The organism is Streptomyces sp. NPDC000075, assembly GCF_040301925.1.
Lineage (GTDB): Bacteria > Actinomycetota > Actinomycetes > Streptomycetales > Streptomycetaceae > Streptomyces > Streptomyces polychromogenes.
In genome coordinates this window covers 53782-108397 of sequence record NZ_JBEPFL010000021.1, presented here as the reverse complement: position 1 = coordinate 108397, position 54616 = coordinate 53782, and the positions used below count along the sequence as shown (strand labels likewise).

General features: G+C 73.8%; 58 protein-coding genes and 1 pseudogene (2 of these 59 running past the window's edge). 31 read left to right on the top strand and 28 right to left on the bottom strand.

The features are described from left to right. The 5 genes from ABT403_RS24025 to ABT403_RS24005 form a co-directional block, all read right to left on the bottom strand. Positions 1-1838, bottom strand: the 5' portion of a protein-coding gene (locus ABT403_RS24025) for a WD40 repeat domain-containing serine/threonine protein kinase (RefSeq protein ID WP_344161998.1). It extends 127 nt beyond the left edge of the window; only the first 1838 of its 1965 coding nucleotides appear in the window; its start codon is at positions 1836-1838; the stop codon falls past the left edge of the window. 37 nt (positions 1839-1875) lie between these two features. Next, positions 1876-3969: a WD40 repeat domain-containing serine/threonine protein kinase gene (locus ABT403_RS24020; protein WP_344162001.1), complete on the bottom strand. Its 2094-nt coding sequence runs from the start codon at positions 3967-3969 to the stop codon at positions 1876-1878. 111 nt (positions 3970-4080) lie between these two features. Continuing rightward, positions 4081-4575, bottom strand: a complete 495-nt coding sequence (locus tag ABT403_RS24015; RefSeq protein ID WP_344162004.1) for an ATP-binding protein — start codon at positions 4573-4575, stop codon at positions 4081-4083. Between the two features lie 190 nt (positions 4576-4765). After that, entirely contained in the window at positions 4766-4945 is a 180-nt protein-coding gene (locus tag ABT403_RS24010; protein WP_344162007.1) for a hypothetical protein, read from the bottom strand. Positions 4946-5063: 118 nt separating this feature from the next. Continuing rightward, a complete protein-coding gene (locus ABT403_RS24005; RefSeq protein ID WP_344162009.1) occupies positions 5064-5732 on the bottom strand; it encodes a hypothetical protein in 669 nt (222 codons plus the stop codon). A gap of 149 nt (positions 5733-5881) precedes the next feature. On the opposite strand from ABT403_RS24005, the gene ABT403_RS24000 reads away from it, so the two are divergent. The 3 genes from ABT403_RS24000 (at position 5882) to ABT403_RS23990 (ending at position 7293) form a co-directional block, all read left to right on the top strand. Next, positions 5882-6310 (top strand): Hsp20/alpha crystallin family protein, encoded by a 429-nt coding sequence (locus ABT403_RS24000; protein WP_344162011.1) that lies wholly within the window; start codon positions 5882-5884, stop codon positions 6308-6310. Between the two features lie 104 nt (positions 6311-6414). Beyond that, entirely contained in the window at positions 6415-6858 is a 444-nt protein-coding gene (locus ABT403_RS23995; protein ID WP_344162014.1) for a DUF2267 domain-containing protein, read from the top strand. A gap of 99 nt (positions 6859-6957) precedes the next feature. Next, positions 6958-7293, top strand: a complete 336-nt coding sequence (locus ABT403_RS23990) for a hypothetical protein (RefSeq protein WP_344162017.1) — start codon at positions 6958-6960, stop codon at positions 7291-7293. A 163-nt stretch (positions 7294-7456) separates the two neighbouring features. Here ABT403_RS23990 and ABT403_RS23985 read toward each other — a convergent pair whose 3' ends face one another. Next, positions 7457-8638, bottom strand: coding sequence for a zinc-dependent alcohol dehydrogenase (locus tag ABT403_RS23985; RefSeq protein ID WP_344162020.1), 1182 nt, complete (start codon positions 8636-8638; stop codon positions 7457-7459). Positions 8639-8909: 271 nt separating this feature from the next. Between ABT403_RS23985 and ABT403_RS23980 the strand changes: the two genes are divergently transcribed. From ABT403_RS23980 to ABT403_RS23930, 11 genes and pseudogenes are all read left to right on the top strand, one after another. Then, entirely contained in the window at positions 8910-9386 is a 477-nt protein-coding gene (locus ABT403_RS23980) for a hemerythrin domain-containing protein (protein WP_344162023.1), read from the top strand. After that, positions 9383-9823 (top strand): hypothetical protein, encoded by a 441-nt coding sequence (locus ABT403_RS23975; protein ID WP_344162025.1) that lies wholly within the window; start codon positions 9383-9385, stop codon positions 9821-9823. Before ABT403_RS23980 ends, ABT403_RS23975 begins: the two co-directional genes overlap by 4 nt. Before the next feature lie 82 nt (positions 9824-9905). Next, positions 9906-10601, top strand: coding sequence for a DUF6766 family protein (locus tag ABT403_RS23970; protein WP_344162028.1), 696 nt, complete (start codon positions 9906-9908; stop codon positions 10599-10601). Positions 10602-10750: 149 nt separating this feature from the next. After that, positions 10751-11078, top strand: a pseudogene (locus ABT403_RS23965) (NAD(P)/FAD-dependent oxidoreductase); the annotation flags it as partial. 111 nt (positions 11079-11189) lie between these two features. After that, positions 11190-11354, top strand: coding sequence for a hypothetical protein (locus tag ABT403_RS23960; protein WP_344162385.1), 165 nt, complete (start codon positions 11190-11192; stop codon positions 11352-11354). A 9-nt stretch (positions 11355-11363) separates the two neighbouring features. Beyond that, positions 11364-12488 carry a glycosyltransferase family protein gene (locus ABT403_RS23955; protein ID WP_344162031.1) on the top strand — a complete coding sequence of 375 codons (1125 nt, stop codon included), beginning with the start codon at positions 11364-11366 and terminating at the stop codon, positions 12486-12488. Beyond that, a complete protein-coding gene (locus tag ABT403_RS23950) occupies positions 12485-13333 on the top strand; it encodes a glycosyltransferase (protein WP_344162034.1) in 849 nt (282 codons plus the stop codon). The genes ABT403_RS23955 and ABT403_RS23950 overlap by 4 nt, the downstream gene beginning before the upstream one ends. Further along, complete coding sequence (locus ABT403_RS23945; protein ID WP_344162037.1) at positions 13330-14328, top strand: glycosyltransferase; 999 nt, start codon at positions 13330-13332, stop codon at positions 14326-14328. The genes ABT403_RS23950 and ABT403_RS23945 overlap by 4 nt, the downstream gene beginning before the upstream one ends. Further along, positions 14325-15230: a glycosyltransferase family 2 protein gene (locus ABT403_RS23940; RefSeq protein ID WP_344162040.1), complete on the top strand. Its 906-nt coding sequence runs from the start codon at positions 14325-14327 to the stop codon at positions 15228-15230. The genes ABT403_RS23945 and ABT403_RS23940 overlap by 4 nt, the downstream gene beginning before the upstream one ends. A gap of 9 nt (positions 15231-15239) precedes the next feature. Further along, entirely contained in the window at positions 15240-15869 is a 630-nt protein-coding gene (locus tag ABT403_RS23935; protein WP_344162043.1) for a flavodoxin family protein, read from the top strand. 96 nt (positions 15870-15965) lie between these two features. Then, the gene (locus ABT403_RS23930; RefSeq protein ID WP_344162046.1) at positions 15966-16970 is read left to right on the top strand and encodes a PHP domain-containing protein; all 1005 of its coding nucleotides are present in this window, start codon (positions 15966-15968) and stop codon (positions 16968-16970) included. An 18-nt stretch (positions 16971-16988) separates the two neighbouring features. Here the strand turns inward: ABT403_RS23930 and ABT403_RS23925 are convergent, their stop codons facing one another. Further along, entirely contained in the window at positions 16989-17387 is a 399-nt protein-coding gene (locus ABT403_RS23925; RefSeq protein WP_344162049.1) for an STAS domain-containing protein, read from the bottom strand. A 387-nt stretch (positions 17388-17774) separates the two neighbouring features. Here ABT403_RS23925 and ABT403_RS23920 point away from each other — a divergent pair, with 387 nt between their 5' ends. Beyond that, entirely contained in the window at positions 17775-18050 is a 276-nt protein-coding gene (locus ABT403_RS23920; protein ID WP_344162052.1) for an isoamylase early set domain-containing protein, read from the top strand. Between the two features lie 41 nt (positions 18051-18091). Here the strand turns inward: ABT403_RS23920 and ABT403_RS23915 are convergent, their stop codons facing one another. Continuing rightward, on the bottom strand, positions 18092-19126 hold the full coding sequence (locus ABT403_RS23915; protein WP_351649776.1) for a hypothetical protein: 1035 nt from the start codon (positions 19124-19126) through the stop codon (positions 18092-18094). A 268-nt stretch (positions 19127-19394) separates the two neighbouring features. Next, positions 19395-19928 (bottom strand): DUF7822 domain-containing protein, encoded by a 534-nt coding sequence (locus ABT403_RS23910; protein WP_344162058.1) that lies wholly within the window; start codon positions 19926-19928, stop codon positions 19395-19397. Positions 19929-20041: 113 nt separating this feature from the next. On the opposite strand from ABT403_RS23910, the gene ABT403_RS23905 reads away from it, so the two are divergent. After that, positions 20042-21121, top strand: coding sequence for a hypothetical protein (locus tag ABT403_RS23905; RefSeq protein WP_344162061.1), 1080 nt, complete (start codon positions 20042-20044; stop codon positions 21119-21121). Between the two features lie 12 nt (positions 21122-21133). Here ABT403_RS23905 and ABT403_RS23900 read toward each other — a convergent pair whose 3' ends face one another. The 5 genes from ABT403_RS23900 to ABT403_RS23880 all read right to left on the bottom strand — a co-directional run bounded on the left by ABT403_RS23900 (position 21134) and on the right by ABT403_RS23880 (position 24600). Then, on the bottom strand, positions 21134-21640 hold the full coding sequence (locus ABT403_RS23900) for a hypothetical protein (protein ID WP_344162064.1): 507 nt from the start codon (positions 21638-21640) through the stop codon (positions 21134-21136). A gap of 7 nt (positions 21641-21647) precedes the next feature. Beyond that, positions 21648-22397, bottom strand: a complete 750-nt coding sequence (locus ABT403_RS23895) for a class I SAM-dependent DNA methyltransferase (protein ID WP_344162067.1) — start codon at positions 22395-22397, stop codon at positions 21648-21650. A 78-nt stretch (positions 22398-22475) separates the two neighbouring features. Continuing rightward, entirely contained in the window at positions 22476-23999 is a 1524-nt protein-coding gene (locus tag ABT403_RS23890) for an NCS1 family nucleobase:cation symporter-1 (protein WP_344162070.1), read from the bottom strand. 62 nt (positions 24000-24061) lie between these two features. Then, positions 24062-24304 (bottom strand): hypothetical protein, encoded by a 243-nt coding sequence (locus ABT403_RS23885; RefSeq protein WP_344162073.1) that lies wholly within the window; start codon positions 24302-24304, stop codon positions 24062-24064. 17 nt (positions 24305-24321) lie between these two features. Then, complete coding sequence (locus ABT403_RS23880) at positions 24322-24600, bottom strand: hypothetical protein (protein ID WP_344162076.1); 279 nt, start codon at positions 24598-24600, stop codon at positions 24322-24324. A 156-nt stretch (positions 24601-24756) separates the two neighbouring features. Between ABT403_RS23880 and ABT403_RS23875 the strand changes: the two genes are divergently transcribed. Further along, the gene (locus ABT403_RS23875) at positions 24757-26067 is read left to right on the top strand and encodes a M48 family metallopeptidase (protein ID WP_344162078.1); all 1311 of its coding nucleotides are present in this window, start codon (positions 24757-24759) and stop codon (positions 26065-26067) included. 120 nt (positions 26068-26187) lie between these two features. Here ABT403_RS23875 and ABT403_RS23870 read toward each other — a convergent pair whose 3' ends face one another. From ABT403_RS23870 to ABT403_RS23855, 4 genes are all read right to left on the bottom strand, one after another. Continuing rightward, positions 26188-26766: an SMI1/KNR4 family protein gene (locus tag ABT403_RS23870; RefSeq protein ID WP_344162081.1), complete on the bottom strand. Its 579-nt coding sequence runs from the start codon at positions 26764-26766 to the stop codon at positions 26188-26190. Between the two features lie 139 nt (positions 26767-26905). Then, positions 26906-27373 carry a YdeI/OmpD-associated family protein gene (locus ABT403_RS23865; protein ID WP_344162084.1) on the bottom strand — a complete coding sequence of 156 codons (468 nt, stop codon included), beginning with the start codon at positions 27371-27373 and terminating at the stop codon, positions 26906-26908. A 2-nt stretch (positions 27374-27375) separates the two neighbouring features. Next, a complete protein-coding gene (locus ABT403_RS23860) occupies positions 27376-27789 on the bottom strand; it encodes a VOC family protein (RefSeq protein ID WP_344162087.1) in 414 nt (137 codons plus the stop codon). A 71-nt stretch (positions 27790-27860) separates the two neighbouring features. Further along, positions 27861-28499 (bottom strand): VOC family protein, encoded by a 639-nt coding sequence (locus ABT403_RS23855; protein WP_344162090.1) that lies wholly within the window; start codon positions 28497-28499, stop codon positions 27861-27863. 144 nt (positions 28500-28643) lie between these two features. Here ABT403_RS23855 and ABT403_RS23850 point away from each other — a divergent pair, with 144 nt between their 5' ends. Next, the gene (locus tag ABT403_RS23850; protein ID WP_344162093.1) at positions 28644-29528 is read left to right on the top strand and encodes a glycosyltransferase family 2 protein; all 885 of its coding nucleotides are present in this window, start codon (positions 28644-28646) and stop codon (positions 29526-29528) included. 45 nt (positions 29529-29573) lie between these two features. On the opposite strand, the gene ABT403_RS23845 is transcribed toward ABT403_RS23850, so the two are convergent. Further along, the gene (locus tag ABT403_RS23845; RefSeq protein WP_344162096.1) at positions 29574-32063 is read right to left on the bottom strand and encodes an MDR family MFS transporter; all 2490 of its coding nucleotides are present in this window, start codon (positions 32061-32063) and stop codon (positions 29574-29576) included. A 209-nt stretch (positions 32064-32272) separates the two neighbouring features. On the opposite strand from ABT403_RS23845, the gene ABT403_RS23840 reads away from it, so the two are divergent. The 3 genes from ABT403_RS23840 (at position 32273) to ABT403_RS23830 (ending at position 35074) form a co-directional block, all read left to right on the top strand. Beyond that, positions 32273-32896 (top strand): DNA polymerase ligase N-terminal domain-containing protein, encoded by a 624-nt coding sequence (locus ABT403_RS23840; protein ID WP_344162099.1) that lies wholly within the window; start codon positions 32273-32275, stop codon positions 32894-32896. Then, a complete protein-coding gene (gene ligD, locus ABT403_RS23835; protein WP_344162102.1) occupies positions 32893-33810 on the top strand; it encodes a non-homologous end-joining DNA ligase in 918 nt (305 codons plus the stop codon). Before ABT403_RS23840 ends, ligD begins: the two co-directional genes overlap by 4 nt. 289 nt (positions 33811-34099) lie before the next feature. After that, positions 34100-35074: an LLM class flavin-dependent oxidoreductase gene (locus tag ABT403_RS23830; RefSeq protein WP_344162105.1), complete on the top strand. Its 975-nt coding sequence runs from the start codon at positions 34100-34102 to the stop codon at positions 35072-35074. A 69-nt stretch (positions 35075-35143) separates the two neighbouring features. Here ABT403_RS23830 and ABT403_RS23825 read toward each other — a convergent pair whose 3' ends face one another. After that, complete coding sequence (locus tag ABT403_RS23825) at positions 35144-35908, bottom strand: CAP domain-containing protein (RefSeq protein WP_344162108.1); 765 nt, start codon at positions 35906-35908, stop codon at positions 35144-35146. A 507-nt stretch (positions 35909-36415) separates the two neighbouring features. Between ABT403_RS23825 and ABT403_RS23820 the strand changes: the two genes are divergently transcribed. Then, positions 36416-36988 carry a dihydrofolate reductase family protein gene (locus ABT403_RS23820; RefSeq protein ID WP_344162111.1) on the top strand — a complete coding sequence of 191 codons (573 nt, stop codon included), beginning with the start codon at positions 36416-36418 and terminating at the stop codon, positions 36986-36988. Between the two features lie 28 nt (positions 36989-37016). Here ABT403_RS23820 and ABT403_RS23815 read toward each other — a convergent pair whose 3' ends face one another. Next, positions 37017-37307: a DUF6296 family protein gene (locus ABT403_RS23815; protein WP_344162114.1), complete on the bottom strand. Its 291-nt coding sequence runs from the start codon at positions 37305-37307 to the stop codon at positions 37017-37019. A gap of 347 nt (positions 37308-37654) precedes the next feature. Between ABT403_RS23815 and ABT403_RS23810 the strand changes: the two genes are divergently transcribed. Further along, positions 37655-38137 (top strand): DedA family protein, encoded by a 483-nt coding sequence (locus tag ABT403_RS23810; protein ID WP_344162117.1) that lies wholly within the window; start codon positions 37655-37657, stop codon positions 38135-38137. A 170-nt stretch (positions 38138-38307) separates the two neighbouring features. Next, positions 38308-38754: a hypothetical protein gene (locus ABT403_RS23805; RefSeq protein WP_344162120.1), complete on the top strand. Its 447-nt coding sequence runs from the start codon at positions 38308-38310 to the stop codon at positions 38752-38754. 18 nt (positions 38755-38772) lie between these two features. Here the strand turns inward: ABT403_RS23805 and ABT403_RS23800 are convergent, their stop codons facing one another. The 4 genes from ABT403_RS23800 to ABT403_RS23785 all read right to left on the bottom strand — a co-directional run bounded on the left by ABT403_RS23800 (position 38773) and on the right by ABT403_RS23785 (position 43179). Further along, entirely contained in the window at positions 38773-40746 is a 1974-nt protein-coding gene (locus ABT403_RS23800) for a GTP-binding protein (RefSeq protein WP_344162123.1), read from the bottom strand. Between the two features lie 155 nt (positions 40747-40901). After that, positions 40902-41330 carry an SRPBCC family protein gene (locus ABT403_RS23795; protein ID WP_344162126.1) on the bottom strand — a complete coding sequence of 143 codons (429 nt, stop codon included), beginning with the start codon at positions 41328-41330 and terminating at the stop codon, positions 40902-40904. Between the two features lie 38 nt (positions 41331-41368). Beyond that, positions 41369-42487 (bottom strand): cytochrome P450 family protein, encoded by a 1119-nt coding sequence (locus tag ABT403_RS23790; protein ID WP_344162358.1) that lies wholly within the window; start codon positions 42485-42487, stop codon positions 41369-41371. A 143-nt stretch (positions 42488-42630) separates the two neighbouring features. Beyond that, the gene (locus ABT403_RS23785; protein WP_344162128.1) at positions 42631-43179 is read right to left on the bottom strand and encodes a rhodanese-like domain-containing protein; all 549 of its coding nucleotides are present in this window, start codon (positions 43177-43179) and stop codon (positions 42631-42633) included. A gap of 516 nt (positions 43180-43695) precedes the next feature. On the opposite strand from ABT403_RS23785, the gene ABT403_RS23780 reads away from it, so the two are divergent. The 5 genes from ABT403_RS23780 to ABT403_RS23760 all read left to right on the top strand — a co-directional run bounded on the left by ABT403_RS23780 (position 43696) and on the right by ABT403_RS23760 (position 49479). Further along, the gene (locus ABT403_RS23780; RefSeq protein ID WP_344162131.1) at positions 43696-44811 is read left to right on the top strand and encodes an LLM class flavin-dependent oxidoreductase; all 1116 of its coding nucleotides are present in this window, start codon (positions 43696-43698) and stop codon (positions 44809-44811) included. After that, on the top strand, positions 44808-45680 hold the full coding sequence (locus tag ABT403_RS23775; RefSeq protein ID WP_344162133.1) for an ABC transporter permease: 873 nt from the start codon (positions 44808-44810) through the stop codon (positions 45678-45680). The genes ABT403_RS23780 and ABT403_RS23775 overlap by 4 nt, the downstream gene beginning before the upstream one ends. A 68-nt stretch (positions 45681-45748) precedes the next feature. Further along, complete coding sequence (locus ABT403_RS23770; protein WP_344162136.1) at positions 45749-46792, top strand: taurine ABC transporter substrate-binding protein; 1044 nt, start codon at positions 45749-45751, stop codon at positions 46790-46792. Next, positions 46779-47567, top strand: coding sequence for an ABC transporter ATP-binding protein (locus ABT403_RS23765; protein ID WP_425580227.1), 789 nt, complete (start codon positions 46779-46781; stop codon positions 47565-47567). Before ABT403_RS23770 ends, ABT403_RS23765 begins: the two co-directional genes overlap by 14 nt. 448 nt (positions 47568-48015) lie before the next feature. Then, entirely contained in the window at positions 48016-49479 is a 1464-nt protein-coding gene (locus ABT403_RS23760; protein ID WP_344162139.1) for a hypothetical protein, read from the top strand. Positions 49480-49565: 86 nt separating this feature from the next. Here the strand turns inward: ABT403_RS23760 and ABT403_RS23755 are convergent, their stop codons facing one another. From ABT403_RS23755 to ABT403_RS23745, 3 genes are read right to left on the bottom strand one after another with little or no spacing between them, the layout of a single operon-like run. Continuing rightward, positions 49566-50318, bottom strand: a complete 753-nt coding sequence (locus ABT403_RS23755; protein ID WP_344162364.1) for an amino acid ABC transporter ATP-binding protein — start codon at positions 50316-50318, stop codon at positions 49566-49568. Positions 50319-50341: 23 nt separating this feature from the next. Beyond that, positions 50342-51343, bottom strand: a complete 1002-nt coding sequence (locus ABT403_RS23750; RefSeq protein WP_344162142.1) for an ABC transporter substrate-binding protein — start codon at positions 51341-51343, stop codon at positions 50342-50344. Then, the gene (locus ABT403_RS23745; protein WP_344162145.1) at positions 51340-52497 is read right to left on the bottom strand and encodes an LLM class flavin-dependent oxidoreductase; all 1158 of its coding nucleotides are present in this window, start codon (positions 52495-52497) and stop codon (positions 51340-51342) included. The genes ABT403_RS23750 and ABT403_RS23745 overlap by 4 nt, the downstream gene beginning before the upstream one ends. 580 nt (positions 52498-53077) lie before the next feature. On the opposite strand from ABT403_RS23745, the gene ABT403_RS23740 reads away from it, so the two are divergent. Beyond that, the gene (locus ABT403_RS23740; RefSeq protein ID WP_344162148.1) at positions 53078-54031 is read left to right on the top strand and encodes an amino acid ABC transporter permease; all 954 of its coding nucleotides are present in this window, start codon (positions 53078-53080) and stop codon (positions 54029-54031) included. Positions 54032-54190: 159 nt separating this feature from the next. Then, positions 54191-54616: the start of an amino acid ABC transporter permease gene (locus tag ABT403_RS23735; protein ID WP_344162151.1), read on the top strand. 537 nt of this gene lie beyond the right edge of the window; only the first 426 of its 963 coding nucleotides appear in the window; it begins with the start codon at positions 54191-54193; the stop codon falls past the right edge of the window.

The following is a 54616-nucleotide window of genomic DNA, read 5'->3' as shown; positions in this document are numbered from 1 at the left end:
GTGGCGGTGGAGGTGCCGGAGGTGGTGGACCAGATGAGGACCTTGCCGTCGCGGTCACCGGTGGCCAGTGTGCGTCCGTCCGGGTGGAAGGCGACCGCCTGGACCGGGGAGTCGTGGCCTTCCAGGGTGGTGACGTCCTGTCGGGTGACGGTGTTCCACAGGCGCACCCCGGAGCCCTGGTCGCCGAAGGCGAGGAGCTGGCCGTCGGGGCTGAAGACGGCGCTGGTCGCGATCGTGGAGTCGAGGGTGGCCAGGACGGCGTCGGCCGAGCCCTTCCGCAGCTGGACCGGGGACCCGGCCACCAGCATCGTCCCGTCCGCACTGTAGGCGGCCGGGCCGTTCTTGACGTCCTCGTGCAGCGCGAGCCGGGATCCGGAACCCGTGTCCCACAGGTACAGGCCGCGGCCGCTGCTGGCGGCCAGGGTCGTCCCGTCGGGGCTGAGGCCCAGACCGTGGATGAACCCGTCCTGGGCCTGGCCCGTGGTCTCCCCCGTGAACGTCCCGACCGTGCGTCCCGTGGCGACGTCCCACTTCAGGATCTTGTGCTCGTCCGCGCGGTAGAGCGTCTTGAGGTCCCGGGTGAAAACGTGTGCCTGGGTGTAGGGGGCGACGCCGATCCGGGTGACGGACGCCTTCTTGCCGGGCGGCGACCAGCGCCAGATCTCGCCGTTCCCCCCGGCGGCGGCCAGGGTGTTCCCGTCGGGGCTGAAGGCCAGCCCGTAGGTGCTGCTCGGGCCCTCGAGGGCGTCGCTCTCGCGCAGGAGGAGGTAGGCGGGCACCCCGGCCGCCGCGAGCGCGGCGGCGGATGCGCCTCCGATGAGCAGCGCGCGCCGCGAGGGGCCCCGGCGGGGCGGGCCGGCCACGGGGACGGAGGCGGCGGGGCCCTGCGTGGCGGGGCCGGCCGGCGTCGTTCGGGTCCGCGTCGGCCCGGCGGCCGGCGCGTGGGGGTCCCGCCGCGTGGTCGTGGCCCGCTCCGTGGGCGGCGGCGGGGTCCGGTCGGACGAGTACGCGGCCACCGCCGGTCCCGGGGTGATCCGCGCCGCGGCCGCGAACCGTGCGGGCAGACCCTCCACCGCGGGGCGGTCGGCCGGGTCCTTGGCCAGGCAGTCGGTGAGGACGGCCCTCAGCTCGCCGTCGATGCCGTCGAGGGCGGGCTCCTCGTCGAGGATCCGCTGGACGACGGCCGGCAGGGAGGGTGCGTCGAACGGGCCGCGGCCCGTCGCGGCGAAGGCGACCACCGCGCCGAGGGCGAACACGTCGCTGGCGGGTCCGGCCCGGTCGGCGCGGATCTGCTCCGGCGACATGTAAGCGTAGGTCCCGATGACGGATCCGGTCGCGGTCAGGGAACTCGCGTCCACGGCCCGCGCGATGCCGAAGTCGATGATGCGCGGTCCGTCCTCGGCCACGATCACGTTGCCCGGCTTGAGGTCGCGGTGGATCAGCCCGCACCGGTGGATCGCCGCGAGCCCTTCGGCGAGCCCGGCCCCGAGCCGCAGTGCCGCCGTCGGGTCGAGCGGGCCGTTCTCGGTGACCGCCCGGTGGAGGGTGGGGCCCGGTATGAACGCGGTGACCAGCCAGGGGGACGCGGCGGCCGGGTCCGCGTCCACGACCTGCGCCGTGTGGAACCCGCCGACCTGCCGTGCGGCCTCCACCTCCCGCGCGAACCGCTCGCGGAACTGCGCGGTGCCGGCCAGCTCCGCGCGGATCAGCTTCACCGCGACGGGGCGGCCGCCCGGCGAGGTGCCGAGGAAGACCTGGCCCATTCCGCCCCCGCCCAGCCGTCCCTCCAACCGGTAGGGGCCGACCCACCGCGGGTCGTGGGGCAACAACTCGTCCATGGGTACCGTCCGTTGAGGGTGGGTGAGGCGCAGCCGGTCAGGCGAGCAGCCAGAGCTGGATCGTGGTGTCCGACGGGCTGAAGGCCGCCGCGAGGGTCTTGCCGTCCGGGCTGAACGCCAGGGCGGAGAGCAGGGGAGCGGCCACCGATTGCCCGAGGTCGGCGGTGAGGGTCTGGGCCAGCCGCCCGGTGTTCTGGTCCCAGAGGCTGATCGTGCCACCCGTCGCGGCTCTCGCCTTGTCGTTGACGTCGTCCCCCGGACCGAACCCGAAGCCGCCGCCCGCGATGACCGGGTGGCCCGGCCGGTACGCGGCCTCGTCGAGACGCCGGTGCGGCGAGGTGAGGGTGGCGGTGGGCCGCCCCGTCGCCCGGTCCCACAGGTGGACGCCGGGACCCGCACCGCCGATGGTCTTTCCGTCCGGGCTGATCAGCACCCGGTTGAAGCGGAAGGCGACGGAGTCGTCGGTGAACGTCCGGGGTTGTTCCCCGCCGTCGACGTCCCAGAGCAACACCCGCTGGCGGGAGGCGGTGGCGACGGCCTTGCCGTCCGGGCTGAACAGCACACCGGACGGCTCGCCCGCTTCCAGCTTCTTCAGCCGGCGTCCGCTCGCCAGGTCCAGGAGCTGGAGCGTGCCTCCGCCCGCCGCGGCGAGAACCGCACCGTCGGGACTGACCGCGAGGGAGTACGGGGTGGGAATCGAGTACGGCTCGAACCCGGAGACCGCGGGCAGTGGCGTCCTGGTCCGCATGTCCCAGCGCCGAAGCGTTCCGTCCTCGCAACTGCCCGCCAGCGTCCGCCCGTCCGGGCTGAAGGCCAGGCCGTTGACGTGCGGAGGCTCTCCCGCGAACCTGGTGACCGTGCGGCGGGTGACGGTGTCCCACAGCCACAGCTCACCGGCGGACCCGGCGGCCGCCAGGGTCCGGCCGTCCGGGCTGAAGGCGAGGCACGTCAGAGACCGGGAGTGCCCTTCGAGCCGGGCCACGGGCCGGGTCCGGTCCGGCTGCGACGCCGAGCCCGGCCAGGAGTCCCGCAGGAGATAGGCGGGGACGGCGGCGGCCGCCGCGGCACCGATCCCGCCGATGAGCAGCGTACGGCGGGACAAGGGCCCGCGTCCGGGTCCCGGGGAAGCGGGCAGGGGTGCGGGGGAGATACCGGGTGGGCCGGGCGGGGCCGGCGGTGCCTGGGCCGGCTGCGTCGGCAGAGCGTGGAAGGCACCGCCGGGCGCGGCTTCGAAGGCGGCGGGCGCCGCCCCGAAGGCACCGGCGGAAGCGCCGGGCACCGCGCCCGGCCCGGTGACCGAGAGACGGGCCAGCACCTCGTCCATGCCGGGGCGCCGCGCCGGGTCCTTGGCGAGGCAGGCTTCGGCCACGTCGCGCAAGGGGGCGGCCAGGCCGTCGAGCCGGGGCGGCTCGGTGACGACCCGGTGCACGATGGCCGGCAGGGTCGTCGCGTCGAACGGGCTGCGGCCGGTCGCCGCGAACACGAGCACCGAGCCGAACGCGAACACGTCGCCGGCGGGCGAGAGTTCCTCGCCCCTTACCTGTTCCGGTGACATGTAGGCGTAGGTCCCGATGACCGATCCGGTCCGGGTGGGCGCGTCCGCGCCCGCGTCGAGCGCGATCCCGAAGTCGATGATGCGCGGCCCGTCCTCGGCCACGATCACGTTCCCGGGCTTGAGGTCCCGGTGGACGAGCCCGCACCGGTGGATCGCCGCCAGCCCTTCGGCGATCCCTGCGCCGAGCCGCAGCACGGCCGCCGGGTCGAGGGGCCCGTCGGTGTCGACCAGCTGTTGCAGCGTGGGACCCGGTACGAAGGCGGTGGCCAGCCAGGGTGGTTCCGCCGCCGGATCGGCGTCCACGACCTGCGCGGTGTGGAACCCGCCGACCTGCCGTGCGGCGGCGGCCTCCCGCGCGAACCGTTCCCGGAACCGGGGGGTGCCGGCCAGCTCCGGCCGGATCAGCTTCACCGCGACGCGGCGGCCGCTCGCCGACGTGCCGAGGAAGACCTGCCCCATGCCGCCGGCGCCCAGCCGTCCCTCGAGGCGGTAGGGGCCGATGTCCCGCGGATCGCCGGGGCCCAGCGGACCGGCCTCGGAACTCCAGGTTCCACCAGGGCGTATGGACTCTGTCACGCTCGGCATTGAACCATGATCGCCGCAAGGGGGTTGAGGGAACCGGCCCCTTCGTGCGGCGCGGCGCCCGGCCGGCGGCGTCCGCTCGGCGCCGGGCGGGGCTGGCGGGCGTCAGGGCTCGCGGGGGGTCGGTCGTAGGGCCAGGAGGGCCCAGACGGCTTTCCCCGCGCCGGGGAGTCGCCGCACCCCGTGGTGCACGGAGACCGCCGCGACCAGGGCGAGACCCCGGCCGTGCGGGGCGGCCGGCGACGGGTGCTGCGGGACGGGCAGACGCGGGTCCGCGTCGCGGACCTCCACCCGGACCCGCCCGGCCCGGAAGCAGACCACCAGCAGCGGATCGCATGACGTGTGGTCCAGGACGTTGGTGACCAGTTCCGAGACCACCAGCAGGACGTCCTCGACCGCGTCAGGGCCGGCGACACCGCCTCGCAGGGCGCGCCGGGTGAGGTCCCGGGCGGCCGCCGCCCGGCCGCGGCCCCGGCCCAGCCGCACCGCGAAACCCCTCACCGGCGGCCCGCCGGCAGGTCCTCCCGCCGGGGCCGGCGGCATCCGGACGCGGTGGCGCGGTGGACGCGTCGGGAGGGGTGCGCGGGCGGTGTGGCTCATCGAGATCTCCCCCGGGGCTGCGGGCAGGCCGGCTCACGGCGTCTGCCCACCCCGGGCCCCCGGCATCCCGGCTGCCGGACTTTCGTGCCGCCGCACACCCGGGTGCCTTGATCGTCCGGCCCCTCTCCCCCGCCCCCGCCCCCGGACCACGGGCCCGGATCCGGGACATCCCCGTGCGGCCACCGGCCGGTCAGCGCTCGCGCCCGGGTGGCGGGTCGTCGGCCGGCAGCAGGCCGAGCATGTCGAGCAGCGTCTGCAGGTCTCGGCCGTCGACGGCACGGGAGGCCACGGCACGGCGGGCCGCCGCCCGGTCCGCCGTGCCCGTACGGGCGAGCAGCGCGGGTTCCTCGCAAGCGAAGGGATCCTTCATCCCACCGATGCCACCATCTTTCGGGGAGAGCGCAGCCGTAGCTGCTCCATCCGGCCCCACACCCCGCTCGCCCGCCGCAGGCCGGGGCGGGCGGCCCCGGGCGGCGGAGCGGCGGGCTTCAGGCGCCGCGGCTGCGGTCGCTGGTGCGGCGCAGCGTGTCGGTCTTGCGCACCAGGACGTCGATGCGGTCCGCGAGGGCGGGGTCGTCCGTGCGGACGTGGGGTTCGGCGGCGGCCAGCGGGCCGACCAGCTCGGCGGGGTCGCTGCCCGCGAGGGCCGAGCGGACCCGGCCGAGCGAGGCGCGCGCGGGGGAACCGGGGGCGGCGAGGTCGGTGAGCGCGGTGACCTGGCCGGCGAGCTGGCGCAGGTCGGCGGCGTGGTCGCGGGCCCAGGCGTCCACGGTGCGCTGGGCGGCGCGGGAGTCGCGGGTGGCCTGGACGCGCTGTTCGCCGGTGGTGCCGGCGGCGCCGGGCCGCAGCCGCAGGTAGCGGCGTTCGGCGGCCTGGCGGCTGGCCACGCCGAGCGGGCCCGCGAGGTCGGCCCAGCTGGCGCCGGCCTCCCGGGCGGTCTCGATCAGCCCGGACTCCCAGCCCGCGAGCCGTTCGCGGACCTCTCGCAGCAGCAGGAGGGCGGCGAGCGCGGCCGCCGGGTCGGCCGGCAGGTCCGTCCCCTGCGCGTGGGCGCTCTCCAGGGCCTCGTCTATGGCTCCCAGCGCCGCCGCTGCGGCGAGGAAGGAGGAGGGGGAGCCAGGCAGCCTGGCCCCGTCGGGTGCGGGGGACGGGATCACGACGCCTCCGGCGGTTGCGGGATCTGGTGACGACCACGAGGGTCGTCGTCTGTTGGATGCCAGATCCGGTTGTCATCGTTTCGATGACATGTTACAACGGTGGTACCTGAAGCGCACTGGCACCCACGCAGACACCTCAGGAGGTTCCCATGCTGATGCGCACCGATCCCTTCCGTGAGCTCGACCGCCTCACCCAGCAGCTGGCGGGACCGGGCACGTGGTCGAGGCCGTCCGCGATGCCGATGGACGCCTACCGCGACGGCGACGCCTACGTGATCGCCTTCGACCTCCCGGGCGTGACCAAGGACGCGATCGAGATCGACGTCGAGCGGAACATGCTCACCGTCAAGGCCGAACGCCGGCCGACGGCGAAGTCGGACGAGGCCCAGATGGAGCTCTCCGAGCGGCCGCTCGGGGTCTTCTCCCGGCAGATCGTCCTGGCCGACACCCTCGACACCGAGCACATCGCCGCCGACTACGAGGCGGGCGTGCTGACCCTGCGGATCCCCATCGCCGAGCGCGCGAAGCCGCGCCGGATCACCATCGGCGACGGAAAGGCGAAGCAGATCAGCGGCTGACCGGGCGGGCGCCTCCCCCCGCCCCACCCCCGCCCCCGGGGCCCCTGCGGCTCCGGGGGCCTCCCTCCCGCCACGTGCCGATACGGAAGGCAGAGCCAGACACCATGTTCGACCAGGCCGAACTCCGCCGGCCCAGCCCGGCGCTGACGTACGAGCAGATGCTGGAAGCCGTACGCTACGAGGGCGCCTACCCCGACACCGCACGCGCGGCCGACGCGATCCACCAGGTCCTGGCCGGCCTCGGCCGCCGGCTGACCGGGGACGAACGCGTCGACCTCGCCGCCCGGCTCCCCGCCGAGGCGGCCCTCACCCTGACCGCCCAGATCCCCGCGTCCGACACCCTCACCGGCTGGGGCTTCGTCAAAGACCTCGCCGCCCGCACCGGCACCAGTCAGGCCGTCGCCCGCTGGGACACCGGCGCCGTCCTCTCCGTCGTCGCCCGCCTCGCCGGCCCCGACCTCCTCGCACGCATCCTCCAGAGCCTCCCCGGCGGGTACGCCCTCCTCTTCGGACAGGCGGAGCTCACCGCCGGCGCGGGCCGTCGCTGACAGGGGAGCACGCGGCGCCCCTTCGGCCGGGTGGCCGCGACGTCGGCGACACCCGCGGGCCTGAGCGGGCCGCGGCCCCTCGGGTTCTAGAGTGCGGCCGTGAACGATCACGAGAGCCGGTTCCTGGCCGCCGTCCGCGCCGTGCTGGAGGAGGCCGGATTCCCCGAGAGCGCCGCCGGGGCGGAGGGCGTCCACACCGTCGCCCACGCCCGGGGCGTGATGGTGGGCTGGATGCCCCAGGACATCCCGCGCCTGCGAGGGCGCCGACGAGGCCCCCGGCGTACGCGCAACCACGGCCGGCCCGACCTGCCCGGGCTCCGGCACGCCTTCGGCCTGGCCCTGGCCGCGGCCTTCCGCGCCGCCGGCTACACCGTCGAGACGCGGGGGGACGAATGGCTCCTGGTCATCGACCCCGCCCACCGGTCCGAACTCTGAACCGGAGGTGTCGAAGGCCCGTCAGGGGGCACGAGCGGGGCCATGAACGTGATGCTGCTGCTCCTGCTCCCCGTCGGCCTCGCCCTGGTCCTCCTGGCGACCTCAGAACCCCCGCGCCACGGCCGGCACCGACACCGGCACCACTAGATCGCGCCCGCGCCGGTCAGGGGGTGAACAGCACCTTGACGGCGCCGTCCCGCTTCTTCTGGAACATGTCGTAGGCCGCCGGCGCCTCGTCGAGGGGAAGGCGGTGGGTGGCGAAGTCCTCGACGCCCAGGGGGTCGCCGTCGCAGACCAGCGGCAGGAGATCCGCCACCCAGCGCCGGACGTTGGCCTGTCCCATGCGCAGCTGGACCTGCTTGTCGAACAGGGTGAGCAGCGGGACGGGGTCGGCCATGCCGCCGTAGACGCCGGACAGGGAGATGGTCCCGCCACGGCGGACCAGTTCGATGGCCAGGTACAGGGCGGAGAGGCGGTCGACTCCGGCGCGCTTCATCAGCCGCGCGGCCAGGGCATCGGGCAGGAGGCCGGTCAGCGCCTGCGCCCCTGCGGCCACGGGCGCGCCGTGCGCTTCCAGGCCCACCGCGTCGATCACGGAGTCGGGGCCACGGCCGTCGGTCAGCTCCCGGACGGCGGCCACGACGTCGTCGTCCCGGCCGACGTCGAAGACGTGGACGCCACGGCGGCGTGCGCGCTCCAGGCGTTCGGGGACGAGGTCGATGCCGATCACCGTCTCCACCCCGAGGTGGGCGGCCACCCGGGTGCACATGTCCCCGATGGGGCCGAGGCCGAGGACGGCGAGGCTGCCGCCCGCAGGGACGTCGGCGTACCGGACGGCCTGCCAGGCGGTCGGCAGCACGTCGGAGAGGTAGACGAACCGGTCGTCCGGCGGGCCTTCGGGGACCTTGATCGGCAGGGTGTTGCCGAACGGCACCCGCAGGTACTCGGCCTGGCCGCCCGGCACGTGGCCGTAGAGCTTGGTGTAACCGAAGAGGGAGGCGCCCTTGCCGTGTTCGTGGACCTGGGTGGTCTCGCACTGCGAGTGCAGGCCTCGGGCGCACATGAAGCAGGTGCCGCAGGAGACGTTGAAGGGCACGACGACGCGGTCGCCGGGGCGGACGGCGGTGACGTCCGCCCCGGTCTCCTCGACGATCCCCATGGGTTCGTGGCCCAGGATGTCGCCCGCTTCGAGGAACGGGCCGAACACCTGGTAGAGGTGCAGGTCGGAGCCGCACAGGCCGGTGGTGGTCACTTTGACGATCACGTCGGCCGGGTCCCGGACGACGGGGTCGGCGACCGTGTCCACCCGTACGTCGGCCTTTCCGTGCCAGGTCAGGGCCTTCATCACGATCCCTCCATGGGTTCATGGGTTCATGGGTGCATGCCCTGCCGTGTGCCCGGTCCGCCGCCGGATACGCGAGGGTGACGGCCCCGATGTGCCCGGCCGCGGTCCCCACCCCCGGGGGGCGGGGATCGGCCGACCGGGGGTGGGGGGCGGTCCCCGGACGGGTGAGATCGCCGGACGCGGCGGGAGAGGGCCTGCGGGCCGGGGAACGGTCGCCACCGGAGATCTCACGGCGGCGGCCTACGCCTCCGCCCGGCGGGAGGACACGCTGTTGGACGCCATCGTGCTGCTACGTGAGGACCACAAGACCGTAGAGAAGCTCTTCAAGCGGTTCGAGAAGACCGACGACGAGGAGACCGGCGAACGGCGCCGGATCGCGGACGAGGTGATCGAGGAGCTCACCGTCCACGCCTGGATCGAGGAACAGTACTTCTACCCGGCCGCCCGCGAGGCCGCCCCCGACACCAAGGACCACGTCCTGGAGAGCATCGAGGAGCACCACGCGGTGGTGTGGATGCTCTCCGAGCTCAAGGCCATGGACGCCGCCGACGAGCGGTTCAAGGCCAAGATGACCGTGCTGATGGAGCAGGTGCGCCACCACGTCGAGGAGGAGGAGCAGGACTGGTTCCCGGACGTGCGCAAGGCCATGGGCCGCAACCGCCTCCTCGACCTCGGCTCGCAGCTCGCGGAAGCCAAGCAGCAGGCGCCGAGGGACCCACTGAAGGTACCCAGCGCGGCATCCGAATGATCATCACCTCGGGGCGCGCCGTGCGGCGGGCGCTGGGGGCGGGACGGACGCTGGCCGTGGCCCTGGGCGTCCTGGCCGTGGGCGGGTGCGGGGCGGCAGGGCCGCGCGAGGACGATGCCGTGTCCGCGGCCCGCGCGTTCCAGAACGAACTGGCCGCCGCCCGGTACGGGCGGGCCTGCGCGCTGCTGGCACCGCAGACCCGCCAGGAGGTGGCGGCCGACGAGGAGTGCGGCCGCGCGCTGGCGAAGGAGCGGCTGCCGGCCGCCGCCGGGGAGGCCCCGGAGGCGGCGGCGCAGGTGTACGGGCGGCAGGCGATGGTACGGCTGGGCGGGGACACGCTGTTCCTGTCCCAGTTCGGCAGGGGCTGGAAGGTCATCGCCGCCGGCTGCGCCCCGAGGCCCGGCCGGCCCTACGACTGCAAGGTCAAGGGAGCCTGAACGTGCGCGGACTCTTCGTCGGGGTGCTGGCCGTCATCCTCGTCGGGCTGGGCTACTTCACCACGATCGGACTGCTCCAGCGATGACCGCACGAGAGGGCGCGACGGGCGGCTTCTGGCGCGCGAACAGCCTCACCCTGGTCTTCGGCGGGGCGTTCCTGGTCGTACTGGCCTGCCAGGCCGTCGCCGGGCGGGCGGAGTTCAACGAGCAGCTCACCACGGCGGGGCTGCAACAGGTCACCTTCGGCCAGTACCTGACGTCCTCGGACTTCGCGGTGGACGTCACCGAGAACTGGCAGTCGGAGTTCCTGCAGTTCTTCCTCTACATCTTCGGCACCGTCTGGCTGCTCCAGCGCGGCTCCCCCGAGTCGAAGAAGCTCCACGAGGCGGGCCCGGAGAGCGAGGCGGAGCAGCGCATGGGCGCGCACGCCCGCGCGGACTCGCCCCGCTGGGCGGGGGCCGGCGGCTGGCGGCAGACGCTGTACTCGCGCTCACTCGGCATCGTGATGGCGCTGCTGTTCCTGCTGTCCTGGCTGGCGCAGTCCATCGCCGGCACCGCCGCCTACAACGCGGAACAGCTGCGGGAGCTGTCGGAGCCCGTCAGCTGGGCCGCGTACCTGGCCTCGGCCGACTTCTGGAGCCGGACCCTGCAGAACTGGCAGTCCGAACTCCTCGCGGTGGCCGCGATGGCCATCCTCTCCGTCTACCTCCGCCAGCGCGGCTCCCCCGAATCAAAGCCCGTCGGCGCCTCCCACGCCACCACGGGCGTCGAGGGGTAGGCCGCCCCTTCCGGCCCTTGCCTGCCGCCCGGCGCGGGGGCCGGGCCGGTCGGTTCGGCCCTGCGCTACCAGGTCAGGATCGGGCCGCTGTGCTACGAGGGCGAGACCGTGGTACGGGTGAACGAGGCGCCGGACCGGCTGGAACTTGCCGCTCCCCTACGGGCACCGAGTCGGCGTGGGCCTACGCCCACGTGCCCCAGGACATCGCCGGCGACGCGGGCGCCGACGGCATCACCGGACGGTGGGACGAGCGCGAGCGCGAGGCCATCGTCGACCGGATCGAGGCGCAGGTCGAGCGGTACGCACCGGGGTTCACCGGCACGATCCGGGCCAGTCGCGTGCTGGCCCCGCCCGACCTCGAACGGCTCGACCCCGCTCTGGTGGCCGTCCCCGGCACCGGCCGGCCACACCCATCCGGGTCTCTACCTCGCTTCCGCCACCGCGCACCCCGGTGGCGGCGTCCACGGCACCCCCGGCGTGGAGGGCCGGGGCCGGGCATGGCCGTGGACAGCCTGGGTACGCGCCCTTCATCACGTAAGCAGCACATTGCGCGCATATCAGAGAAATGCCCGAAAGGGGATGTTGGTCATGGAGGCCCAAGCAGCAGCCGAGCCGGTCACGAGCCGTGTGCCGCTCGACGAGGGCGTACGCACGTGCCGTCCCGCCATCGTGCGCCAGACGCGAACCGAGGGCGCCGACAGCCAGGAAACGCCCGCCGGGCCGGATTGGAACATCATCCGGGGCGAGGACTAGGCGCCCGCCATGGCCCCCGTCCCCGCCCCCTCCGAGGCCGCACCGCGCCCGCCGGCGCCCCGCCCGGACGCACTCCGTGAGATCCGGGTCGCCTCCGTGCCGGCCGGGCACGTCTACGTCCGGCACGTGCACGCCGCCGACGGATCCGACGGAGTCGCCCTGCTGCCCGACCCCCGCCCCAACGGCGCTCCGAGCACCTCCCAGCGCTGGTGGCCCCCGGTGATGCTGGACCCCGCCTGGGTCCGCGGCCACCACGACGACTTCGACGTCTACCACCTGCACTTCGGATTCGACGCGCAGAGCCCCCGGCAACTGGCGGAGCTCGTCGGCGAGCTGCGCCGGCACGGCAAGCCGCTGGTGCAGACCGTGCACGACCTGCGCAACCCCCACCACCCGGACCGCGCCGCCCACGACGCCGCCCTCGACGTGCTGGTGCCGGCCGCCGACTGCCTGATCACCCTCACCCCCGGTGCGGCGCACGAGATCTCGGCCCGCTGGGGCCGCACCGCGCACGTCCTGCCCCACCCCCACGTCGTCGAGGAGCCGGAGCTGTCCGGCTCCCGCGCACCGCGCACGGAGTTCGTCATCGGGGTGCACGCCAAGAGCCTGCGCCCCAACATGGCACCGCTGCCGGTCATCCGGGCCCTGGCCGGCATCGCCGGGCAACTGCCGGACACACGGCTGCGGGTGGACATCCACACCGACACGCACGACCCCGGCGCCCGCGCCCACGCACCCGAGGTCGTGGCCGGGCTGGCGGAACTGGCCGCCGCCGGCCGGCTGGACCTCCGGGTCCACGACTACTTCGACGACGACGCGCTGTGGGCGTACCTGAGCTCCCTGGACCTCTCGGTGCTCCCCTACACCTTCGGCACCCACTCGGGCTGGCTGGAGGCCTGCTACGACCTCGGCACCGCGGTGGCCGTCCCGGACTGCGGCTACTACGCCGAGCAGCGGCCCTGCCACCTGTACCGCCACGGTCCCGACGGCCTGGACGTGCGCTCCCTGGACGTCGCCGTACGGCAGGCACACGCCCACCGTCCGGCGCCGCGCGCCAACCCGCGGGCCAGGGCGGGCGAACGCGACGCCCTGGCCGCGGCCCACCGCACCCTCTACGAACGCTGCCTGACGTGATCCGCCGCCTGCGCATCGCCCTCATCGCCTCGGCGCGCTTCCCCATCAGGGAGCCGTTCGCCGGCGGTCTCGAGGCCCACACCTGGGCGCTCGCCTCCGCGCTGCGCCGACGGGGCCACCGCATCTCGCTGTTCGCGGCGCCCGGGTCCGACCCCTGCCTGGGCGTGCGCGAACTGGCCGTGCACGCCCCGCGGCTGAGCGCGGCCGCGCGGGCGGACCTGAGCATGACCGACCCGTCGGCGATGGACGAACACCACGCCTACCTGCGGCTCATGCTCGACCTCGCGCACGGCGACGGCAGCCCGTCGTACGACCTCGTCCACAACAACAGCCTCCACTACCTTCCCGTCGCCATGGCCCCGGCCGTGCCCGCGCCCGTCGTCACGACGCTGCACACCCCGCCCACCCCGTGGCTGGAGTCCGCGATCCAGACCGATCCGACGGGCTCGGGGGTCTTCACCGCCGTCAGCGCCCACACGGCACGCTCCTGGCAGCCGCTGGTGCACGCGGGGCACCTGCGGCGCACGGAACTGGCCGCCCTCGTCGGCTCGGCCCGCGCCACCCTGGTCACCCCCTGCTGGGACGAACCGTACGGGCTGGTCGTCGCGGAGTCCCTGGCCTGCGGCACCCCGGTCGCGGGCTTCGACCGCGGCGCCCTGGCCGAGATCCTCACCCCCGACTGCGGCCGGCTCGTACCGTACCCCGACGTCCCGGCACTGGCCGCGGCGCTCGACGAGACGATGTCGCTCAGCCGGCGCGCCTGCCGTGAACGGGCCGAGTCCTTCTGCTCCCTGGGCCGCATGACCGACCGCTACGAGTCCCTCTACGAGGAGCTGCTGTCGTGATCGGCTATTACGTCCACCACCACGGCCTGGGGCACCTCCACCGCGCCCTGTGCATCGCCCGGCACACCCGCAGCCCCGTCACCGGCTTGTCGAGCCTCGATCCGCCCCCCGACTGGCCGGGCCCGTGGATCCGGCTGCCCCTGGACACCGGGGGCCACGCCGCCGTCGACACGCGCGCCCAGGGACGGCTGCACTGGGCGCCCCTGTTCCACGACGGCTACGCGGAGCGCATGTCCGCCATCGCGGGATGGCTGGGGCGCACCCGGCCTGCGCTGATGGTCAGCGACGTGTCCGTCGAAGTCACCTGCCTGGCCCGGCTGATGGGCGTACCGGTGGTCGTCGCCGCCATGCGCGGGCGGCGCCTGGACGCCGCGCACCGGCTCGGCCACGACATCGCGCTGCGCCTCCTGGCGCCCTGGCCGGCCGCCGTCCCGGAACCCGGCTGGCCCTCGCACTGGTACGCCAAGACCCTCTACGCGTCCGCCTTCTCCAGGAACGACGGCCGCATCCCCACGCCGGCGCCCCGCGACGGCACCCGGCGCGTGCTGCTCATGCTGGGAGCAGGCGGCAGCGGCGTCACCGTCGACCAGGTACGGGCCGCGCGGGCGGCGACGCCGCACTGGCAGTGGGACCTCCTCGGCGGACCGGGCGGTGCCTGGTCCGCCGACCCCTGGCCGCGGATCTGCGCCGCGGACGTGGTCGTCACCCACGGCGGCCAGAACGCCGTCGCGGAGTGCGCGGCCGCCCGCCGTCCCGCCGTCGTCCTGCCCCAGGAACGGCCCTACGGGGAACAGCACGCCACCGGCAGGGCGCTGCGCGAGGCCCGGCTGGCCGTGGTGCGCGACCAGTGGCCCGGGCCCGGGCAGTGGCCGGCCGTCCTCGACGAGGCGATGGCCCTCGACGGCGGGGCCTGGGCCCTGTGGGCCCCCGGCGACGGCGCCCTGCGCGCGGCCCGGGCCCTCGACGCGCTGGCCGGGGCACCGGAGGGGCCGTGAGCACGCCGAGCCGCGTGAACGGACCCGCCCACGTGGCGGTGATCACCCTCGTGGCGGGCCGCCACCGGCACCTCGCCCTCCAGCAGGCGGCGCTCTCGCGCGGCGCACGCCCGCCCGACACCTACGTGGTGGTCACGATGGACGATCCGCACGCCGGCGCGCTCGCCGCCCGCCACAGCCCGGCGGCCACCGTCGTGCCCCTGGACGTGCCGCGCCCCGGCCGCCTCCCGCTGGCCGCCGCCCGCAACGCGGGGGCCCGCCGCGCCCTCGAACTCGGCGCGGACGTCCTGGTCTTCCTCGACGTCGACTGCGTCCCGGGGCCGCGGAGCGTGGCCCGGTACTCCGAGGCGGCCTCCGACGGGAGACTGCTGTGCGGGACGGTCGCCTACCTGCCTCCCCCGCCCCCCGGCGGCTACCGGCTCACCGAGCTGGCGGACCTGGCCGCCCCGCACCCGGCCCGCCCCGCGCCCCGGCCGGACCAGCTGCTGACGGCGGGCGATCCGGACCTGTTCTGGTCCCTGTCCTTCGCGCTCAGCGCGTCCACCTGGCGTGCCGTCGGCGGTTTCTGCGAGGAGTACACCGGTTACGGCGGCGAGGACACCGACTTCGGCCGCCTCGCACACCGTGCCGGTGTGGACCTGTGCTGGCTCGGCGGGGCGCCCGCCTACCACCAGTACCATCCGGTGGACGACCCGCCGGTGCGGCACCTCGACGACATCCTGCGCAACGGGGCCCTCTTCCACAGCCGTTGGGGCAGATGGCCGATGGAGGGCTGGATGCACGCGTTCGCCCGGCTGGGACTCGTCCGCTTCGACGGCGAGAGCGGCCACTGGAAGGACGCGCGCACCCCGGCGGGCCCTTCCCATCGCGGAGGGCCGGGTACGCGGCGAAGATCGGGGTAGCCGCACGGCATGGACACCACGACCGAAACCACGCCGCTGCGCGCCGTCGCGCTGGTCTGCACCCTTTCACCGTCGCCGAAGCCGTCCAGCTCCCAGCTGCTCGCCGAGCAGGCCATGGCCGCCCTGGGCGATCACGGAGTCACGGGCAAAGTGATCCGGATCGCCGACCACGACGTCAAACCCGGCGTCGGGCTCGACATGGGCGACGGGGACGCCTGGCCGGAGATCCGCGACACGATCATGGGCTGCGACATCCTGCTCCTGTCCACCCCCATCTGGCTCGGCCACCCCTCCAGCCTCGCCCAGCGCGTCCTGGAACGCCTCGACGCCGAACTCGGCGCAAGCGACGACGAGGGCCGCATGCTCACCTACGGCAAGGCCGCCGCGGTCTGCGTGGTCGGCAACGAGGACGGCGCCCACCACGTCAGCGCCGCACTCTTCCAGGGCCTGAACGACGTCGGCTTCTCCCTCGCCCCGAACGCCGTCACCTACTGGGTCGGCGAGGCCATGCAGGGCACCGACTACCAGGACCTGGAGAAGACCCCCGAGAAGACGGCCGCCACGACCAGGACCCTCGCCGCGAACACCGCGCACCTCGCGCGCCGCCTCAAGTCCTGCGCCTACCCGCCCTCTTCCTGAGCACCAACCCGCCCGGCCACGCCGGAAGGAGACCGAGATGCCCTCCCGCGAGCAGACCCGCCCCCTCGCCGGCGCCACCGGAGGGACCCCCCTGCCGTGACCCCGGACGAGGCGCTGCGGCAGATCGCCTTCCTCCTCGAATGGCGCGGGGCGTCACCGTACCGGGTGCGGGCCTTCCACACGGCGGCCGATGCCGTCCGCGGCCTGCCCCCGGGCCCGGTGGACGCCGCGTCCGCGGTGCGGCTGCGCGGGGTGGGCCCGGTCACCGCCGAGGTGATCGCGCAGGCGTCGACCGGGGCCGTACCGGCCTACCTCGCCCGTCTGCGGGCCGAAACCGGACCGCAGGCCCACGCCGGCTGGGCCCTCGCGGCCGCGAGCACCGGGGACTGCCACCTGCACTCCGACTGGTCGGACGGCGGCAGCCCGCTCGAGGACATGGCCGAGGCCGCCCGCGCCCTGGGCCGCCGGTGGGCCGTCCTGACCGATCACTCGCCGCGCCTGACCATCGCCCACGGACTGAGCCCGGACCGGCTCAGAAGCCAACTGGACGCCGTGGCCGCCGTCAACTCCCGGCTGGGCCCGGATTTCCGGCTGCTTACCGGGATCGAGTGCGACATCCTCGAGGACGGCTCCCTCGACCAGGAGGAGGACCTGCTCGACCGGCTCGACGTCGTCGTCGCGTCCGTGCACTCCAAACTCCGCTCGGAACCCGGGCCGATGACCGCCCGCCTGCTGGCGGCGGTGAGCAACCCGCGCGTCGACGTCCTGGGGCACTGCACCGGACGGATCATCACCGGCCGGGGCCGTCCGCAGTCCCGCTTCGACGCCGAGGCCGTGTTCGCCGCGTGCGCGGAGGCCGGTACCGCGGTGGAGATCAACTGCCGGCCCGAGCGGCGCGACCCGCCGGACGACCTGCTCGTGCTGGCCGCCGCCGCGGGCTGCCGGTTCGCCGTGGACACCGACGCTCACGCCCCCGAACAGCTGCGGTGGCAGAGCACGGGCTACGCACGCGCGGCACGGATCGGTCTGGGAGCGGAGCGGCTGATCACGACCTGGCCGCTCGGGCGGCTGCTGGCCGGCCGGAGCGGCCACCGGGGATGAAGGGTCCGTCCGGCGCTTTCACACGGGGCAGCAGGCCCCGCACCGTCCCATGGGGCAGCGGGCCCCGGGCGCGGGCCCGGCCGCGGGCTCGTCGCCCGGGTCCGGCCGAAGCCGGAACAGCCCGGTGGTACCGGTGAGGTCCAGGACCCAGAGCGCCTGGCCGGGCACGTTACGGAGGAACAGGGTGGCGCCAGCCTCACGCGCACGGCGGCGCAGGAGGATCAGTGCGTTCAGGCCGTGGGAGTCCATGAAGGTCACGGCCGACATGTCCACGGCGATCTCCAGCCCCGGCAGGGTGACGGAGTCGACGGCCTCGATGAGCGCGGGGCCGGTCTGCACGTCGAGTTCGCCGGCCACGGCCACGAGCGCACGGCCGGGGCTGACGGCGGTGACGGCGACGTCGAAGGCGGCAGGCATGGGTCTGGTCCGCCCTTCGGATCGGAGCCCCTCACGGTCGGCTCCCCGAACGGAGCGGAGCCGAACGGGGCGGAGAAGGCCGTCGAGCGCGCGGCACCGGGCCGCGCGAAGCCGAGCGAGACCACCCGTACCTTCCGTCAGCCACACGCGGTGACCGGATGGCGGCGTGGGGTCTCCCACCAGACCAGGCTGATTTCACCAGCGCCTACCCCGCACCGCGCGCCGCACCCCCGTCCGGCCCTGATCCTTCGCTCCCCCTCGCCGCCACCTGGCCCCCCGATCCGTCCACGGTCGAGTGACCACGGGCCGCCCGCACGGCGCCTACGGCCGCGAAGGGCGGCCGGGGGACGAGGATGCCTCGTTGCCGATTCTCCCGTGGAGGTCTCGATGCTCGAACGCAAGCAGCTCAAGGGCCGCACCAAAGTCACCTTCGTCCTCCCCGACGACACCCCGGACGGGCCGGTCAGCGTGGTCGGCGACTTCAACCACTGGAACCCCGCCGCCCACCCCCTCACCTCCCGGGGCGACGGCACGCGCTCCGCGACCGTAGCCCTCCCCGCCCACAGCGCCCACTCCTTCCGTTACCTCGCCGCCGGCGACTACTGGTTCAACGACGAACACGCCGACGGCCACGACGGCGCCAACAGCCGCCTCCACACCTGAGAACGGACCACCACGCCCCGGGATCCCCGCATGGGGATCCGTCACCGGACCGGCCTGTGCGGGGCGCTTCCGGTCCGGTCCGGTACGCCGGCGGCGGCGCAGACGGGGTGGGTGCGGAAGGCGTAGGAGCGCGCCGCCACGACGAGGCCGAGGCCCAGCCCGGCGAAGGCCAGGCCGCCGAACTCGACCATCCAGGTGATCCCGGCGCTGGTGGTGAACGGCGCGGACGGCTCGATGGCGGGCAGCACACCCGTGGCCATGAGCGGGGCCATGACGACGAGGACGGCACCGTACACGCACAAGGGGATGCCGGTCAGCCAGGCCGGGATCAGCGGCAGCAGACGCGGCACCCGTCGCCCGGCCAGAACCGCGGTCCAGCGCGGGAACACCTGCCCCCAGGTGTACAGCAGCCCCAGCAGCAGGAAGACCCCGACCGCCGCGGCCACCACGGTGACGTCGATTCCCGCCGACGCGGCCGCCCTCGCCGGCCCGGAGGCGCGGGCGCTCACCGTCCGCTGCCAGTCTTCGGCCGCGACGCCCAGCGCGTCGCCTCCCAGCAACCAGATGCTCTTGACCCCTGCCCACGGCAGGAGCCCGCACACGAGCAGATAGGCCACCGCCCGAGTCCTGTGCGGCGCCCGGGAGACGGCCGGGTGGACGAGCGGGCCGTCGACGGGGCCGGAGTGCGGCCGCCCGCACCGCGGGCACTCACCGCGCGCCCGCCTGCGGTGGGCGAGGCCTACGAGGAGCAGCAGCGCGGCCCCCGCCGCGTTCAGCAGCACCTGGGCCAGACCGGTCGCGCTCTCGACCCCCGAAAACGTCACCAGCGTCACGAAGTGGATCGGCAGCCCGATCGTTCCCGCGACGAACACCGGGACGGCCACGACCAGTACCGTCGTCACGGCGGCCCGCCCGGGTCCGGCCGGTGTCCGGATGGTCGCCGGACAGGCACCGCCCGCCAGGAGGGCCAGGGCCGCGAGGAGGAGCTGGACCACCGGCGGGTACGCGGCGTGCGCCCTCCACGGCACGGTGCTCCCGGCCGCCGCCCAGGTGATCTCGACGACGGCGTACAGCACCCCCCACAGGGCCGCGGCCCACGGCGCCCACGCCGGCCAGCGCCGCGACCACGTCGCCCGTCCCCCACTCTCCCCCGGCGGCCGGGGGACTCCGCTGATCTCCGAACTCGCTGAAACAGCCACCGTGACCTCCGTACAGCCGGTGTGACGACGCCGCCATGCTCGTCGTCACACCGGGTCCGGCACATCGGTCACGCGGATCATCCCCTCTCCCCCGCACGGGGGGGGCTGGTCGGCCGCCGGCCCGGTCAACGACCGCCGTCGCCCGTCAGCCGGGGAAGGAGAAGTAGAGCGCGTCGCTGTAGAAGGACGCGAAATGCGTCTGCCAGTCGGCGCGGACCGAGGTGAGCCAGTCCTCGTCGCCGCCGGATATCGCCGCCCGGGCCTTGGCCACGGCATGGGGGATGTCCTCGGCCACCAGACGCCGCACGCTCGCCACCGGATCGTCGCCCCACATCGAGACGAGCTCCCCGGTCTCGAGGACGAAGTACTCCGCCCGCTGCTTTTCCAGGTGGGCCGTGGTCCTGGCCACGCATGCGGCGAACTCGGCGTCCTCTTCCAGGCCCTCGCCGACCGCACGCAGCAGGTCGCGCAGCAGGGCCGCTCCCTCGGCATAGTCCGCGGCGATGCCGACCGGGGGGTTCCAGATCATCGACGGGACGACCGTCGTCCCGTGCCCCACCATGAGCTTGTGAGCCAGCGGTATGTCCCCGTTGTGCTCGGAGACGCACCGGATCCGCTGGGGGATCCCCGCCTCGTTCGGCATCGAGTCCGTGGAGTAGAGATAAGAACGATTCGCCATGCGGCCGACGCTAACACCGGGGACTGACAACGCCGGGCCGGGCCGCCGACCCGCCACGGCGGCGCTCGGAAATCGGCCTGCCGCGTGCAGGGCGTCGATGGCAGAATGCCGCAATGGAGTTGATCTTGCGGGCTGCCGGCGAACTGCTGGACGCCGAGTTGTCCGGCGCGGTCGACCTGGGTGGCAGCCCGCGCAGCACGGTGCTTCGTTGTGAGACGGCCGGTGGCCGCACCGTCATCGTCAAGGCGTTCGGCAACGAGCCGGATTCCCTTCGCTGTTTCACCGCCGAGGCCGCCGGGCTGTCCCTCGGGATCGCCGGTCCGGAGGTGCTGGGCGTGGACCCCGATGTTCCGTTGCTGGTGATGGCCGACCTCGGGGACGCGCCCACCCTGGCGGACGTACTGCTCGGGAACGATCCGGCCGCCGCCGAGAACGGGTTGCTGGCCTGGGCCCGTGGACTCGGGGCGCTGGCCGCCGAGTCGGTGAACCGGCGCGCCGATCTCGCACGGCTGTGGTCCCGGTACGACAAGGGCATGCCGTCCTGGGAGGAGGATCCGTGGATCGCGCGGAACGCCGCCGCTCTGCCCGCGCTGCTGGACGGGGCCGGGATCGTCCTTCCTGCGGGCCTGGACGAGGAGTTGGCGCGGATCGGGTCGGCGGGCGGGGAGGAGTATCCGGCGTTCACCCCGGGCGACACCTGTCCTGACAACAACCTGCTCACCGCGGAGGGGCTGCGGCTGATCGACTTCGAGGCGGCCTGCTACCAGTCGGTGTTCCTGACGGCCGCGTACTGCCGGATGCCGTTCTCGAGCTGCTGGTGTGTCTTCACCCTGCCGGCCGGACTGGCCGCGGAGATCGAGCAGGCCTACCGCGCTGAGGTCGTCGGCGCATATCCGGCGCTCGCGGAGGACGAGGTGTGGCAGGCCGGCATGCGGCAGGCCACGGCGGTCTGGACGGTGGACGCGACGGTGCGCCTGCTGCCCCGCATCGCGGAGGACGGTCCGCTCCACCGGACCCGGCGTCCGGCTCCGACGAGGCGTCAGGTGCTGAGGCATCGCTGGGAGACGGCGAGCGGCCTGGAGGAGTTCCCCGCGCTCGCGGAGGCGATGCGGCTGCTGCTGCGCAAGGTCGCCGCAGGCTGGGACGTGGCTCCGCTTCCGGGATATCCGGCCTTCGCGAACCGGCGCGGATGACTCGTCCCGCGCCTACCGGCGTGTCGCGTGCATCTCCTGGAACAGCTCGAACTCGCCGCCCGGGGCGGCGCTGAAACCCTGCCAGTGGAAGGAGACCGGGGTGACGTCGGTGAAGGTCCACCGTGAGCGCCGGCCCTCCGCGTCGGTGCCTTCCTGGATCATTCCGCCGGCACCGTCGGGGCGACCGGTCTGGGCGAAGTAGGAGGGCAGCTTCGGTGAGATCCAGGTGATCCGCCAGAGCCCGGTCGTGACGTCGTACAGGCGCAGGGTGGTGCCGGGGAAGCGGTCGTGGAACTCCGGGCAGTGGAGCACGTCCTGCACCACCCGCCCGCCGAGCGCCCAGCCGAAGCGCCACTCCCCCACGGCGGTACGCCACCGCCCCTCGGCGAACCGGTACCGGTTGGTGATGTCCCACGTTCCGACGAGCCGGCCGTAGAGCATCAGCGCTTCCGCGTGGTCCGGATCGGGACCGTCCGCCGACAGCAGCTCCAGCATCGGGTCACGGGGCGGCGTCGTCATCGGGGCTTCACGCCTCCTGGGCCGGCTTGCGCCACACGGAGACGTGCTTCGTGGAGTCCTGGGTGAACGCGGACCCGTCCCAGTCCGCGACGCGACGTTCCAGCTCGAGCCCGGCGAGCCGCGCCATCAGGTCGAGCTCCGCCGGCCAGGCGTACCGGTGCCGGGAGTTCTCACGGCGGTAGTGGCCGTCGTCGCCGTCGCGGGTGAAGTGGTGCGAGACGAGCATCTGCTCGACCAGGTCGAAGGTGTCGAAGCCGATGTGCCGCTGAGAGACGTCGAAGGGCACCGCGACCTGGCCGGGCGGCAGGAGCCGCAGCGGCGGCACACCCAGCTCGATGACGAACCGTCCGCCGGGCTCCAGGTGCCGTGCGGCGTTGCGGAAGCACTCGACCTGCTCTTCCTGCGTGAGCAGGTTCGTGATGGTGTTGTAGACGAGGTAGACCAGGGTGAACCCGCCGGGCACGACCGTGGTGGCCATGTCCCCGATGACCACCGGGAGGGCGTCCTCGTCGATCTTGCGCCGCAGCACCGCCGCCATGTGCTCGGAGAGTTCGACGCCCACCACCGGCACGCCGCGTTCGCGGAGCGGGACCCCCACCCGTCCGGTCCCGATGGCGAACTCCAGCGCCCGGCCGTCTCCGGCGAGTTCGGCGAGGAAGGCGAGGGTCGGTCCGAGAACGGCGGCCGAGGACGCTTCGGCCTCCTCGGCGTCGTAGCGGTCGGCGGTCGCGCGGGTCCACAGTTCACTGCTCGTCACGGGTGGTCACTGTGCCGGGTGCCGGGGGGTGCTGTCGACGCATTTTTTACGGGCGTGCCCGTACCACCCGTGTCCGTGTCATCCCTCCGGCGCGCCGAGCGGCACCCCGCGCGACCGTGTCCCGCTCATGAGCGCCGTGTAGAGCAGCAGGGACGCCGCCAGGCCCACCGCCCAGCCGTAGTCCGCCAGTGGCTTCAGGAAGGGGATCAGGCCCTGTTCGGGGAACGGGCCCTTGCCGGGGGCCGAGTGGGAGCCGCCGATGGCCAGGACCCCGCCGGCCGCGAAGGCCGCCAGGGCCCGGAGGTTCCAGCCTCCCGTGTACCAGTAGGGACCGCCCGCCCGGTAGAGGTCGGGCAGTGAGAGCCGGGTGCGGCGGACGACCCAGTAGTCCGCGATGAGGACGCCGGCCACGGTGCCGAGCAGCCCGCCGACCAGGCCCAGCCAGGTGAAGATGTACAGCTCGGGGGTGGACGTCAGCTTCCACGGCATGATCAGTACGCCGACCACGCCGGTGATCAGCGCGCCCCGGCGGAAGTCGATCAGGCGGGGGGCCAGGTTGGCCAGGTCGTAGGCCGGGGAGACGACGTTCGCCGCGATGTTCACCGAGATCGTCGCGATCAGCACGGTGACCAGGGCGAACAGCAATCCGAAGACGCTGTCGGTCTTGGCGACGAGCGCCACGGGGTCCCAGACCGGGGCCCCGTACACCGCCTCCGAGCCGGAGGTGACGAACACCGACAGCAGCGCGAACAGGGTCATCGTCGTGGGCAGCCCGAGGGTCTGCCCGAGGATCTGGGAACGCTGGCCCGCGCCGAAGCGCGTGAAATCGGGGATGTTGAGGGAGAGCGTGGCCCAGAAGGCGATCATCCCCATGAGCGAGGGGAAGAAGACCGGCCAGAAGTCCGCGCCCCAGCCGAGCCGCGACGGCTGGTCGAGGAGTTCACCGAAGCCGCCCGCCTTCACCCCGATCCACACCAGCAGGGTCAGCGCGCCGACGATGACGAAGGGCGCGGCCCAGTTCTCGAACCGTCTCAGCGCCTCCATCCCCCGGTAGATGATGGCGAGTTCAAGGGCCCAGAAGACGATGAAGCACAGCCACAGCGTCCACGGCTCGCCGCCGATCACGGCGGCCCCCGCCCAGCCGCCGAAGATCTTGCCGAGCAGGACGAAGATCCCGGACCCGCCGATCCAGGTCTGGATCCCGAACCAGCAGCAGGCCACGGCCGCCCGGATCAGCGCGGCCATGTTGGCTCCCCGGACCCCGAAGGAGGCCCGGGCCAGCACCGGGAACGGGATCCCGTACTTGGGGCCGGCGTGACCGGTGAGGAGCATCGGCACGAGCACGATGAGGTTGGCGAGCGCGATGGTGAAGACGGCCTGCTTCCAGTCCATCCCCAGGGCCACGAGCCCGGAGGCGAGCAGCCAGGAGGGGATGTTGTGGGCCATGCCGACCCACAGGGCGGTGAAGTTGTACGTGGTCCAGCGCCGGTCCCCGACCGGTACGGGGAGCAGGTCGGGATTGGCGAAGCGGCCGTCGGAGGGGACCTCACCGGGGGCGAGCTCGACGCGGTCCCCGGTCTCGGCGGTCGGGTGGTCCGGCATGTGCGCACACCCCTTCGGGTCGGGCGGAGTTCTCGGTCAGGCGGCTGCTGATGCGGCGGTCCTCATCGGAGGTAGTCGATCTGCAGGACGGCGATGGTCCTGGTGTTCCGTCCGACGAGCAGGAGGGCCCGGACCTCGGGAGTGACGATTTGGCGGATGACCTTGTCGTCGACGCCCCAGGGGTGTGTGGCTTCGAGGGGGCGCTCGCACGCGAGGGCGAGTGCTCGGCCGAGGTTGTCGCCGGCGTCGGACGGGAGGGCGTCCCAGACCGCCTCGGCCGCCGGATCGAGCTTCAGTGCGTACACACTTGAATACTGTCAGTTCAGGCGGCGCCACGTGCAGCCCGGGTTCCGTCGAGAATTCGGGGGGTGGCGTCGACCCACTCACCGGGGAGTTCCTCGCCCCGCTCGTCGAACTGTGCGAGCCCGTGCGCGCGTTCGACGGCGAGCAGGGTGTCCTTGGCGATGCGTTCCCACCGGGCGAAGACGCTGAGGATCTCGTGCGCCGGCGCTCGGTTGATCTCGCCCAGGAACCGCTGGGCGAGATCTGGACTGCCGAGGGCCTCGCAGATCCGCTCGATGGTCCAGGGGATCTCGCCCACGTCCGCCTCCACTCATCACGACCGGTCCGACCACGGTAGCGCAGGAGGCAAGTGATGGCGGGCTGTCGCGCGAGGTGGAGGGGGCAACGCGGGTACGGCCCGGGTCGGCTACCCTGCCGTAGCCGCGCGCCAGGGGAGGCCGCGGGGGAGGGAATCATGGAGCACGACCTGGCCGTCCGGCCGTCCGAGAGACAGCTGTGCCCCGAGTGCGGGCACGCGCTCGACGCCACCGACGAGCGGTTCCCCCGCTGGTGCGCGGCCTGCGACTGGAACGTGGACCCCGCTCCCCCGGACGCCGAGCCGGGCCGGCTCGCCGCGGCGCGGCGCCGGCTGGCGCGGCGGCACGGCGAGGAGCTCGCGGCCGCCGTGTCCGGCGGGGCGGCGGGCCGGCCGCGGCGCGACGCCGCCGCGCTCCTCGCCCTCGGGCTCGCCCTGCTGGTGCACGGCGTCACGCTGGCGCTGGCGGTGGCCGGGCTGCTGCTGGTCGTACTGGGGTGGGAGACGGTGGTCCAGCCGATCGGCGGCGCCGTCCTGCTCGTGGTGGCGTTCGTCCTGCGGCCCCGGATGCCCGGGATCCCCCAGGACGGTCCCGTCCTGTACCGGGCCGACGCGCCCCGGCTGTTCGAGTTGGTCGACGACGTGGCCGCCGTCACCGGCACCGCCGGGGTGCATGCCGTGGTGGTCGGCGGTGACTTCAACGCCTCGGTGGCCGCGTACGGCTGGCGTCAGCGCCGTGTGCTGTTCCTGGGGTTCGGGCTGTGGGAGGTCCTCACACCGCCGGAGCGGGTCGCTCTGCTGGGCCACGAGCTCGGTCACTTCGCCAACGGTGACGTCCGGCACGGGCTGCTCATCCGCCAGGCGCTGCGTTCCCTGGCCCTGTGGGTGGACACGCTGGCCCCCAGCCGCGCGCACACCGTATGGGACACGCTGTTCAACGTCATGGCCTATCTGCCCCGGTGCGCGGCGTACGGGCTGCTGGTGCTGCTGGACCATCTGACGCTGCGGGCCGCTCAGCGCGCCGAGTACGAGGCCGACCTGAGCGCGGCACGGGCCGGTTCGACCGGCGGCGCGGTGGGGCTGATGGAACGGCTGCTCATCGCCGACTCCGTCCAGACGCTGATGCGGCGGGAGTCGGTGGCCGCCCAGATGACGGGCGGAGCGGCCGGGCGGGAAGCCAGGGAAGCGGCCGAGCGGGGGCTGTGGGAGCGGATCACCGCGCACGTGTCCTCGATCCCGGCCCACGAGTACGAGCGGCTGCTGCGGGTCTGCGAGCGGCGCGGGCACGGCGTGGACGACACCCACCCGCCGACCCACCTGCGCCTGCGGTGCCTGGCTCGGAGCGAGCCCCAGCCCGCGCAGGTCGAGGTCGGCGACGAGCGGGCCGCCTCGATCGCCGCGGAGCTCGCCTCGGCCCGGATGGTGGTGGCCCGGCAGGTGGTGAGGACGGTTCACGGCCGGAGTGGGTGACGAGGCCTCGATTCCCCGGCGGCGGTGGGACGGCTGCCGGTCGTCGACGAGCCGCGCCGCCGGTCGCGGCCCGCGATCTCCGTGACCGGCCGTCACCGAGGGGTGATCGAGGGGACCGTCTCAGTCGGCTCCGAAGACGTCGACGGAAGGCCGCACCGACGGCAACTCCCACGGCTCCAGGTTCCCGCCGACCAGATCCGCCAGGAACTGGACGGCGCCTCCCGTGTAGTGCCACCACCCGCCGTTACGGGAGGCCACGGTGACGGTCCACGCGTCAGGGCCGGCCGCACCGGTGCTCCAGAGGAAGTAGTCGCCCTGGTTCGACGTGGCCCAGGGCAGCAGTCCTCCGGGAGCGGGGAACGGGTGCAGGGGGACGGCCGTCTCGGCGTCCTCGCACCACTCGGCGAGGATCTCCAGATCCTCCGGGTCTTCGGCCCATGCCTTCTCCCGCCCGGGGGGCGGGAAGCCGACGCACAGGAAGTCGCCGAAGACCAGGGACGGGTAGGTCTCGGCGAGCAGCTTGTAGTCCGAGGGGAGCCCCACGCCCAGGTGTTCCTCCACCTGGGCCCAGCGGATGCCTGCGGGAGCCGTACGCCGGAAACGCACGAGCTCGGGTGCGGCTCGTTCGAGGGCCGCGACCGCCGAGGCGGGATCGGTCAGTCGCTGATGAGGTACCTGAGTGCCGAGGAGAGCGTCCACCCGGACAGACTGCCAGCCCGAGCGGCTCACCTCGCGCCGGGGCAGGACATCGCCGTCCTCACGAGCAAGCGGCGGCGCTCCAGGCCTCGGTGACACACCCTTCTTCCCAGCACCACCACTCCTTCGCCTCGCCGCCGCGTCAGCCCCGGAGGGTGGCGACGGCCTTCTCGATGCGCCGCCGGCGCGTCTCGGGCTTCTTGGCGCTCTCGATGGCATGCACATGCTCGCGCTTCCGGCTGTACGCGAGGTCGTCGTAGGCGGCGCGGGCCACCGGATCGTCGTCCAGCGCCCGGGCGAAGTCGGCGGGCTCGATGACGACACGCGGCTCGGTGTCGAGTTCCAGCTCGACCTCGACCTCGTCGCCGATCGCCACACCCGCGGCCTGCCGGTTGGCGTTGCTGAGGCCGAGCAGGTGGCGGCCGCGCAGGTGGGCGACCCGGCTCTTCCAGGAGTGCCCGTTGACCGTGATCGTCACCGGCGGCCGCGCACCACCCCCGAGCGCCGCCACCACCTCGGGCGGAACCTCCAGGCCCCGCATGGGCTCGGGCGGTTCGACGTGGGTCCGGAACTTCACGGTCTTGTCCTCCTCTTCGTCCTGTCGGCTCACTACTATTCCGCGTAGGGCTGGTCGGAACCCTGGGCGCTGTAGGCGAGACTCCAGATGTAGCCCTCCGGGTCGGCGAAGGTACCGCCGTACCCGCCCCACGGCAGGGCCGCGGCGGGCTTGAGGACCGTGGCACCCGCGTTCCGGGCCTCCTCCATGATCTCGTCGACCCGCGCCTCACTGCGCACGACGTAGGTCAGGACCAGCCCGCTGAAGCCGCTGCCCTCCTGGTCCGTGCCCACCTGGGCGGCCAGGCCCTCGCGGCCGTAGAAGCCGACGGGCGAGGCGCCGTCCGACGCGAAGAAGACCGAGATGCCGAAGTCGTTCTGGATCTTCCAGCCGAGCCCCTCGGTGTAGAACCGCTTGGCCCCCTCCATGTCCCGGACTCCCAGAAGGATCGAGCTGACGTGCGCTTTCATGCCATGTCTCCCTGCACTGCGGATGTGGGTGAGGTGTTGGTGTTGGTGTTGGTGTTGGTGCGGTACGAGGGCTACGCGGCCGCTTCCCAGGCGAAACCGTCGGAGTCGGTGAAGGCGCCGGCGCTGCCGCCGAGGACGATGCGGTGCGAGCCCGTGCCGTCGACGGGGACGCCGAGGTCCTTGGCCAGGGCGCGGCGCTTGTACAGCGCCAGCTTGACGCGGCCGGAGCGGGCCGGAGCGAACTCGACGTACGTGCCGCCGACGCTCTTGGCCACCGCCAGGCCCCGGTCGGTGTAGAGCCGCCTGGTGGCCTTGACCGCCTCGACGCCGAGGAGCAGGACGACCTCGTCGATCTCGCGGGTGTCGGCGCCGGTGTCCTTCTTCGCCGAGGTGGCGATCTTCCAGATCGTCCCGTCCGGGGCCTGGACGACGCCGCCGTAGCCCCACAGCGACTTCGCGGCCGGCTTCAGTACGGTGGCGCCGGCGGCCACGGCGGCGCCGAAGAAGCCGTCGACGGTGGCCGGGTTGGACACCGTCAGGCCCAGGGTGAAGCCGCGGAACCCGGTGGAGGGCGCCTCGGACGCCCTCAGGTGGATGTACGCGTCCACGCCGAAGGCGCCGTAGAAGCGGCGGGCGGTGTCGAGGTCGGCCACCTCGAGGGTGACGGACGTGAGGGACGTGGTGGCCGCGGTGGAAGTGGTGGTTGCCATGGCCAACACGCTAGGGCTGGGCGACGGCCGGGGCTTCTCGATTCCTGACCGGTCTCGTCCCCCGTACCCGTACCGGCATCATGAACGCCCAGGCCCGGCCGGACCCCGGCCGTGTGCACCGGCACCGCTCCCGAGGAGGACACCATGTCCCTGCCCCGCGTCGACATCGTGCTGCTGACCATGAACGACCGGCCGGCGGAAGAGGCGGCGGCCCAGGCCTCCCTCCTCGCGCAGACCGGCGTGGAGCTGCGGATCTGCGTCGTCGGCAACGGCTGCAGCCCCGCCGTCGTGCCCACCGGGGCGAGGACGCTCACCCTCCCGGAGAACCTCGGCATCCCCGCCGGCCGCAACGCCGGTGCCCGTGCGCTCGCCGAGGACGGCCACGGGGCGGACCACCTCTTCTTCCTCGACAACGACGCCGTCTTCCCCCGGCCGGACGTCCTCGCCCGCCTGGTCGCCGAAGCCGGGCGACACCCCCGGGCCGCCTACGTCCAGCCCCGCCTGACCGGCCCCGACGACACCACCACCCCGCGCCGCTGGGTCCCTCGGCTGCGCACCGGCAGCCCCGGGCGGCCCGGCACCATCACCACGATGACCGAAGGGGTCGTCCTCGTCCGGCGCGCGGCCTTCGAGCAGGTGGGGGGCTGGGCGGACGCGTTCTTCCTCTACCACGAGGGCCTCGATCTGGCCCAACGCCTGTGGGACCGGGGGCATACGGGCTGGTACGCCGCCGGGCTCCGGATGCACCATCCCCTCACCCAGCCCTCGCGGCACGCGCTCTTCCACCGCCTCGCCGCCCGCAACCGCGTCTGGGTGGCCTACCGCAACCTGCCCGCCCCCCTCATCCCCGCGTACCTGCTCGTGTGGACCGGCGCGACCGCCCTGCGCGCCGTCCGCGGGGGCGGCGCCCGGGAGTCCCTGCGCGGTTTCCGCGAAGGGTGGGCGGGCCGCCGCGCGCAGGACCGCCGCCCGATGAAGTGGCGCACCGTCCTCCGCCTGACCGCCGCCGGCCGCCCGCCGCTCCTGTGACGCCGACGGCCGAAGTACCCCTGCGCCCGCGGGCGGAGGTGCCGGCTACCGGATGTCGGAGGCCGACTCCCTGGGCGCCCGGGCCTTGATCAGCAGGGCGGCGGTCAGTGCCGCCAGCAGGAGGGAGCCGCCCGCCCACCAGAGGGTGTCGCCGTAGCCGTGCATCAGCTGCTCGGACTGGGTGTCCTCCGACGAGTCGGCCACACGAGCGCTGATGAAGGCCGCGAGGAGTGCCGCGCCGATCGCCTCGCCCACCTGCTGCGCCATCACGACGAGCGCCGAGGCCGCGCCGGAGCTCTGCGGGGCGATGCCGGAGGTGGCGGTGGCGAAGAGCGGCCCGAAGGCCAGACCGCCGCCGAAACCGGCGAGGAGCATGCCGGGCACCATACCGGGCCCGTACGCGCTGCCGGAGTCGACACCGGCGAGGAGCAACATCCCGGCTGCGGCGCTGACCAGTCCCGACGCGATCAGCACGCGGGGAGCGACGCGGTCCTGGAGGCGTCCCGAGACCTGCGTGGCGGCGATGACGGCCGCGACGGCCAGCGGCAGGACCAGCACCCCGGTCATCCCCGGGGCGGAGCCGAAGACGTACTGCGTGTAGATGCCGAGGGCCGGGAGCAGCGCCAGGAAGCCGGCGCCGGTCAGGACCATCGTCAGGGCGCTGCCGAGGCGGTCGCGGTGTGCGCCGGGGCGGTCGGCCGGCGGGGCGCCGGCCGTCGTGGTGAGCCGCCACACGAAGGCCGCGAGCAGGAGGACGCCCACCGCGACGACGCCCAGTGCCAGGGGGGTGGTCCAGCCGAACTGCCCGGCCTCGTCCGTGCCGTAGACCAGGGCGGCGACTCCGGCGGAACCGAGCAGTACGCCGAGGGGGTCGGAGCGCGTGCCGTCGCCGGGCGGGCGGCCCGGCAGCAGGGTGGCCGCTCCGGTCAGCGCGAGCGCCGCGAGCGGCACGGTGGCGTACTGGGACAGGCGCCAGGACGCCAGCTCCGTGAGCCAGCCGCCGGTGAGCAGGCCGAGCGCCCCGCCGCCGAACGCGACCGCCCCGTAGACCCCGAAGGCCCGGGCGCGTTCCCTCGGGTCGGTGAAACCGGTGGACACCAGGGCCAGGGTGGACGGTGTCAGCAGGGCGGCGAACGCGCCCTGGAGGGCGCGTGCCGCGATCAGGAGGGAGGGTTCGAGGGCCGTGCCGCAGAGCGCGGAGGCCAGCGCGAAGCCGGCCAGGCCGATGATCAGGGTTCGTTTGGCGCCGACGAGGTCGCAGAGGTACCCGCCGGGCAGCAGCAGGGCGGCGTAGGCGACGGCGTAGACGGTGAACGCGCTCAGCCCGTCGTCGGAGAAGGCGAGATCGGCCTGGACGGTCGGCAGGGCGGTGCTGAAGCCCACCAGGTCGAGCAGTACCAGCAGTTGCGTCAGGGCTATGACGCCCAGGGCCCACCACCGCCTGGGGTGCGGTGCCGCCGGGTCGGGGAGGGCGGCGGGGGGCGGCCCGAAGCCCCGTGCGGGGACGGAGGGCTCCGCGACCGCGACCGGGGGCGTGGGCGGGGGCGTGGGCGCGTACGGGGGCGGCGGCGTGGCCACCGGCTGGTGCTGGCGCGGCACGGACGGGATGCGGGGGTCCGGTCGCGCGGCGGGGGTCTCGGGGGCCCAGTCGAGCAACCTGGCGGCGCGGCGGCCGAGTTGTGCCAGGATCGTGCCCGGCAGCCACTCCTCCGCCTGTGCGACGGCCGTCCGCTCGGCGATCTCCCGGGGGGTCGGCCGGGCGGCCGGGTCCTTCTCCAGGCAGGCCCGTACCAGGCCGGTCAGCGGCTGCGGGACGCCGGTGAGGTCCGGTTCCTCCTCGGCGACCCGGAAGAGGTGGGCGTTCAGCCCGGAGTCGGCGGCCCCGAACAGGAGCCGGCCGGTGGAGGCGTACACGAGGACGGCGCCGAGGCAGAAGACGTCGCTGGCGGGGGTGAGTTCGCGACCGCGGACCTGCTCGGGGGACATGAAGCCGGGGGATCCGATGAGCATGCCGGTACGGGTGTGCAGGCTGTCCCCGGTGAGGGTGTCCATCGCCCGCGCGATGCCGAAGTCGATGACGCGGGGGCCGTCGACGGTGACGAGCACGTTGGACGGCTTCAGGTCACGGTGGATCAGGCCCGCCTCGTGCACGGCCCGCAGGGCGACGGCGAGCCGGTTGGCGAGGGTGTGCACCGAGTACTCGGGCAGCGGGCCGAAGTCCTCGGCGACCACGGTGCGCAGGTCCGGGCCCGGGATGTACTGCGTCGCCACCCAGGGCACGGCGGCCTCCGGGTCGGCGTCGAGCACCGCGGCCGTCCAGTCCCCGCCGACCCGCCGGGCGGCGGCCACCTCGCGGGCGAAGCGCCTGCGGAACTCGGGGTGCCCGGCGTGTTCGGCCTGCACGACCTTCACCGCGACGGTGCGGCCGCCCTCGGAACGGCCGAGATACACCAGGCCCATACCGCCTTCGCCAAGCCGGGCGATCAGACGGTACGGGCCGATGTGGGTCGGGTCTGCTGCGATCAACTGGTCCACGGTGACGAAGTATGCCAACTGTCCGGCGGGAATGGACCCGGGCCCCAACAGTGGCCGTCCGCCGGCCCTCGACCGCGAGACCTGAGGGCTGGCCCGAGGGGCCGGTGGACTTGGCGGGCGTCCAGGGGGCCGGGGTGCGCGCCGCGGATGACGGCGGCGAAGCGGGGTAGGCGCCTTGACGGGGCGCCCGACGGTGTGAGGAGGATGCCATGACGGCCGCCGGTCCGCTGGCCCGCTACCACCGGCGACGTGACTTCTCCAGGACGGCCGAGCCCGAGGGCCGGCCCGGGGAGCCGTCCGGTGGGCAGGCCTCGTACGTCGTCCAGATCCACGACGCCAGCAGCATGCACTTCGACTTCCGGCTGGAGGCGGACGGCGTACTGAAGTCCTTCGCCGTGCCCAAAGGCCCTTCGAACGACCCGCACGACAAGCGCTTCGCGACCCCGACCGAGGACCATCCGCTGGAGTACCGCGATTTCGAGGGCACGATTCCGGAAGGCGAGTACGGCGGCGGCACGGTGATCGTCTGGGACCAGGGGACGTACCGCAACGCCACCTCCGACCACGACGGTCACGAGATCCCGCTCACCGAGGGGCTGGAGCGCGGCCACGCCTCGTTCCGGCTCGACGGGCGCAAGCTGCACGGCGGTTACTCCCTCACCCGCATCCGCGACACGAAGGGCGGCGGGAAGGAGGCCTGGCTGCTGGTCAAGCACGACGACGGGCGGGCCTCCGCCTCCGGCACGCCCGACCCCCGGCGGGCGCGGTCGGTCCGTACCGGCCGGACCCTGCGCCAGGTCGCCGCCGACGCCCGCCCGGGTGGGCGGTCGTGACCCGCCCCGGTACGGGCCGCCACGCCGTCGGGATCAGCCGCCCGGACAAGGTGCTCTTCCCCGGTGACGGCATCACCAAGGCCGGCCTCGCCGGCTACTACCGCACGGTCGCCCGCCGCATGCTGCCCCACCTGCGGGGACGGCCCCTCATGCTGGAACGGCACCCCGACGGGACCGACGGCCCCGGTTTCCTGCAGAAGGACGTCCCGGACCACTTCCCGGACTGGATCCACCGCGCCGAACTGCCCAAGGAGGGCGGCACCGTCACCTACCTGGTCTGCGACGACACCGCGACCCTCCGCTACCTCGCCGACCAGGCCTGCATCACCCCGCACCGCTTCCTGTCCAGGGCCGACCGGCCGGACCGTCCCGACCGGCTGGTGTTCGACCTCGATCCCGCGGACGAGGACTTCGCCCCGGTACGCGAGGCCGCCCGCGGGCTCCGCCGGCTGCTGGACGAGCTGGAGCTGCCGGCCTCGCTCATGGCCACCGGCTCGCGCGGCCTCCACGTCGTGGTCGCCCTCGACCGCCGCGCGCCCTTCGACGACGTACGCGCCTTCGCGCGCGGTGTCGCCGGCGTCCTGGCCGCCCGCCAACCCGACCGGTTCACCACCGAGGCCCGGAAGAAGGCCCGCCGGGGCCGCCTGTACCTCGACGTCCAGCGCAACGCCTACGCCCAGACCGCCGTCGCCCCCTACGCCGTCCGCGCCCTCCCCGGGGCCCCCGTCGCGGCCCCGCTGGCCTGGAGCGAACTCGACGACCCGGACCTCACCTCCCGCCGCCGGACCCTCGCCACCGTCGACGACTGGCTCGCGGACGACCCCTGGCGGGACGCTCCCCGGCCCCGCTCCCTGCGAAGGCCCCGCAGCCTGCTCACCGCACTGACCCGCGAAGAGAAGGGCCCGCCGCCATGACCCGGCCACGGCACACGACCGTGCGCACACCCCGGGCGACGGCGGACTCCTCCTGGTCGGACTGTCGAAGAACGGCGCCGAGGAGCTGCTGGGGACCGGCTGACGCGGCCCCCGGCGCCGGACGGCGGGGCCGGTCGCCGGGCCCGTCGCGATCGCGTCAATGTGCGCGGGCGCGCGCGGCACGACTCCTTACTGCGGCCGGTTCGCCGCACGGCACGCCGGATCCGCCGCGTGGCGCGAAAAGGATCACCGTGACCGCCGGCCGCCGCGTGATCCCTATGCTGACGGGATGGTCGAGATACCTCTTTCCGCACTCGAAGTCGCGATGGTCCAGACGGGCACCCGCGCCCTGGACACCCTGCGGGACACCGCGGCCTTCGCTCAGGAGCTGGAGCGGCTGGGATACCGGCGGATCTGGTACGCCGAGCACCACCACTCCCCCGCCATCGGCGCCTTCCCCCCGGTCGTGCTCACCGCGCACGCCGCGGCCTCCACCTCGGCCATCCGTCTCGGCTCCGGCGGAGTGCTGGCGCCCAACCACGCGCCCCTGTCCCTGGCCGAGCAGTTCGGAACGCTGGCCGCCCTGCACCCGGACCGCGTCGACCTGGGCATCGGCCGCGGCCCCGGCACCTTCGACGAGGCCACCGCGCGGGCGCTGCGCCGCGGGGCCGGGCCGACGACGGACGCCGAGTACCGCGACGACGTGGCCGCGGTCCTGTCCTTCCTGGTCGACGAGGTCGCGCTCGGCCCGCTCCCGGAGCCCTGGCTGCTGGCCTCCAGCACCGCCGGGGCGGGCCTCGCCGCCGAGCTCGGGCTGCCGGTCGCCGTCGCGCACCACATCCGGCCCGAGAACACCCCTGCGGTCCTGGAGGCCTACCGGGCGGCGTTCACCCCGTCGCGCTGGTGCGAGCGGCCGCGGGTGCTGCTGTGCGTGGAGACGGTGTGCGCGGAGACGGAGGAGGAGGCCCGGCGGCTCGTCGGCCCGATGGACGTCATCAAGGCCGGGCTCCTCAAGGGGATCAGCGACATGCCCTTCCCGACGCCCGGGGAGGCGGCCGCGCACGCGTTCACGGAGCAGGAGCGGGCGGCCCTGGCGGGCTTCCGGGCACAGCAGGCGGTCGGCACGCCCGAGGTCGTCGTCAGCCGGCTGCGGGAACTCGCGGAGCGGACCGGAGCGGACGAGCTGATGCTGACCACGCCCGTCTACGGCCTGCGCGAGCGCGTCCGCTCGTACGAGCTGATCACGAAGGAGTACGGGGCGTAGGAGTACGCCCGGGCGCGGGGCCTCGGACCGGGGACGGGTCCCGGATCCGGCGCCCCGCGCTCCGGAGGGTCAGCGCGCGGCGCCGAAGTCCTGCGTCCAGTACTGGCCCGGCTGGGCCAGGCCGATGCCGATCTCCCGGTAGGAGCAGTCGAGGATGTTCCGCCGGTGGCCGGGGCTGTTCATCCAGCCCTCCATGACCTGTGCGGGGGTGCTGTAGCCGTAGGCGACGTTCTCCCCGTACGTCTGCCACTGGTATCCGGCACGGGTGATGCGCTGGCCCGGGTCGGAGCCGTCGGAGCCGGTGTGGGACATGTCGGCGTGGGCGGCCATGTCCGCGCTGTGGTCCTGGGCGGCCTTCGTGAGCTTCGCGTTCACGGTGACGGCGGGGCAGCCGGCGGCGGCCCGCTCCTGGTTGACCAGCGCGAGCACCTCGGCCTGGGCGTCGGACGGCGCTCCGGAGGCCTGCGGAGCCGGGGGCGCGGCCGACGGCTCGGCCGGGGGCGCAGCCGGCCGGGGCGCGGCCGGTCGGGGCGCCACGGGGGGCGCGGTGTCGACGACGGGCTCGGCCGGCTGCCCGGCCGGCTGCCCGGCGACGGGCTCCGTGGGCGCCGGCGGCACGGCGTCGGGGATCTCGGCCGGGGTCTGCACGCCCTCCGGGGCCTGCGCGCCCCGGAGGGCGGGGTCCTGCCAGGGCGCGGCGGCGGCACTGCGGGCGGGACGGGTGTCCTGGGGGCCCAGGCAGGCCATGGCGGCGGTGGGAACGCCGACGACGGCCAGCGCGCCGACGGCGACGGCTATTTTCCTGTAGTGCGTCTTCTTGCGGTGCTTCCTCATGCGTGACCTCACTCGGTGATCGCGAAGCTTCCGGCGCCGGGACCGCGAGGGCGCCGGAGGAGCCGTCATTCTGAGAAGCCCCGCAGCGGGATGGCAAGCCGGACCGCGTGCGTGGCGGGCGGGTTCCGTGCCCCGGCTTGGACGGGCCGCGAGATCGTGCATGGCGCCGCGCCGGCCGCATCGGGGCCGACCTGACACACCGCCGGAACCGCCTCTCATCAGCCACATTGGGCAGGGGCCAACGAAAATCGACAATTCCGTTTCTGGTGGAGTGCGATATGTCCGTGGCAAACGCGGACAAATGGCGAAATGAAGGCGCCTGGACGATCTCCCCGCGCCTTTCGCGCCGCCGCGCGCGCTGTGTCTCATGTCACGCAACCGGGGACCGATGAGTTTCGCCGCGACCGGCGGTCAGAGATCATGACAGGTGCGCGGCGGCCGCGAGACGGACGACGGGCACCGGCCGGATCCGTCGGCGATCGCCGCACAAGACACCGAGGACCTCAGATGCGAACCCTGATCAGCACCGCTTTCGTCTCGCTCGACGGCGTCGTCGAAGCGCCGGGCGGCGAGCCCGGTTACCGCAACGCCGGATGGACCTTCAAGGACATCGAGTTCCTTCCCGAGGCCTTCGCCATCAAGGGCACGGAGCAGAAGGAGGCCACCGCGATGCTGCTGGGCCGCACCAGCTACGAGGCCTTCAGCCCGGTGTGGCCCGGCATGGCCGAGTTCGCCGACTACAAGGTGATGCCGAAGTACGTCGTCTCCACCACCCTCACCGAGGACGACCTCGTGGAGGACTGGGGCGAGACGACGATCCTGCGCTCGCTCGACGAGGTCGCCGCGCTCAAGGAGACCGAGGGCGGCCCGATCATCGTCCACGGCAGCGCCACGCTGAACCGGGCCCTCTCGGACGCCGGCCTGATCGACCGCTACCACCTCCTCGTCTTCCCGCTCCTCCTCGGCGCGGGCAAGCGGCTCTTCAGCACCACCGACAAGGACGCCCAGAAGCTGAAGCTCGTCGAGCACGAGGCCTACGCCAACGGGCTGCAGAAGCAGGTCTTCGACGTCGTCCGCTGACCCGCCGCCGGTCGCGCGGCCTGCGGCGTCAGGTCCGCGGGCGGCCGGGGTCGTCGTCGGTCAGCTGGGCGATCCAGCCGTACGGGAGCTCCTCGCCGTCGACGGTCACCGCCTCGACGGCGCGGCTCTCGGGGTCGATCTCGGCCCGGACCCCCTCCCCCTCGTAGCACGGGTAGCCGGAGACACCGGTCGCGCCGGTGGCCGTGACCCGGGCGGTGCGCAGGACCGCGTCGTGGCCCTTGGCGTCCTGGACACCGGGCGGGCCGGGGCGCAGGACGACGGTGTACCGGTCCGGGGCGGGGTGGGACGCGGGAGTCATGGAACCAGGCTAGTGACCGGGCCCGCCGTCGAGCCGCCGACACGGCCGGCGAGCGGGGTCTCCCGCAGGGCAGGGCGGCGGCGTCGGGGGCGGCTCGGTCCACGGCCCCGCACCCTGTACCCCCGCCCGCACGTTCGGTTAGGCTTACCTTGCTTGCGCCGTGCGGCCGTGTAGGTTCGGGTTCGGTGCCGCAGGTGGCGACCCATGGGACGGAACGGGCAGGGGCAGGGTGCAGGTGAGAGCGGGTGACCGGGCTGGTGCGCGTCGTGCGCCCGCAGGGGCGGCTACGCCCGTACGGGTGACGGACCCGCTGGGTCCCGGGCCGGGGCACGGGGCGGGGCGCCGCCGTGGATAAGGTCGCGATCACCGCCGGAACCCTCTACGTGATCGTCCTGCTCCGTGCCGGAGGGACGTTCGCCGTGGGGTGGCTCGCCGCGGCCGGTGCCCGCCGCAGCAGGTTCGCCGAACGGATCTCCTCGGCGAAGTTCCGTCGCGCCGAGCGGGCGATCCAGCGCTGGGGCGCGCCCGTGGTGGCCGTCTCGTTCCTGACCGTCGGTTTCCAGACCGCCGCCAACTTCCTCGCGGGCAGCATGCGGATGCCGCTGCCGCGCTACCTGCCCGCCCTCTTCCTGGGCGGAGCGGCCTGGGCACTGATCTACGCGACCGCGGGGCTCGGCGTGCTCGAAGTACTGGGGAGGCTCTTCGCCGAGCGGACGGCCCTCGGGGTGTCCGCCGTGGCCCTGCTCCTCCTCGCGGTGTGCGCGGTGGTGGTCCACCGCAGAAGGCGGGCGGCCGCGTCCCGCGGTGAGACCGCGGCCGAGGAGGCGTAGGCGCGTCCCGCGCGGTGGCCCGGCGCGGGCCGCAGCGGGGGGAAGAGGGGCCGCGCGGGGCTGTCAAGCCACGCGTTTCCGGGCCGTGACCGGACGCCGCGCTCCGGGGCCCAATGGAGACCCCGGCCCACTCGGCCTCGGCCCACTCGCCCCGCAAGGAGTCCTCCGTCATGTCGATCACGGCCCGCCGTCTCGCCCCGTTCCTGATCGCCGCCACCCTCGCCACGGGTGGTGTCGCCCTCACCACGACCGCCGCGCACGCGGCCCCCTCCCGGCCCGCCACCCGCGTGGCCACGGACGACGACAACCCGTTCTTCGACGCCCTGCGCACGTTCGGCAACCTGAGCAGGACCAACCACGACGCCGCCGGCGGCGACAGCGCGCCTCCCGCCTGGGGCGACGGCCAGAACGCCGGCGGAGGCGACAGCCGGCCGCCCACCGGGGGCGCGGGCGGCGGCGACCACGTCCCCGGGGACGGCATATTCGGCGGCTCAGGCGGTTCCCACGATGCCGACACGGCTCCCACGGACGTCACCAGGACCTCCGACGGAGGCGTCGTCCACGGCGGTGAGAGCCGGTCGGGCGACGCACGCCCGGGCCCGGTCTTCCAGAGGTGACGCAGACGCCCCGTCCTCTCACATCCTGCGGTGCGCGTGCAGCAGGTACTCCTCCCGGTGCAGCGGATTGTGGTCCGTCCGTTCCCGGACGCGTACGGTCCGGGCCGGGCGGTGGTGGTCGAAGGCCGTCTCCAGGACGCCCGTCCCGCTGGTGAGCTCGGGCAGCTCCCGCTCCAGGCCGTGCACCCGGTCCGCGGGCAGGTGGCCCTCGACCACGTAGGCGTCGCCCCGTGGCACCGGGGTGCCCGGCAGGGCTCCGTGACGGGCCAGGGCGAGCGCGACCGCCGGGTACGCGTCCTGGGCGAACTCCAGGCGGAACCGGTGCACCGGTTCGTGCACCACCGTCCCGGCCCGCCGCAGCGCGGACATCAGGACGAGCGGGGTCAGTGCCCGGAACTCGCCGGCCGTGCTGCGGATGCTGCAGAAGCCCGAGTGGGTCATGGTCACCGTGCAGTCGGGCACCTGCCATCCGGCCAGGCCCTGCCGCAGGGTGACGTGCACGGTCTCCTCGACGGCCCGCATGTAGCCCAGAGGGAGCGAGCCGAGCTCGACCTCCCGGCGGAAGAGGACGCCGCTGCCGGCCGGGGCCGGCTCCACGCGCAGCCCCACCGTCGCCAGGAACGGGTTCCCCTCGTGGTCGAGGACCTCGCAGGCGGCTCCCGTGCCGGTGACGCGCTCCACGCAGATCGGCGTCGTCTCGCGGAAGGAGACCTCGATCCCGTACTCCTCGGCGAGGGTGGCCGCGAGGACCTCCTTCTGCACCTCCCCGTAGAGGGAGATCGAGAGCGCCCCGCCGTCGGGGTCCCGGCGCAGGCCGATCAGCGGGTCCTGCTCGGCGAGCTGGGCGAGGGCGGCGTGCAGGGCCCCGGCGCCGTCAGGGCAGGCCGGCGTCACGACGCTCTCCAGGGAGGGCGCGGCGAAGACGCGGCCGTACGGGCGGCCGTCGGGCTCATGGCCCACCACGTCCCCGATCCGGACGGTCGGCAGGCCGCGCAGCGTCGCGATCTGCCCGGCCCGCGCCACCGTACGGCGCACCGCCGTGCCCCGGTCGAAGACGGCCAGGCCGGTGACCTTGTGGGGGGTGCCCGCGACCGGAACGTGTTCCCGGGCGCGGAGTTCGCCGGAGAACAGCCGGACGTAGGCGATCCGTTCGCCGCCCTCTCCCCGCTCCACCTTGAACACCCTGCCGGACAGCGGCCCGCGGGTGTCGCCCCGGTCCACGGGCAGCAGTTCCCTGATGCCCTCGACGAGGCCGTCGACGCCGGCGCCGGTGACGGCCGAGCCGGCGTACACCGGGTACACCAGCCCGCTGCGGGTCTGCTCGGCGAGCGCGGCCCGCAGCCGGGCGTACGGGAGGGAGGCCTCGTCGTCCACGTACGCGCCGAGCAGGTCGTCGTCGTGGGCGGTGAGGACGTCGAGGAGCCGCCGGGTGAAGGCGGGGTCGTCCCCGGTGGACGACGCGATCCGGGCCTTCTTCGTGCCGAGGCCCGCGCTGACCCGTCCCATGGCGACGACCGGCACGGCGAGCCCGCCCTCGATCTCCCGCAGGACGCGGGCGAGGTCGGCGCCGGCCCGGTCGGCCTTGTTGACGAACAGCAGGGTGGGAATGGAGAGTCGCTTCAGCGTGCGCATCAGGACGCGGGTCTGCGGCTGCACGCCCTCCACCGCGGAGACGACGAGCACGGCGCCGTCGAGGACGCCGAGGACGCGTTCCACCTCGGCGATGAAGTCGGGGTGTCCGGGGGTGTCGATCAAGTTGACGGAGACCGCCGTCTCCCCGCTGCCGAGCGGGAAGTTGACCACGGCCGACTTGATGGTGATGCCGCGACGGCGTTCCAGTTCCAGGCTGTCGGCCTGGGTGTTGCCGGCGTCGACGCTGCCGATCTCGTCGATGACCCCGGCCGCGTACAGCAGCCGTTCGGTCAGGCTGGTCTTACCGGCGTCGACGTGGGCCAGGATGCCCAGGTTCAGCGTGTGTGGCGTGGGTCGCACAGAGCGTCATGTCCTTCAGGTGGATGATCGTTCCTTTCGTGGGGGACATGAACGGTCGGCGCATCGGTCGGCTCCTTGAGGGTGGCGCTGGGCTTTCCCCGGCACGTTCGCATACCGGCGGAGGGTCTTTCCACGGGTTTTCCGGGGCGGACCCGTCACCCGAGGTGGGCGGTGATGAGCTCGGACCAGGAGCGGATGAAGGCCGGGTAGCCGGCGGCGAAGGCGTCGAGCGCCTCGGCGGCGGCCGGGGTGAGGGGCGTCATGTCATAGGTGACGGTCACCTCGCTGCCCGCCTCGGTCGCGGCCAGGGCGACGGTGACCGTTCCGGCGCGGACGCCGGGAGTGATCCGCGCGTAGGAGACCGACGTCGGGAAGTCGCGGGAGAGGACCAGCCAGGTGGTCTCCTCTCCGTCCGACGAGGTGAGCCAGACGGTTCCCGGCTCGGTGTCGTCGGGCGTCTCGACGGGGAAGACGGGTTCCCAGCCCGGCACCCAGTCCCGCTCCCCCTCGGCGGTGAAGAGCCGGAAGGCCGTTTCGGGTGGGAGCGGGACGCTCAGGGCGGCGCTCATGACGCGACGGTTCATTTCTCCTCCAGTGCGTGGGGTCCCGGGGCGGTCGTGGCCTACGTCATGACGGGGAGCGCGGCCGGTCCCCGGACGAGACGGGTCCTGCGCCACTCCAGGCGCTCGGGCGGTACGGCGAGGCGGATGGCCGGGAACCGGGTCAGCACCGCGCGCAGGACGATCTCCAGCTCGGCCCTGGCCAGGGGGGCGCCCAGGCAGCGGTGGACGCCGTGCCCGAACGCGAGATGGGCGGCGGCGTCCCGGTCCGGGTCGAGGTGGTCCGGCGCCGGGAAGCGGGCCGGGTCCCGGTTGGCGGCCCCCAGCGCGACCAGGACCGGGACACCGGCGGGGATCTCGGTGCCGCCGAGGGCGACGGGCTCCGTGGTGAAGCGGAAGGTGGCCGTGCTCACGGACGGGTCGAAGCGCAGCAGTTCGTCCAGCGCGCCGGGGATCCCGTCCGGATCCTCCCGGAGGCGTTCCAGCGCGGCCGGGTGCAGGAGCAGCGCCAGGAGGGCGTTGCCGAGGGCGTTGGTGGTGGTCTCGTGACCGGCCACGAGCAGCAGCACGGCCAGGGAGACGAGCTCCTCCTCGCTGAGGCGGTCCTCTCCGTCGCGGGCCGAGATGAGCCCGTCCAGGAGCGAGTCGCCGGGGTCGAGGCGCCTGGCGGCGATGAGGTCCGTCATGTAGCCCGCGATCGCGTGCGAGGCCGCGTCGATGACGGCGGGCTCTCCCTCCGCGAACAGCTCCGCGGACCAGCGCCGGACCGCGGGCCCGTCGGCCCGCGGCACGCCGAGCAGCCGGCAGATCACGAGGACCGGCAGCGGCACCGCCAGCCGGGCGACGAAGTCGACGGGTTCACCGGCGGGCCAGCTGTCCAGCAGCTCGTCGGTGGCCCGGGCGATGAAGGGGCGCAGTGCGCGGACGGCCCCGGTCGTGAACGCCTTGGTCACCAGCTTCCGCAGCCGGGTGTGCCGGGGCGGGTCGGTGGCCAGCATGGTGTGGGCCACCGCCGGATGCGGGCGGCGGCCCGACTCCCTGCCCGCGAAGAAGGCGGCCGTGTCCTTCGAGAGCCGGGGATCGGCGAGGGCCTTCCGGGCCTCCGCGTAGCCGGTGACGAGGTAGGTGACGCGGCCGCCCGGTCCGGCGGGCACGGGCCGCACGGGACAGGCGGACCGCATGGCCGCGTACTCCGTGTACGCCGCGTAGGGGTCCTGGAGGGCGCCGCCTGTCGTGCTGAACGGACCCACGCCCGACACCTCTCCGTGCGACCGGCCTTGACTCCTCACAAAATAGCCGGTCGGAGCAGTGGAGGTGGCCGCGCTCACGCCCCGGTTCGCGCGCCCCGGCGGTTGAAGGGGAGCTTGCCCAGAACGACCGCCATACCGCAGGTGTCGGTGACGGCGGAGACGACCAGGCCTGCCGCGACGGCCGCCGACAGGAGTTGCAGGGCCGGATGTACGAGGAGCCCGAGGAGCAGGCCGGTCAGCACGAGGCCGCCGGCGGTGAAGCGGACCTGCCGTTCCAGCGCCCAGACCCGCCGGGCGGGCCCGGCAGGGCGCTCCAGCGGGTGGCCCGCCGCCGCCCACGCCCGGGTGCCGCCGGTGAGACCGGAGGCGGCGATGCCGTGGACGGCCAGCTCCGTGACGGCCTTGTCCGAACGCGCGCCCGACGCGCACACGACCAGGAGGGGCGCCTCTTCGGCGGCCTCCCTCAGTCGCGGTGCGCTCTGCGCGAGCCGGTCGAAGGGCACGTTGAGGGCGCCCGGCAGATGGCCGGTCGCGAACTCGCCGGGGGTGCGGACGTCGACGACGGTCAGCGCGCCGAGGCGCGACTGCGCCTCGGCGACTGCCAGCGCGCGGGGAACGGTCATAGCGGAACGCGTCCTTGCGGAGGGGGAAGGAGGGGCGGCCGCCGCCACGAGGGGGCGGCACGTGCCGGAGGTGAGGGCCGGAGATGAGGCACTCTGCCAGAGGTGCGGGGGACGGACGGAGCCCGCGGCCGGGAACTCACCCGACTGCCACGAACCTGACACGGTGTGGCAACAACTCCCCTCCGCACACCCGGATGTCCGCGACTCGGAACGATATCGTCCAGGATTCGGACGGTGCTTGCGTGCCACCCGGCGCGCCGACAGGATGCGGCCATGGCCCCCGTACTCGTATCGCGTCGTCACGTGGATCTGCTGCGTGTATCGACCATGCTGTGTCGGGCCGCCGTCTCCCGTGCGTCCGGCTGTTGATCCGCTGATCCGCCGCTTCTGACACCGCACGGGCCACAGCCCGTCCCCCGCGCGTTCCGAAACGCTCCCCTCCCGCGCGTGTACACGTGTCACCGTCCTGCGACGGCGGCCTCGCGTGTCATGCTGCCGCGTCGACGAGGACCTCCCATGCCGCACCACCCCCTCCTGCTCCACTGGTTCCTGCCCACCGGCGGGGACGGCCGCGATCCCGGCGGTGTCACCGCCGTCCAGGGCCGTACCGGGGCCGCCACCCGGCGGCCCGCGGACATCCCCTATCTGGCCCAGGTGGCGCGGGCCGCCGAACAGGCCGGATTCCACTCGCTGCTCACCCCCGTGGGTCTCGGCTGCGTGGATCCCTGGATCCTCACCGCCGCGCTCGCGCAGCACACCACCCGCATCGGCTTCCTCGTGGCGTTCCGCGCCGGATTCGCGAGCCCCACACTGCTCGCCCAACAGGCGGACGCCTTCCGCCGGTTCGCGGGAGGGCGGCTCGCCCTCAACGTGGTGACGGGCGGCGACCCCGCCGAGCAGCGGGCGTACGGGGACCGGCTGGCGCACGACGCCCGCTACGCCCGGACCGAGGAGGTCATGACGGTCCTGCGCACCCTGCTGGAGGGCGGGACGGCCGATCACGACGGGGCCCACCTGCGGATCGAGGGCGCCCGCCTGACCGATCCGGAACTGCGCCACCCGGTGCCCCTCTACTTCGGCGGGGCGTCCCCCGCCGCCGAGGAGGTCGCCGTACGGCAGGCCGACGTACAACTGCTGTGGGGCGAGCCGCCCGCCGCCGTCGCCACACGCGTCGCCCGGCTGCGGGAGCGGGCCGGTGCGGCCGGCCGCACCCTGCGGTTCGGGCTGCGGCTGCACGTCATCACCCGGGACACCTCCGCCGAGGCCTGGTCGGAGGCGGACCGGATCCTCTCCGGGATCGATCCCGAGGCGGTACGGGCCAGCCAGGAGCGGTTCGCCGCGATGGACTCCACCGGGCAGGCCCGGATGACGGCGCTGCACGGCGGGGTCGCGGACGCCGCCCGCCTCACGGTCACACCGAACCTGTGGGCGGGCATCGGCCTGGTCCGCGAGGGCGCCGGGACCGCCCTGGTCGGCTCGCACGACGAGGTGGCCGGACGCCTCGCCGAGTACCACGCCCTGGGCATCGACGAGTTCGTCCTCTCCGGCTACCCGCACCTGGAGGAGGCGTACCGCGTCGGCGAGGAAGTGGCCCCGCGCCTGCGCGCCCTGACGGGGGCGGACGCCGCATGACGACCCTCACGCGGACGGCCGCCGGACCCGACCGCCTCCCGCCGCCCGGCCGGGATCCGGCCGCCCCCCGGGCCGGCCGCCTGCGCGAGGCGCTGCGCTGGGGCGCGCTGCGGACCCTCGCGCTCGCGGTGCTCCTGGCCGCCTGGCAGGCGGTGGTGTCCGCCGGGGTGTGGCCGCGGGTCCTGGTCCCCTCGCCCGGCGAGGTCTGGCGCCAGTTCGTCCTCGCCTCCACCGTGCACGACGGGGTACGGGGCTACGGCGGCCACCTGCTGATCGAGCACCTGGGCGTGAGCCTGGGACGGATCGCGACCGGTTCCGCGTACGCCGTACTGGCCGGGGTGCCGCTGGGCCTCCTGATCGGTACGGTCCGGCCGCTGGCCGTCGTCCTGGAACCCGCGGTGACCTTCCTGCGGACGCTGCCTCCGCTGGCGTACCTCTCGCTGCTCGTCATCTGGTTCGGCATCGACGAGGCCCCCAAGATCTGGCTCCTGGTGATCGCGGCGCTGCCGCCGATCGCCGCGGCCACCGCGGCGGCGGTGCGCACGGTCCCCGGCCAACTCGTCGAGGCCGCGCGGGCCCTGGGATCGGGACCGGTGTCGCTGCTGCTGTCCGTGCGGCTGCCTTCGGCGCTGCCCGAGATCCTCACGGGCATCCGCATCGCCGTCGGCGTCGCCTACACCTCGGTCGTGGCGGCGGAGACCGTCAACGGCGTACCCGGGATCGGCGGCATGATCCGCGACGCCCAGCGCTACAACCAGACCGCGCTGGTGATCGCGGGCATCCTCGCCGTCGGCCTGTCCGGGATCGTGCTGGACGCGCTCCTGCGGATCGCCGAGCGGACCGGGGTGCCCTGGCGCGGCCGCACGTGATCCGCACCCCCCTTTCCCCTCTCCCCCTCCCGCCTTCACCTCGTCCGACCTCAGACCGGAGTCCGTCCATGCCCGCTCGCCCGTCCCGCCGCACCCTCCTGTTCGCCGCGGCCATCGCCCTGACGACCACCGCCGCCACCGCCTGCGGGGGTGGTGGCGACTCGGGTGGCGGCCCGGCCGGGCGGACCACCGTACGGATCGCCTACCAGGCGATACCCAACGCCGACCTGGTGGTGAAGAACCAGAAGCTCCTGGAGAAGGCGCTCCCCGGCGTGGACGTGAAGTGGGTGAAGTTCGAGTCCGGCGGCGACGTCAACACGGCCGTCATCGCCGGCGCCGTCGACCTGGGCCTGGCCGGGTCGAGCCCCGTCACCAAGGGCCTGTCCTCGCCGCTGAACATCCCGTACAAGGTGGTGTGGATCCACGACCTCATCGGGGACAACGAGGCGCTCGTCGCCAGGTCCGCGATCGGCTCGGTCAAGGAGCTGGTGGGCCGGAAGGTGGCCACGCCCTTCGGTTCGACCGCCCACTACTCGCTGCTCGCCGCGCTGGCCGCCGCCGGTGTCGAGCCGTCGGCCGTGCAGATCATCGACCTCCAGCCGCAGGACGCGCTCGCCGCGTGGAAGCGCGGGGACATCGACGCCGCCTACGTGTGGACGCCGACGCTGAGTGAACTGACGAAGGACGGCAAGGTGCTCGTCACCAGCCGCGAGCTGGCCCGGCAGGGCAAGCCCACCGCCGACCTGGGCGTGGTCACGAACGCCTTCTCCGCCAAGCACCCGGAGGTGGTCACCGCCTGGATCAAGGCCCAGGACTCCGCCGTCGCCCAGGCCCGCACGGCGCCCGACGAGGCCGCGAGGTCCATCGGGGCCGAACTCGGCCTTCCCGCGCAGGAGGCGAAGCGGCAGCTGTCGCAACTGGTGCTGCTCAGCGCGAAGGAGCAGACCGGCCCCGACTACCTGGGCACCCCGGGCGCCCCCGGCAGGCTCGCGGCGAACCTGCACGACGCGGCCGTGTTCCTCAAGGGGCAGAAGGCGGTCGACTCCGTCCCGGAGGAGGCCGCGTTCGGCCGGGCGCTCGCGGTGGAGGAGCTCGGCCGTGCCGCGAACTGAGGTGGCCGAAGCCCGGGAGGCGGTCGTCGACCTGGCGGGTGTCTCGGTCCGGTACGGGTCGATCAGGCAGCCGGTCACGGCCCTTGAGGGCGTGGACCTGCGCATCACCGCGGGCGAGTTCGTCGTCCTGGTCGGGCCGTCGGGCTGCGGCAAGACCAGTCTGCTGCGCGTGGTCGCGGGATTCGAACGGCCGGCGTCGGGCCGTGCCCGGGTCCGGGGCGAACACCCCCGGCCGGGCGCGGGGGCCGGGGTGGTGTTCCAGCAGCCCCGGCTGTTCCCCTGGCGCACGGTGGGCGGGAACCTCGGCTTCGCACTGGCCCGGCTCGGGGTACCGCGCGCCGAACGTCCGGGCAGGATCGACGAGTTGCTGGAACGGGTGGGACTGCCCGGCATGGCGGGCAGGCGGACGTGGGAGCTGTCGGGCGGTCAGCAGCAGCGGGTGGCGATCGCCAGGGCTCTGGCGGCGGAGCCCCGACTCCTGCTCATGGACGAGCCGTTCGCCGCGCTCGACGCCCTGACCCGGGAGCGGCTCCAGGAGGAGGTACGGACCCTGGCCGGGCGGCTCGGCACGACGGTGCTGTTCGTCACCCACTCCGCGGAGGAGGCGGTCCTCCTCGGTTCCCGGGTGCTCGTCATGGCGGCGGGACCCGGGCGGGTGGTGGCGGAGCTCGCGGTGGGGCTGCCCCGGGAGCCGGACACGGACGTCCCGGCGCTGCGGGCCTCGCCCGAGTTCGCCCGGCTGCGCGGGCGGCTGGCGCGGACCATGCGCGGCTGAGGCGTTCCGCGTCCGCGCACCGGGGCGGCGGGGGCACGGCCGGCGCCGGGTCCCCGCGGCGGTACCGGGTCTCAGTGGCCGTACCAGGTCTCCGCGGCCGTACCGAACAGGGGTTCCACCGGCCTCGTGTTGCGCGCGTGCTGCGGGAACGTGAACGGGATGAACAGCCCGTGGCAAGCGGTCCCGGGAAGATCCGGATCGCACGGACGGCGGCTAACGTCACGTCAGAGCCGTTCCGTGGGCGATCGCCACCCGGAACCACGGGCGCGCCCGCACCATCGGCCGCCGCCGCGCCGGCCCGGCGGCGCAGCACCGGCACCCATCCGGGCCGCGCCGCGCGGCCGGTTCCGCTCCCGTACGCCGCACCGTCCACGGGACGTCGGCCCGTCCGCCGGGCGCGTACGGCCGCTCCTCCGCCCCTTTCAGTCCCGAGGACCAGGACCCCTTGATGTCGTTCTCCCTGCCCACGGGCGGGCGCCTCGCCGCGCTCGCCCTCTCCCTCGCCGTGACCCTCGGCGCCGGCGGCCTGACGGCGGCCCCCGCCACGGCCTCGCCCCCCGCCTCCCCGTACGGCCCGCAGGCACCGCAGAACCCGTTCACCGCCGCCAACGGCGCCGCGACCATGCACGGCGACAGCGCCTCCAGCGGCACCACCGCCTATCCCGGGCCGGGTACCTCCGGCATCGACTACTCCCGGACGGCGCTGGCCTCGGCCTGCCCGACCGTCGTCGTGGGCGGCGACGGCTACGTGATCGCCCTGTGCACCACCATCTTCGGCCGGACGCCGACCGTCCACCTGCTCGATCCCGGGACCGGGGCCGACCTCGCCTCGCTCGCCCTGCCCAAGGGCAGCCTCTTCGGCGGCGTCTACGCCTACCTGGACAACGAGGACCGTCTGGTCGTCGTCGACGGGAACAACACCCTCGTCCGCGTCGGCCACCACCGCTCCGGCTCCGGCTGGGAGCTGCGGATCGACCAGTCCACCCCGCTGGGCGACGTCGTCCCCGCCGGGGACGACATCGTGGGCCTGACCCCCGACTGGAACGGCAGGGTCTGGTTCGCCACGAGCGGCGGGGTGATCGGGACCGTCGACACCGGCACCGGCGCGGTGCGCGGCATCCGCACCGGTGAGGGCGTTCAGAACAGCATCTCCACCGTTCCCGGCCGCACGGCCGTCGCCACCGACCACGCCCTCTACCTCCTGTCCGCCGCCCCCGACGGCACCCCCGTCGTGGACTGGCGGGCGCCGTACGACCGGGGCCCGGCCCGCAAGCCCGGCCAGCTCAGCTGGGGCACCGGCACCACCCCCGCCTTCTTCGGGCCGGGCCTGGGGACCGAGTACGTCACCATCGTCGACAACGCCGCCCCGCACGCGAACCTGCTCGTCTACCGGGCGGCCGGCGGGCCGGAGCCGGTGTGCCGGATCCCCGTGCTGACCCAGTACGCCCGCAGCGGCACCGAGGACGCCGTCATCGCCTCCGGCCGCAGCGTCTTCGTCACCAACACCTACGGATACCCCTACCCGGCGCTGCCCGAGGGCGCGCCCGCGAGCCAGCCGTCCTCGGCGGACTTCGACGGGGGTCTCAGCCGGGTCGACGTCAACGCCGAGGGGACGGGCTGCTCCGTGGTGTGGAACAGCCCGGTCAAGTCGGCGGCGCTGCCCCGGCTCTCCCTGGCCGACGGGAAGATCTACACGGTCTCCGTCACCGGGCCGACCGGCAGCGCCGGCGTCAACACCTTCGCCCGGTACCACCACTCGGTCATCGACCCGGCCAGCGGCGCCCAGCTCGCCAGCTCCTTCCTGGGCATCGGGCTGGTCTACAACCCGCTCCAGATGCGGGGGACGGCCGCCCCGGACGGCACCCTCTACCAGGGCACCGAAACCGGAGTGGTGCGCATCTCCAGGCGCTGACCGGGGCGCGCCCCGCGTTCCCCGGCCGTGTGCCGGACCGGCCCGTCAGCCCCCGCGGCCGGCGGGCCGGTCTGCGTCGGGGGCGGTCAGACGGCCTTGGAGAGGAAGGCGCGGGTGCGCGGGTGCTCCGGGGCGTCCAGCACGGAGGCGGGCGGGCCCTGTTCGACGACGGTTCCGCCGTCCATGAAGACGACGGTGTCGGCGACCTCGCGGGCGAATCCGATCTCGTGCGTCACGACGATCATGGTGGTTCCGGCGCGGGCGAGGTCCTTGATCACGTCCAGGACCTCGCCGACCAGTTCCGGGTCGAGCGCCGAGGTCGGCTCGTCGAAGAGCAGCACCTTGGGTTCGAGGGCGAGTGCCCGGGCGATGGCCACGCGCTGCTGCTGTCCGCCGGACAGGTGCCTGGGATAGGCGTCGGCCTTGTCGGCGAGCCCTACGCGGCCGAGCAGCCGGCGGGCCGTCGCCTCCGCCTCCCGCCGGGGGCGCCGCAGCGCGGAGACCGGGGCCTCGACCAGGTTCTCCAGGACGGTCAGGTGCGGGAAGAGGTTGAAGTTCTGGAAGACGAACCCGATGCGGGTGCGCTGCCTCAGCACCTCCTTCTCCTTCAGCTCGTAGAGCCTGCCGCGGGATCTGCGGTAGCCGATGAGGTCGCCGTCCACGCTGATCCAGCCCCGGTTGACCTTCTCCAGGTGGTTGATGGTGCGCAGCAGGGTGGACTTCCCCGAGCCGGAGGGGCCGAGGATGACGGTGACCTCGCCGGTCCGGACCGTCAGGTCGATGCCGCGCAGCACCTCCAGCGGTCCGAAGCTCTTGTGGACGCCGCGCACGTCGACCATGACGTCGTTCACGGGTTGTCTCCTCACGGGTGTTCGGCCGGGTTGATCTGTGACGTCTCGACGGCGGAGGCGGTGGTGCCCCACTTCTTGAGGATCGCGGCGTAGGTGCCGTTCCTGATCAGCTCGTTGACGGCCGCCTGGACGGCGCGGGTGAGCGGGGAGTCCTTCTTGAAGGCGAAGCCGACGTCGAGGCGGTGGTACTCGCCCAGGAAGGTGGTCCGGGCGGCGGGCTGCGCGGCCTGGTGGCGCAGGCCGTTGATCGTCGACATGACGACGTCGATCCGGCCCTGCTGGAGGGCGGTGGTGACGGCGCCGGGGTCGGAGAAGACCTTGACCTCGTAGGGCTTCTTGCCGGCGGCGGCGCACACGCCCTGCTGGGCGGTGAGGGTCTTCTCGAAGGTCGTGCCCGCTCCGGTGCCGACGGTCAGTCCGCACAGCTGGACGAGGTCGGTGATCCGTGTGGTGAGCCGGGTGTTGCCGGTCTTGACGGCGAAGCCCTGGCCGTCGTTGATGTAGGTGACGAAGTCGACGGTCTTCAGGCGTTCGGCGGTGACGCCGAAGTTGCCCGTGCCGAGGTCGTACTTGCCGCTGCCGAGCGCGGGCAGGATCGTCTCGAACGAGGCGCCCTGCCGCTCCGGTTTCACGCCGAGGACCTTGGCGACCGCGTCGGCGATGTCGATGTCCTGGCCGGCGGGCGGCTTGTCCTGCCCGTTCGGGTAGTACGCCGAGGGCGGGGATCCAATCGAGCTGCCGATCCTCAGCGTGCCCGTCCGGCGGACGTCGTCGGGGAGCAGGGAGGCGATGGCGTCGACGGTCCGTACGCCGGCCACCGGGTCGTCGGCCGGTGCGGAGGCGGCCTGGGCGCCCGCGGGCACCGGGGCCGTGTCACCGGAGCCGCAGGCGGTCAGGGCCAGGAGGGGCAGGAGGGCGAGCGTCGCGGCGGCGCGCCGCCGGGCGGTCGTCCTGGTCCCGGGGAGCTTCGCGAAGGCTCTCGTGTGCCGGGGGGTGCGGTCGGCGGAGCTCATCCTCGCACCGCCGCCGGGGTCGGGCGGGACTCGGACACCGCGTGCGCGGCCGTGCGCGCGGCGTCGCGCTTCGCGACCTCCTCGCGGACCAGCGGGATGACGTGGCGGCCGAAGTCGACGGCGTCGTCCAGCAGGTCGTAGCCGCGGGCCGAGAGGATGTCGACGCCGAGGTCGTAGTAGTCCAGCAGGGCTTGGGCGACCGTCTCGGGGGTGCCGACCAGGGCGTTGGAGTTGCCCGCGCCGCCGGTGGCGGCGGCGGTCGGCGTCCACAGTGCCCGGTCGTAGCGCTCCCCCGCCTCCGCTATGGCGATCAGCCGCTGCGAGCCGGTGTTCTGGGGCGCGGAGGTCTGGGTGACCCCGCCCCGGGGGTTTCGTGCGGGGGCCGCCTCGCGCCGGCGGCGGATGGCGCCCAGGGTGCGGTGGGCCTTCTCCCAGGCCAGTTCCTCGGTCGGGGCGATGATCGGGCGGAAGGCGACCTGGATGCGCGGGACGTCGGTGCGGCCCGCCGCCTCGGCGGCCGCCTTCACGGCCTCGATCTGCTGGGCGGTCTTCTCCAGGGGCTCCCCCCAGAGGCAGTAGACGTCCGCCTCAGCGCCGCCGGCGGCGTAGGCGGCGGGTGAGGAGCCGCCGAACGAGACGGCCGGGCGCGGCTGCTGTACGGGGAAGACGTCGCTGACGAAGTCGTGGAAGCGGTAGTGCTCGCCCTCGTGGTCGAAGGGTTCGTGGGTGGTCCAGATCTTCTTGACGATCCGGATGTACTCCCGGGTGCGGGCGTAGCGCTCGTCCTTGGTGAGGGTGTCCCCCTCGCGGCCCTGTTCGTGGTCGTTGCCGCCGGTGATGAAGTGGACGGCCAGCCGGCCGTCGCTGATCCGGTCGAGGGTGGCGAAGGTCTTGGCGGCGTAGGTGGGGTAGGAGACGTTGGGCCGGTGGGCGAGCAGGAGCTGGAGGCGGTCCAGGCGGGCGGCGATGTACGCGGCCGCCGGGGCGGGGTCGGGGGATCCTGAGCCGTAGGCGAACAGCACGCGGTCCCAGCCGTGGTCCTCGTGCGCCCGGGCGAGGCGGAGCGTGTAGTCCTTGTCGAAGGCGGCGCCGGATCGGGCGGTGGTCTCGGATCCGTCGTTGGTGGCGGCGATGCCGAGGAATTCCACGGGCATGGGGTGGCCTTTCACAGGGGGCGGTGGTGCGCGGGCGGGCAGGGGTGGACGCCGGCTCGTACGGCGGCCGGGGGAACACGGGTGCGCGGAGACGGTACGGGTGTGACGACGCGGGGCATCGGGGAACGGGCGGCGGGCAGCGCGCGTCCGGGCGCGGGTCACCGGGCCGGCGGGCGGCAGTGGCGCACGGGGGATTCTCGGCCCGCGACGGGGTCACCGAGGGAGGGAAGGGCCGATCAGGCAGCCCGCTGCCGCATCAGCCGCGACACGCGGCGGACCACACCCGACCGAAGTCGATGTGGCCGCGCGAGACCAGGCGCTGATGGGCGTTCATATGACTACTTGAGCAGTACACGATGGTCTTCGTCAAGCGACGGCCCGGATCCCGGACGGCCCCGGACCTCCGGACCGCGCCTGGTTGACAGGGCCGTGCCGCAGGCGCATACGATCGGCGGCGGAAAGGCCCCGCCCCGCGCGGAGGGCCCTTTCCGGCCGCGTTGAGGGACGCGGCGCGCGTGACGGCACGGGGTTCCCGGGACCCACCCCATCCACGCCGCGATCCCCCGACTGGAGGGCCTCCATGGCCGCCCCTTCCCACGTCTCCCCCACCACCGCCGCACCGGCGCCGGAGCCCGGCGCGGCTTCTGCGGCCGAACCACCGCGCATCGTGCCGCGCCGACGGGTGGGCCGGCGGGTGTCCGCCGCCGCCGCGCTGCTGGTCTTCGCGCTCGTGGTGCGTTCCGTCCTGCTCAACGACGCCTTCCAATGGGACGTGGTGGGACGGTACTTCACCACCTCGGCGGTACTGCACGGTCTGCTGCTGACCCTGTGGCTGACCGCCGTGGTGATGGTGCTCGGCTTCCTGTCCGGGACCGTGCTGGCCGTGATGCGGCTCTCCGACAGCCCGGTCCTGCGGACACTGAGCTGGGGATACGTCTGGATCTTCCGCTCAACGCCGCTGCTGGTGCAGTTGCTCTTCTGGTTCAACATCGGCGCCCTGTACCCCACCCTGGGCCTCGGGATCCCTTACGGCCCGGAGCTGTTCAGCGTCCGGACGGTGAACCTGCTCGGCCCGACCCTCACGGCCGTCATCGGCCTGACCCTGCACGAGAGCGCGTACGCCGCCGAGGTGGTGCGCGGCGGGATCCTCTCCGTGGATCCCGGCCAGACCGAGGCCGCGCAGGCGCTCGGCCTGAGCCGGCCGCGCACCCTGCGACGGATCGTCGTACCCCAGGCGATGCGCTCGATCGTGCCGACCGCCGGGAACATGCTGATCGGCACCCTGAAAGGCACCAGCATCGTCAGCGTGCTGGCCGTGCACGACCTGCTGTACTCGGTCCAGCTGGTCTACAACCAGAACTACCAGGTGATCCCGCTGCTGCTGGTCGCCACCCTCTGGTACGTCGCCGTCACCACCGTGCTGAGCGCCGGCCAGTACTACGTGGAGCGGTATTACGCACGCGGCACCTCGCGCGCGGACTCCGGCCGAAAGCCTTTTCATTTCACCAAGAGGCGTTCTGTGTACGGCGGATGAAATCGCCCGGCGCATTCACGCATTCCGATATCGAGGCCGTTGACACCCCTTCTCCGGGCTGCCTAACTTACGCCGCAGAAACCACATCGGCGGCCTCTCCCCTCCGGCATGACGGCTGCTTTTCGATTCCGCCCCGCGCCGAAGCCGCTGGAGTTCCCTGTGACCGAACCGCTGCTCCTGCCCGCGCCCGCCGGCCCCTCGGGGCCCCCGGAGGCGGCCGAGCGGGTCCTCCCGCTGCGCCGCCCCGGGCGGTGGGCGGCCGCCGTCGTCGTGCTGGTACTGGTCTCCCAGGCCGCCCACGGGCTGATCACCAATCCCTTCTACCAATGGGACCGCTTCGCGTACTGGTTCCTGCGTCCGGTCGTTCTGGACGGGCTGCTCATCACCCTCCAGGTGACCCTGTACAGCGCGGTCCTCGGCCTGGCCGGCGGCATCCTGATCGCCCTCGGCCGGCTCTCGGGCAACGCGGTGCTGCGGACCGTGAGCTGGACGTACGTGTGGCTGCTGCGCTCCGTGCCGCTGATCGTCGTCCTGCTCTTCCTCTACAACCTCAGCGCCCTCTATCCGACGCTCAGCATCGGGGTG

Excerpts from the sequence above, each read along its gene's own strand:
- ABT403_RS23780 (WP_344162131.1), top strand. The coding sequence starts at position 43,696 with ATGCCGCACCACCCCCTCCTGCTCCACTGGTTCCTGCCCACCGGCGGG.
- ABT403_RS23985 (WP_344162020.1), bottom strand. The coding sequence starts at position 8,638 with ATGAAGGCCCTGACCTGGCACGGAAAGGCCGACGTACGGGTGGACACG.
- ABT403_RS23750 (WP_344162142.1), bottom strand. The coding sequence starts at position 51,343 with ATGAGCTCCGCCGACCGCACCCCCCGGCACACGAGAGCCTTCGCGAAG.
- ABT403_RS24015 (WP_344162004.1), bottom strand. The coding sequence starts at position 4,575 with ATGAGCCACACCGCCCGCGCACCCCTCCCGACGCGTCCACCGCGCCAC.
- ABT403_RS23925 (WP_344162049.1), bottom strand. The coding sequence starts at position 17,387 with ATGCCTGCCGCCTTCGACGTCGCCGTCACCGCCGTCAGCCCCGGCCGT.
- ABT403_RS23850 (WP_344162093.1), top strand. The coding sequence starts at position 28,644 with ATGTCCCTGCCCCGCGTCGACATCGTGCTGCTGACCATGAACGACCGG.
- ABT403_RS23795 (WP_344162126.1), bottom strand. The coding sequence starts at position 41,330 with ATGAACCGTCGCGTCATGAGCGCCGCCCTGAGCGTCCCGCTCCCACCC.
- ABT403_RS23910 (WP_344162058.1), bottom strand. The coding sequence starts at position 19,928 with ATGGCGAATCGTTCTTATCTCTACTCCACGGACTCGATGCCGAACGAG.
- ABT403_RS23760 (WP_344162139.1), top strand. The coding sequence starts at position 48,016 with ATGTCGTTCTCCCTGCCCACGGGCGGGCGCCTCGCCGCGCTCGCCCTC.
- ABT403_RS23790 (WP_344162358.1), bottom strand. The coding sequence starts at position 42,487 with ATGCGGTCCGCCTGTCCCGTGCGGCCCGTGCCCGCCGGACCGGGCGGC.
- ABT403_RS23755 (WP_344162364.1), bottom strand. The coding sequence starts at position 50,318 with ATGGTCGACGTGCGCGGCGTCCACAAGAGCTTCGGACCGCTGGAGGTG.
- ABT403_RS24000 (WP_344162011.1), top strand. The coding sequence starts at position 5,882 with ATGCTGATGCGCACCGATCCCTTCCGTGAGCTCGACCGCCTCACCCAG.
- ABT403_RS23995 (WP_344162014.1), top strand. The coding sequence starts at position 6,415 with ATGTTCGACCAGGCCGAACTCCGCCGGCCCAGCCCGGCGCTGACGTAC.
- ABT403_RS23825 (WP_344162108.1), bottom strand. The coding sequence starts at position 35,908 with ATGAGGAAGCACCGCAAGAAGACGCACTACAGGAAAATAGCCGTCGCC.
- ABT403_RS23875 (WP_344162078.1), top strand. The coding sequence starts at position 24,757 with ATGGAGCACGACCTGGCCGTCCGGCCGTCCGAGAGACAGCTGTGCCCC.
- ABT403_RS23830 (WP_344162105.1), top strand. The coding sequence starts at position 34,100 with ATGGTCGAGATACCTCTTTCCGCACTCGAAGTCGCGATGGTCCAGACG.
- ABT403_RS23820 (WP_344162111.1), top strand. The coding sequence starts at position 36,416 with ATGCGAACCCTGATCAGCACCGCTTTCGTCTCGCTCGACGGCGTCGTC.
- ABT403_RS23970 (WP_344162028.1), top strand. The coding sequence starts at position 9,906 with ATGACCGCACGAGAGGGCGCGACGGGCGGCTTCTGGCGCGCGAACAGC.
- ABT403_RS23740 (WP_344162148.1), top strand. The coding sequence starts at position 53,078 with ATGGCCGCCCCTTCCCACGTCTCCCCCACCACCGCCGCACCGGCGCCG.
- ABT403_RS23935 (WP_344162043.1), top strand. The coding sequence starts at position 15,240 with ATGGACACCACGACCGAAACCACGCCGCTGCGCGCCGTCGCGCTGGTC.
- ABT403_RS23960 (WP_344162385.1), top strand. The coding sequence starts at position 11,190 with ATGGAGGCCCAAGCAGCAGCCGAGCCGGTCACGAGCCGTGTGCCGCTC.
- ABT403_RS23860 (WP_344162087.1), bottom strand. The coding sequence starts at position 27,789 with ATGAAAGCGCACGTCAGCTCGATCCTTCTGGGAGTCCGGGACATGGAG.
- ABT403_RS23815 (WP_344162114.1), bottom strand. The coding sequence starts at position 37,307 with ATGACTCCCGCGTCCCACCCCGCCCCGGACCGGTACACCGTCGTCCTG.
- ABT403_RS23955 (WP_344162031.1), top strand. The coding sequence starts at position 11,364 with ATGGCCCCCGTCCCCGCCCCCTCCGAGGCCGCACCGCGCCCGCCGGCG.
- ABT403_RS23905 (WP_344162061.1), top strand. The coding sequence starts at position 20,042 with ATGGAGTTGATCTTGCGGGCTGCCGGCGAACTGCTGGACGCCGAGTTG.
- ABT403_RS23770 (WP_344162136.1), top strand. The coding sequence starts at position 45,749 with ATGCCCGCTCGCCCGTCCCGCCGCACCCTCCTGTTCGCCGCGGCCATC.
- ABT403_RS23920 (WP_344162052.1), top strand. The coding sequence starts at position 17,775 with ATGCTCGAACGCAAGCAGCTCAAGGGCCGCACCAAAGTCACCTTCGTC.
- ABT403_RS23855 (WP_344162090.1), bottom strand. The coding sequence starts at position 28,499 with ATGGCAACCACCACTTCCACCGCGGCCACCACGTCCCTCACGTCCGTC.
- ABT403_RS23890 (WP_344162070.1), bottom strand. The coding sequence starts at position 23,999 with ATGCCGGACCACCCGACCGCCGAGACCGGGGACCGCGTCGAGCTCGCC.
- ABT403_RS23775 (WP_344162133.1), top strand. The coding sequence starts at position 44,808 with ATGACGACCCTCACGCGGACGGCCGCCGGACCCGACCGCCTCCCGCCG.
- ABT403_RS24010 (WP_344162007.1), bottom strand. The coding sequence starts at position 4,945 with ATGAAGGATCCCTTCGCTTGCGAGGAACCCGCGCTGCTCGCCCGTACG.
- ABT403_RS23900 (WP_344162064.1), bottom strand. The coding sequence starts at position 21,640 with ATGACGACGCCGCCCCGTGACCCGATGCTGGAGCTGCTGTCGGCGGAC.
- ABT403_RS23975 (WP_344162025.1), top strand. The coding sequence starts at position 9,383 with ATGATCATCACCTCGGGGCGCGCCGTGCGGCGGGCGCTGGGGGCGGGA.
- ABT403_RS23805 (WP_344162120.1), top strand. The coding sequence starts at position 38,308 with ATGTCGATCACGGCCCGCCGTCTCGCCCCGTTCCTGATCGCCGCCACC.
- ABT403_RS23745 (WP_344162145.1), bottom strand. The coding sequence starts at position 52,497 with ATGCCCGTGGAATTCCTCGGCATCGCCGCCACCAACGACGGATCCGAG.
- ABT403_RS23785 (WP_344162128.1), bottom strand. The coding sequence starts at position 43,179 with ATGACCGTTCCCCGCGCGCTGGCAGTCGCCGAGGCGCAGTCGCGCCTC.
- ABT403_RS23840 (WP_344162099.1), top strand. The coding sequence starts at position 32,273 with ATGACGGCCGCCGGTCCGCTGGCCCGCTACCACCGGCGACGTGACTTC.